Genomic DNA, 57,671 nt, shown 5'->3' on the forward strand with positions numbered 1-57,671 from the left:
GGAAGAGGCGGATGTACACACGCTGTTTGAGCGTCCACGTCATCCGTATACCCGTGCGCTGCTGGCGGCGCGTCCGTCGGCGGATCACACACCGAAAACGCCGCTGGCGGAAATTCGTGGTCAGGTGCCCGCGTTGCATGACTTGCCTTTAGGCTGCACTTACGCCGATCGCTGCCCGCTGGCGCAGCCGCGCTGTCGGGCACAGGCACCTGAACTGCGGGCGGTAGGGCACAAGGCACAACAGGTTCGCTGCTGGCGGGCCGACGAAGCGGGAGTGTTGAGATGACGACACCGTTGTTAAGCGTTAAAAACCTGTCGAAAACCTTTAGCCGTCGTGGGCAGTCGGTACAGGCGGTTGATAACATCAGTTTTACCCTGAATGCGGGCGAAACCTGGGCGCTGGTGGGGGAATCCGGCAGTGGAAAAAGCACGACCGGCCGCCTGGTGCTGGGGTTGACGTCCGCAAGCGCGGGCGAGATAGCGTTTGAGGGGCGACCGCTTGCGGGGCGTAACGCCGTTGGATGGCGGAGCGTGCGCCGCGACATGCAGATGATTTTTCAGGACCCGCTTTCATCGCTCGATCCAAAACGCACCATTGGCTATAGCCTGGAAGAGCCGCTGATTATCCATGGTGCCGGTAATCGCAAGACGCAGGTTGCTGAGATGCTGGAGCAGGTTGGCCTGCGGCCACAGGATAGCGCCCGCTATCCGCATGAGTTTTCCGGCGGTCAGCGCCAGCGTCTCGGTATTGCCCGGGCGCTGATCCTGAAGCCGAAGCTGATCGTCTGTGATGAGCCGGTTTCCGCGTTGGACGTCTCGATCCAATCGCAAATTCTCAATCTGCTGATGCAATTACAGCGTGACTATGGGCTGGCGTATCTCTTTATCTCTCATGATCTTAACGTGGTCAGGCACATTGCTGACAGCGTGGGGGTGATGTACCGGGGAGAGATCGTTGAGCAGGGAGAAACCGCAGAAGTCTTTGCTGCACCGCGTCATGACTACACGCGCTATTTGTTGAATGCCATTCTGCCTGAGTATCCCGACACGCAGGGAGAAACACGCATCGTCGCTAACGGTTAAGTCTGCAAAGGGGGCATTCCCCCCCTTTCTACTGACACTTCTCCTGTTAATCATCGTCTCTCGCTCAACTCCGTTTTCTTTTCGCCAACACATTGCATTGACAGCAAGACCTGTAACGTTACACTAAACCGTTGTAGTTCATAATTCCTAAGAAGATGGCGATGCCGGGTGTTAGTGTCTTCCGCCATTCATCGATTGCCGCAAAGGAGATGTATGGCGAATATTCGTGATGTCGCAAAGCATGCTGGCGTTTCCGTCAGTACGGTATCCAATGTGCTCAACGGTCGTACCGATCAAATGCGTGCCGAAACGCTGGCGCGCATCCAGCAGAGCATGCAGACGTTGAATTACTTTCCAAACCGGGTGGCGCAACAGCTCAAAACCGGGCAGGCCAAAATGATTGGCCTGCTGGTGCCGTCGATTGTGAATCCCAGCTTTGCCGCCCTGGCCCGTGAAGTTGACCTGGCGGCCAAAAAGCGTCAGTTCCGGGTGCTGATTGGTAATACCTACCGGCAGATTGAAGAAGAAGAGGCCTTTCTGGACGACATGTTTTCTCACGGCGTCCGCGGGATTATCGTTGCCGCCTGCGATATTGAAAAAGCGCACTTTGCGCGAGCGGTAGAGCAGGGCATGGTGATGGTGAACTATGATGGCCGCATGCCTGCGCGCGCTCAGTCAGACCATTTTGCGCTGGACAGCGTATCCATGGACAACATTGATGCCGGGCGAATGGCGGCAGAACACCTGATCGCGCAGGGATGCCGTCGTCTCGCATTTGCCACGGTGGAAGGGATGACGCCGAGCCGCGCGCACAAAATCGAAGGCTTTCTTCGTGCGGTGCAAGACCATGGACTTTATCGGGAAGGGATGATCATTGAAGGCCAGGCCGTGGCCGCCTATGGCGACACGGAAATGACGGAACTTGGGCGGGCGCTGGCGTTAAAAATCAGCCAACAGCCGGCGTTCCCGGATGGCATCGTGGCAATCAACGACGCCCTGGGTATTGGTCTGATGGCTGGTCTGCATCAGGCGGGGATCCATGTGCCACAACAAATTTCTATTGTGGGTATCGACAATATCCCGCTCTCCGGACTGGTTTTCCCTGGCCTGACCTCCATCATGCCGCCACTTCGGGAGATGGCAGAGGTGATGGTTGAACGGTTGATTGACAGGACCGAAAACCCGGCCATTCCGCCAGAGGAGTTTCTGTTCCCTCCGTCGTTGGTCTCCCGGCAATCGGTACGGTAACGGCGTGGCAGGAGAAGAACATTACGTTCTTCTCGTTTTGTCATACCAGCGTTGGGGCTACGGTCAGCAGGATATTGGCGAAGCGGCGGGTTTCTCCGGACGCGATAACCAGGATAGTGTCGGACGATTTGGCCAGCGAATAAAACGCGTTGCGTTCAACGTGCTCAAACTCGATGGTCTCAGAAAGCATGCCGCGGTATTCGCGCTCGACCGTATTATCAAAATCCGCCGGGCTTGCCATTAACGTGGCTTTTTCCACATTAATATAGCCGAGGATTTTCTCCAGAATGACGACGCTGCCGATCATTCCCGGAGTGAAATTAAGCCAGATAATCCGTGCCTGCGCAGAGGTATTGGTTAAAAAAGAATAATTGGCATCGGTGATTAAAATATTCGCCTTGTGTCCGCACTGTGCCAGTGCCTGTAATAAATCAGGATGAATAATATCTGACTTGATCATATGTCATACCTTTTTAAAACTGGCGGGCTTGATTGCCCGCCACATTTTTATGCCCGGTAAATACCGCCGTTAATGTCAATGGTTGCGCCGGAAACGAAACCGTCATATTCAGAGGCGAGGAAACAGATGACCCTTGCCACATCTTCCGGCGTACCCGCTCTTCCCAAAGGAATTGCCTGGATGGTCTGGTCGGCAGAGGCCTGCGTGGTGTGTTGATTATGAAAACGCGTACCCAGAATCAGCCCTGGGGCAACGGCATTGACGCGGATGCCGTGTTCACCGAGTTCTGCGGCGAGCGAGCGTGTCCAGGTCAGCACCGCGCCTTTGGTGGTGGAATACACCAGAGAACCCGCGTGGCCGCCGGAACGTCCGGCCAGAGAGGCCAGGTTGACGATACTGGCGCCTTCTGGCGCGGCTTTCAGCCACGGTAATGCCTGCTGAGTGACATTCAGCATCGTCGTCATATTGACATCGATAACGGTGCGCCAGAAATGTGGCTCAATCTCGCCCAGCCATTTGCGGGCAATAATGCCGCCGACGTTATTGACCAGAATATCGATACCGCCGAGAAATTCCGCCGCCTGCGCCACACAGCGGGCCGCATCTTCTTCATCGGTTAAATCGGCGAAACCACAGGCCGCCCGACAACCCTGTTGTTCGGCGAGGGCGATTAATTCCCGTGGGCCTTCTTCGCCACTGAAATAATGAATATAGATATCGCATCCCGCTTCAATCAGTTTTCTCGCACTCTCTTTACCAATGCCTTGTTCTGCACCCGTAATAAATGCTTTTTTACCCGTTAATAATCCCATTTCATACTCCCGTTATTCATATTTAAAACGGCATCAGGCAATGACGTAACATCGTTTTGCCGTTTTTTACGCGTGGATATCCCTGCCACCTGAATGTGGCAAATACAGAACTTAATTATCAGTAGCCGGCCAGTCCAGGCAGCCAGGTGGTTAACGGTGGCGCCATGGCGACAATAATGATGCCGACAAAAATCACCGCCAGATATTTCGCCATAGGTCTGATGACGTGTTTCATTTCCACTCCGCAAATCGCGCAGGTGGTGTACAAACCCAGGCCGATCGGGGGTGAAAACAGACCAAAGCCCATCGCCATGATCATCACAATGCCAAAGTGCAGCGGGTTAAAGCCAAGCTGAATTGCAATCGGCACCAGAATAGGGGCGAAGATGATCAGCGCAGGCGCACCTTCGAGAACCGCACCAAAGATGATCAGAATGACAATGGTTAACATCAGGAACAGCCAGGCACCTTGCTCCATACCAATTCCCACCAGCAGTTCAGCGATCTGCTGCGGGATCATCTGAATGGTCAGGGCATAAGAGAGGCTGGTTGCACAGGCCACGATGAACAGCAGAACGCCGGACATTGCGGCAATATCAACGAACATTTTAACCGTGGCTTTCAGCGTCAGTTCACCAAACGCCAGGCGACCCACCACAATGGCGTAGATAACCGCGAAGGCGGAAATTTCTGTGGAGGTGGCGATCCCCATCATGACGCCACGACCAATCATGAAGATCATGACCAGGCCAACAGCGGCACCCAGGTAAAGCTGAGTTCTCGGGCGTAATACCGGGTAGGCTTCGCTGACGTTAATTTTTCCGCCGAAACGGTTGGCGGCAACCATTAACAACACCAGCAGGCAGGCCGCAGGCACCAGGCCGGCGATGAACAACGCCCCGATGGAAATATTCGCGACAAAGCCCATCACAATCAGGTTCACGCAGGGAGGAATGGTCTCCGCCATCACTGCGGAGGCGGCAAATACCCCGGCGGCTTCTTCGCTATCCTGCTTCGCACGGCGTACCGCTGGCATTAACACCCCGCCGACGGCCGCTACATCCGCCAGTTTGGAACCGGAGATGCCGGAGAAAAAGGCCATCGATAGCACGGTTGTCATGTTCAGACCGCCGCGAAACCGTCCCATACCGCGCACAATCAGTTCGACCAGTCGCGTGGACATGCCGTTGATTTCCATTGCCGCACCGGCGAGCAAGAAGAACGGAATCGCCAACAGAACAAAGTGGTCAACGCCCGCCGCCACCTGCTGAGAGAAAAAGACAAAAGGCAGGGAAGGGTCGCAGATGAAAAAGACCATTGCGGACATGCCGAGCGTGAAGGCGATCGGCACACCGGCCAGAATGCCGAGCACGAAGCAAATCAGCATCAGGCCCGCCGCTGCGCTGGCAGGATCGGCCATCAGCGACAGTTTCAGATAACCCAGCGCCGCCAGCACCAGGATCCCAACACCGCTGAGCAACACCACTTTGGCGCGTTCATGCAGGGCATGTTCCAGCGCGGCCACCATCATAACGACGGAGCCAATTAACACCGGGATCACGTAGATGGTCTGCGGCAGGCCCGTCTCGGTGGTTTGCAATCGCGCGGCCTGTACCAGGTCATAACTGGAAATCACCAGCCCGACGGAGACCAAAAACAGGATCCAGCGACTGGCATGGATAACGTAAGGGCGAACGCTTTCAGGCAGGAAGCGTAAGAACAGATCGACACCAATGTGTCCGCCTCTGCCCGTTGAGGTGGCAACGCCAAAAAAGACCAGCGCAATCATCAGCGCACGCGCCACTTCTTCCGCCCAGTGGATCGGTGAATGCAGGGCGTAACGCCAGATCACCGAAGCGAATACCACCAGCACGTTGATAAACAGCACCAGCGCCCCGGCCCACGACGTTAAGGTTGTCAAAAATCGACTCAGCCGCCCCAACAGCGTCAACAAAGTATTTTCATCCTTTGTTTTCATCGAGATATCTGCCATGGTGAACTCCTTTCATGGTTTGTTTGGGCAACATCGCCGACCCGCGAAATTCCGCAGGCCGACGATGCACGGCTTATGGCTTATGGCTTGTCGCTCGGCGCCGCAGCGCTGATCTCGTCCACCATAGGTTTCAGATCCGGGTATTTATCAAGGAAGGTTTTCCAGACAGGCTGTACGGCCTGCGCGAAGAACGCGCGATCGGTTTCCCGGAAAGTGACGCCTTTGGCCTCCAGGTTTTTAATCGCTTCCAGCTCTTTCTGGCTGGCCTGTTGGCGTTCGTATTCCGTGGCTTCTTTCGCAGCGGCCAGCACGTCGGCACGTAATGATTCCGGGATCTGCTCGAAGCTCTTCTTGTTCATGGCGATCATCAGTGGATTATAGCTATGGCGGGTCAGCGTGCCATTCTTGATGATTTCATAATATTTGCTGGCGTAGATGGTGGGCGCATCATGCTCGACGCCATCGATCACGCCCATTTGCAGGCTGGAATAGACTTCCCCGCCCGGCATTGGAATCGCTACTGCTCCCATGTGATTCAGCGTGGCGATAAAGTTAGGTACCGGCAGAACGCGGATTTTCAGATTCTTTAAATCCTCTGGTTTTTCAATCGCCTTCTTGGTGTACACGTTACGTGCGCCGAGGTTATAGCCATAACCCAACACCATCACGTTCGCTTTATCCATCATCAACTTAGAAAGCTGCTCACCGGGTTTGCCGTCCAGCGCTTTCCCGACCTGGTCATAGTCTTTAAACAGATAACCCAGATCCAGAACACCGACTTCAGGGACCAGCGTGGCCCAGATTGAGGTGCCTGAAATCATCATGTTAATGGCACCGATACGGACCTGCTGTGTGGCATCGGCTTCTTTTCCCAGCATGGCGTTGGCGAAATAATTAAGCTTAATCTGTCCTTTTAACTTCTCGTTTTTATTCAGGTTTTCCTGGAATCGATTGAACCAAATATAGTGCGCAGAGGAGTCATCTCCTGGCAGAGACGAGTAAACACGAAAATTGATTGCTGCCTGTGCTGAAGCGCTCAGCACGCTACCTGCAATCAGGGCGCTACTGAGGCAAGCGAGTGCCAGAAAACGTCTGGCTGAACGAAACGGTGTTGTTTTCATCATGATTATCCTTTCTCACAGTGTAGAGGTCGCGATAACGCCATCTGGCAAGGCTGACACGGCCAGCTGGTTTAACGAAAAAGTCGCTGAATCTGTTTTCTGTAACGTTTTAGTGTAACGTTACAGACGCTATCCGACTCACTGTGCAAATGCAATATGCTTCCTTTCATCAACGCCAGTGATATGTGAATTTTGTGGCGGGCATCGCTAATTTGCGGGTGGGTGTTACAAAACCGAAACGGGGTGTTCGCTGTTTAGTCACTGTTTAGCGGCGCAAGGCTCAGAAAACGGTCCTTCGCAGACAGCCGAAGGCGCTGTCAGCCCTCTGTGTAAACAGATTCGCGTCTGTCAGGCGATAACTTTTACGCATAGCGGCTAAGAAAATGGCATTTTTTACATATGCATCAAGCTGATAGTGTCATTTGAAATAGCAGAGAAAGAGCGGTGCGGTAATGAAACATACCATTGGGATTCTGGGCGGCATGGGGCCTGCTGCAACGGCGGATATGCTGGAAAAATTTGTTGAACTTCGCAGCGCCAGCTGCGATCAGCAGCATATTCCGCTAATCGTTAGCTCAATTCCTGACATTCCCGATCGTACAGCCTGCCTGCTTTCTGGCGGTCCCTCTCCCTGGCACTATCTTGAGCGTTATCTGCACATGCTGGAAGATGCGGGGGCTGAATGTATCGTCATACCATGCAACACTGCGCACTACTGGTTTGATGATTTACGGGCAGTGGCAAAGGCGGAAATGATCAGCATTCTGGATGCCACGCTGAGTGATATTCCTTCCGGCGTGACCCGTGTCGGCCTGCTGGCCACGAATGCCACGCTGGCGACGGGGTTGTACCAGAAAAAAATGATTGCGCAGGGACTCTCTCTGGTTCAGCCGGAAGAGACCGGTCAGGAGCAGGTGATGCAGGCCATTTACGCATTGAAAAGCGGCGATAAATCCGCAGCGCAAAGGTTGCTGTTTCCCCAAATTGAGCGACTGATTTCCCACGGTGCGCAGATAATTATTATGGGCTGCACCGAGATCCCGTTAATTGTGGTCGGGCATGAGAACAAATTTGGGCGCCGGTTTATTGATTCAACTGCGTCTCTGGTCAACGCCGCCATTCGTTGGTATGAGTCATGGCCGGATACGCAGGTGGATGAGCCTGTGCAACAGGTTGCCTGCGTGTGAATGGCGATCAGGGGACCGTATGCAGGTGATGCAACTCCTTCCAGAACCGTTCCGCCAGGGGAGTCATCCGCGTATCCATCCGGTAAGCATAGGCCTGGATAGGAATAATTAACGCGTCCTGGTCCAGCACGACGAGCTGTTTACTCCGAATCTCCTGACGAATCGCGTACTCCGGGAGCCAGGCGATTCCACAACCGTCCAGCGCAACCTGTTTAAGCAATTCACTCATTGAAGAGACAAAAAATGTGCTGAAACTCAGCTCGGTATGACGGGTCAACGTTCGGTTGATAAGCCGCCCCATGTAGGAGTTCTGGCTATAGTTGAGCAGCGGGAAAGAGGGTTGGTCGAGTGTGTATCGCGGTTTTCCGTTCGCATCGCTTGCGCAGACGGGAAACAGTTGCGACTCGAACAGGGGAATATTGGCAAACGGAGGCTGGAGCAGGTTTTCATCATAATAAGAGAAGATGAAATCACTTTGTCCTTCCCGCAACATATCTACTGCCTGATCGACATCGATCGCTTCAACTGACCAGGTAAACTGGGTTGGCATCTGGCTGACGATACCGGGTAACAACCCCAGTGAGAGGGAGTGCGCCGCGGCAATCTTGATTTTACGCAGCATGAAATCGCTGCCGCCACGCAGCTCAGCCAGGTTGCTTTCCAGCTGTTGTAGCAAATGACGTATCTGAGAGTGAAAGATTTTTCCCTGCTCGGAGAGCTGCAGCGGCGAGACCTGACGATTGAACAATTCAACCCCTACCGCGTTTTCCAGTGCGCGAATACGGCGGCTGAACGCGGGTTGCGAGACATTACGGATAATCGCGGCCTGGGAGAAATTTCGGCACTTTTCCAGTGTCAGAAAGTCATACAGCCATTTCGTTTCAATGTTATACAAACCTGCACCACTCACATCCATTTATCATCACCTGTCAGCCGTCTGTCTGCGCCATTTTACGGGCATTCACACGGCTGACAACCGATTGAGCTTACTCGAAGGTACCCTTCACGCAGGCTTTACCGTCAACCACCATTTGTTTGCCGTGAGCATAAACCTGCTCAATACCTAATTCTGGTGTCATAACCAGCAGATCGGCATCCTTCCCTGGCGCGATTTCGCCTTTAGTGGAAAGGTTAAGAAAGGCAGCCACACTGGTCGTCAGCGGACGCAGTGCGTCGGTCAGGGTAAATCCGTAATCGTTTATTAGCGATTGTACGGTCTCAAGCAAACTCTCGAAGCCCGCCACGCCAATTCCGGTGAGTTTTCCGGCATCATCAAACAACGGCTGGCTACCATTACCATCAGAACTGACTGTTATTCGGGCAAGCGGTATACCGGCTTTCACTGCCCGAGCCACACCCTCAGCCGGTGCGACCGGGTCGGGAATACCGCTGGTGATATCGATGGTGCCGCCTTTGAGAGCAAAGGCCAGCGCTTCTTCGAACAGCGCCTCATTGCGGTTAACGTGGGTGGGAAGCAGCTTACTCATCGGCACATCGCTATTTTCCAGAATGTCGTACAGCGGTTTGAGTCCTTTTTTGCTGTCGCCCATATGGAACACGCTGACCCCCGGTTTGCCGCCCAGCAGGCCACCCACGCGGGATTCAGCGGCCATGTTTGCCAGTTGATAATCGCCAGGGGCGGCAGAGCGGTGGTCAGAAACGGCGCATTTTACGCCGATGACGCGGTCGATCAGCGCCACATCTTTTTCTACGGAACCGGTGATCGTCGGTGAAGGGACATGATAAGCGCCGGTTAACATCCAGGCGGTGATCCCTTCTTCATTCAGCGCCCGGGTTTTTGCCAGCAGTGATTCCGGATGACGAGTTACGGAGTCGGTGCCGAGTAGGCCAATGACGGTCGTGACCCCGGCTTCGGTCAGTCTGCTCAACCTGACTTCTGGCGTTCGGGTTGTGGGGCCGGCTTCGCCGCCGCCGCCAATCAGGTGAACATGCTGATCGATAAAGCCAGGACACAGAATCCGTCCTTTGAGATTGATAACCTTACAATCCGGCACGATCTGAGGAGAGATATCGCGTGCTACGGCAATAATCTTGCCGTTGGCGAGAAACACGTCGCAAATCCCCAGGTCTTCAGGGGTGTAAAGGTGTGCACCTTGCAGCAACGTAAAATCTGCGAAGGATAAATCAGGCATGGTAATTCCCTTTTAAACAATGAGTTGCATAACCCAAATCGACAGCAATGCGTTGATGGCGCACACTGCAATGATGTGGGGATAATATTTGGCATTCACTTCGGCGGTACCGAGGCAGCGGCCTACGTTCTGCACTGGGTTACCCATCAGGTATATCGCCGGGAGCAGAACCGTGACGTCGTGACCATTTAATGCCCCCGCCGTGAGCAGACTGGCGGAAACGCCTACCGCGCCGCCCATGCTCATTAGCGACGCTAACAGCACGGTGGCCGCTTCACCGGGAAGCCCCCAAAGCGCCATGATCGGTTGGCAAATGTGTCCAACCCAGTCGAGTAAACCGGTAATTTTCAGCGCCTGAATAATGACGAACGCCATGACCACGTTTGGCAGCAGGTTAGTGGTGGCAATAGTAAAGCCGCGGCGGGCACCGTCGATAAACATGTCCATGACATTTTTGCGAACCTGAGTGGTCATGCTTGTGCTCCTTGCGTTGGGTTACGGCGTTCTTCAAAATTGATCCAGAGACGTAGCAGATTGGCACCGACAAATTTAAACACCAGAATGACGGCCAGCGGGACGATAACAGACGTTCCCAGAAATGCGAAGACGGCGACGCCAGAGGAAAAATAGTTGGTAATAATCGCGCTACCGCTGGTCTGGTATGCCGCAAAAATGACTTTATCACGCTCAGTGATTTCGCCATCCTGCGCCAGTTCTTTCGTCATACCCGCAGCCGCATCGGTATTTTGTAAGTTCGCGATGAGCGCCAGCGAGCAGATGCCCGGAATGCCAAGCAGCGGCTTCAGGATTGGCGTCATCAGTTGTTGAGCCGCACGCAATCCGCCAAGACCGTCGGTGATAGAAATAATGCCCAGTGACAAAATGACTGACGGCGCGAGCTCCAGCGCGAAAAGAAAACCATCTTTTGCGCCAGTACCGCCCGCCCCCCGGAAGGTTACAGACGTTTGTCCAGCCCCATTCGCGATTTGGCCAAATGAACCGTTCAGCACAGTAAAATCAAAAACACGCCACCAACCTTCCGTTCCGGAAAATACGCCGGAAAAGAAAATGATGGTCAGAAAAAATGCCAGATACCCTTTAAGTCCGACTTTTTCTGTTGCAAGCGGCAGCGCCGCCTGTTCCCCTTGTTGCGCCATAGCGAACCCCGTTATTTTTTTGATGATGTGTGTTTGTCGCGACAGGCCAGAAGTGGCCCGAACTCAATGACCTTATCAGTCATGCGGATATGGGGAAAATGCAAGAATGTTTCGCGCTATGCGTTTCTTGCATAATGCGGCAGGAAGCGTGGGCATGAAACCCCCCGTCTGTTTCCGTCTGGTTTTAATGTTGCCGGTAATTTCGCCCTCCGTTCTTGTAACGAGAGTCAATACAACGGCATGCTTCCCGGCATGCGAAAGCCGCAGTCATCGCGATCGCGTATGCGTGAGCATCCGATACCTTATTTTTAAATATATTCAGCTGAACAGAGCGTGGAACTGACGAAAACAGTGAATGACTCCTCATGACAAAGGGTAATGTAGGGGATAATCTGCCGTATCGTTTACGCTATTCTTAGTGACATAGCGTGTTTATGCATCATGGTCTTCGGGGGAATTATGAGTGGAATGCGTTCCCGCACGGCAATTATTGTGGACGATCATCCTCTGGCGCGTATGGCTATTCGCGGTGTGCTGGAAAAAGATCACATTACGGTTCTCGGAGAGTATGAAGACGGTGCGATTGCGTTGAAGAGTCTGGTAAAAACGACAGCGGATATTGTCGTTATTGACGTTGAGATCCCCGGCATCAATGGTGTCGAACTGGTGGAAAAGCTCAGATCGGAACGCTATTGCGGTGTGTTAATTGTCGTCTCAGCGAAAAACGATCGTTACTTCAGCAAACGTTGCGCGCAGGCGGGGGCGAACGCGTTTATCAGTAAAAAGCAGAACATGGATAACATTCTGGCGGCTATTAATGCCGCGCAGAATGGGTATACCTATTTTCCATTTTTCTACGAAGAAGCCTCCGAAATCCTTACCGATTCGCAGCGTCTGGAGTCCCTCTCAGCACAAGAGATGAAAGTCATGGGACATGTGCTTAACGGTCTGGACAATTCGCAGATCGGTGAGGCGATGCATATTAGTGGTAAAACCGTCAGTACTTATAAAACGCGACTGATGGAAAAACTCGGTTGTAAATCATTAATCGAACTGCTCTCTTTTGCTCACCAAAATAAGCTGACATGATGATGAATAAATGGCTGATAGTGGTGTTCATTGTTTTATCTGTAGGTGGACGCACCGTTTACGCACAGCAAAAACCGCCCGTTGAGCTGGAACTATCAGGATTCAATTATATAACGCCTGTACCGGTTTATCTGAGTGAGGATGACAAACGCTGGCTGCAACAGAAAAAAATACTCCGGGTCGGCGTTTATGAACCCGGTCAGCCACCGCTTGTTCTGACAACGCTGACGGGACGTTATCGGGGAATGAATGCTGACTATCTGGCATTGATTCAACATTCCCTTAATACACGAATCAGTGTGATGGTATTTCCGGGGCAAACGGACGCTGTCGACGCGCTAAAAAAGGGCGAAGTCGATATGGTGTTAACCGGGCTAGAGAGTCAATCCTGGAGTGAAGCAAGTGTTCAGGTTTCTCTACCACTGATTCATTCCTGGCCAAATTTAGTGACTTCCCTTGGCAACGTTATGGCGCCGTTGCAGAGCGCGCAACGTACGAGTGTGGCGATTGTTAACCACTATCCGGATGACAATTTTATCCGCCAGTCCTTTCCCGATGCCGAGATAGATAACTATAACAGCTATCAGGAGGCGCTGAATTCCGTTAATAATGGACGCAATACCTGGTTTTTCGGTGATTCACTCACTACCAGTACCTGGCTTTCCCAGGAGTTCAGTCTTGCGCTGACAACGGTAAAGTACTGGCCAGCACCGCAAAGAAAGAGCTACTTTTTATTTTTACCCGCACAGCAACGGTTGCGGGAAATTGTGAACAATACGCTTAGCGCAATTGATGAAAATATCCATGGGCAAATTGCCCAGTCGATGATTGATAAAAGCAATCTCTCCTTCCTGATTGAACCCCTGAACCTGACGCCACGCGAAAAGCAGTGGTTGAATAATCACAAAACGCTACGTGTGATTATCAATCCCTGGTTTGCCCCCTACACGATGGTTGATGGCAGCCAGCAGACGCGAGGTATTGTTGGCGACATCCTTAACTTGATTGGCCTGCAAACGGGTATTCAGTTTGAGACGGTTGTCGTCAAATCGAATAAAGAGATGATCGCTGAGATGAAGAAAGGTAACTGGCATATTGTGCAGGCTGCAACCTATGATCTCAGCCGGGAAAATTATCTCTCTTTTACTCACCCCTTTATCACCACACAATTCGTTGCCGTGACCAGAAAAGAGGAAAGTAAAGAACATGCGCTGCGACCCGGTAATCATGTGGCAATAAGCGCCGATCACACTTTACTGACCAAACTGAAGGCGCAATATTCAGGCATTCTGTGGGAAGAGGTGGAAAATTCCAGCGTGGCGTTGAATCTGGTCGCAACAGGAAAAGTGGATGCCGCCATTTCGAATCAACTGACCGCGCGTTATCTGAGTGAACATTACTATCCCGATCAGCTTTCCTGGATACCGCTTACGGGAGAAGATCCTGCGGCAATTAGTTTTGCGGTGCCCCGCACTGAACCGGAGCTACGGCAAATTCTGGATAAAGCGTTAGATGATATTCCACAAAAAGAGGTCCTGCAGATAGTCAGTAAATGGATCCGTCTGCCGGATGTCAAAATAGATACCTGGGAGTTATACAACAGGCCTTTTTATCTGGTAGCTACGTTAGCATCGTTACTGGTACTCAGCACCTTGTTATGGGCAGTCTATCTGGTGCGGGAAGTCCGTGTCAGAAAACGTTCTCAACGCTTACTCAAAGAGGAACGGAACAGGGCTCTCAGGGCTAATGAGGAGAAGAGAGAATTTCTTTCTCATATGAGCCATGAGATACGAACCCCGGTAAGCGCCATTATGGGATTTCTTGAATTACTGCAACTTTCTCCTGCGAAGTTTAGCCCGGAAGATAAAGCGTCAGTGGACCAGGCTGCTCAAGCCTCACGTTCGTTATTAAAACTCATCGGCGAGATCCTCGATCTGGAGAAGATCGAATCGGGTTTGTTAGAGGTTGTCCCTCAATGGAAATATCCGGACGGTCTGGTACAAGACAACATTGCGCTATTTAGCGCGCTGGCGGCGCAAAAAGGGATCGCGCTGCATTACGATTCTCGTTTAGATGCACGTGAAGCGATGCGACTGGATCCACAATTATTGGGGCAGGTTCTGACCAATATTATCGGTAATGCGGTGAAATTTACCGAACGCGGTGATGTGCGAATTTCAGCGGAGAAGCATGAGCAAACGCTGGTGATCTCGGTGAGTGATTCAGGGCCGGGGATGAGCGAAGAAGAACAGCGTCGTTTATTCACCGCTTTTAGCCAGGGAAAAGCGGGAGTGCATCATCGTGGTTCGGGGCTTGGATTAGCAATCAGTCGGGCATTAATGAAGCAAATGGGAGGAACAATCGAACTGCAAAGTGAGCTCAATCGAGGAACGACCGTGACGTTGAGCCTGCCAATCCAGACGTCGTTTGATATCACGCCCACCGTTGCGGACGTTGACTCGCCTCTGCCAGCATTTCAAGGAACGCTCCGGGTATTAATCGCTGATGACCTTCCTTTCAGCCGATTACTCCTCAAGCGTCAACTGGCAACACTGGGCATCATGGCGGATGAAGCCGACAACGGAGAGACCGCATTACATTATCTTCAGCAAAGAGATTACGACTTGTTGATTACCGATCTCAATATGCCGGTTATGGAGGGTATTGAGCTTGCCCGCCAGGTAAGAAAATTTAATACGACGCTTGTTATCTGGGGGCTCACGGCAACGGCGCAGGAACACGAGCGCGAACGTTGTTTGTCGGCGGGTATGAATGCCTGTCTTTTCAAACCGATCACGCTGTCGCAGCTTTCTCATTTACTCTCCGGTGTGAGTGACGCCCACGACACCGTATTTGATCTCGAAAGACTGGCGATGCTGGCGCAAGGGAATCGGGCATTGATGCTTCGCGCATTAAAAGATGCGCAGGTAGAAAATCGCTGCGATTTAACCGCGGCTCATAAAGCCAGTGAGTCTGGTGATTATCGTCTGGTTAAACATCATATTCATCGCATTAACGGGACCGCCCAGCTATTGGGGGTTGAGACCTTGATGACGGCTGCACAGTCTTTGGAGGATAAACTCCCGGATGCTATTACCGCCACAGCACTGTCTGGTGAGCTTGAGCATATCCAGACGCTGCTGGACGAACTGGAGCTCGCAATCGAGAAGTTCACGCCCTAATTCCCCTTCCTACACGTGTAGGCGGTGCCTGACAGAATAATAAGGCACCGCTGATGTTGCTCCAGTGTTAACCAGGTAAAATAAGCCCTGTTCCAACAGAATAAAATTAGTTAATTAAACCTGGTATATTTCCTAAGAAAAATCCATGTTTTTGTTTATTACAAGTTTCAGCTATTAAACATGCTCGGATCATTAAACCAAACCTATCCATGTAGTCAGTGTTTAATTCTTATTTTGTTCTTCTGTGTGGGCTTTTGTATTGGTTAAAATAGTTAAATGTGGATCGTTGTTCTTTTGATGATGAAAAGATAGTAGAAACGATCGTTTTTATTTTTTCTGACGAAATCCACGACTTTTGTGATGTCATGCTGAATTATTTTCTGTAAATTTTACAGCGAAACATGAAGTGACTTACTGACGTTAAAAAAGCAAACAGGACGTGTCGAAAAGGGAAGTTTTATGAAATTATCAGACTCTGTTTTTTCTGATGATTATTTTTTTATTGTCGGCATAAGTGCGTTGTTAACGCCGGAGTTGATTGATGAAAATTACTATATAGTCGATGTTGATGAGTCTAGTTTTCAACGGAGTACTGAGTATTTGTCGCCTGGTAGGAAAATCATTGCATTTATCACCAATGATCTAGACTACTATGCTTTGAACCATTTGAGCGATATTACCTTTATTGATAAGAAACGCCGGATAAACGAAATTCTCTCGTGCCTGTTTGTCAATGACCCTCGGTATGCTTATCGGGTGAAATACACACTTTCATTCCGGGAAAATGAGGTTCTTGCTTGCATGCAAAAAGGAATGGATGCGAATGAGATTGGTAAGTTATTGGGCATGTCGATGAAGACGTTTTATGCACATCGTCGCAGTTTAATATTTAAACTTCAACTCGGTAATCGAGTGTCTCTGTATCGCAATATCGCGCGAATAAGGATGTGCAAACAGTGTACTCATGAATCTGGCCTTGCATAAATTGTTGCATTAATGTCAGGGGCGATAATATACAGAGGAGGTGAACGCGGGAATAATTATTTTTAACATCCATGCTTTTAATTACTTATTAACTTAACTATCTGGATTTATATATGAAAAAAATTGCACTGATCTCCGCGATTTTATCGCTTTCTACTCTGCAAGCAGCCAATGCAGCCGATGGCGTAATTAACTTTACCGGAACGATTACGGGAACGGCGTGCGTGGTTGATCCTTCTGCGATTGCACAACCTGTTGAGCTGGGTACCGTCTCAACGGCGGCATTTTCTGGCGGGAATGGCGCAACCGCGGCAGCCAAGCGCTTCAATATTGTGCTGAAATCCTGCCCGGCGAGTGTGAGCAGCGCCAGCATTCGGTTTGACGGTGCCACTAACACGGCGAATCCTTCGATTCTGGCGTTGACCACGGGGCAAACGGCGACGAATGTCGGAGTCGCTATCTATGAACAGGACAGCGCCACATTGATCCCGGTAGGCTCTTCCTCGGCTAACGTGACGTTGTTGGAAGACGTCAACAATACGTTGACCTATTTCGCGAAATATATGGCCACGGGGACTGTCGGCGCGGGGACGGCAAACGCGTCAACGTCCTTCACCGTGACTTATCAGTAAAAGCAGGGCCACCAGTGGCCCTGAGTAATCAATCAGGAACTCTCATGTTTCAGCAATTATATAAAACGCTTGCTGTGGGGATGATATTGGTCTCAACAGCGGCAGTCAGTGGTGTTGAAATAGGCGGCACCCGTCTTATTTATAATAGTAATGCCAGTCAGGCCACAATAAGCGTGAAAAACCCGGACAATAAACCGTATTTAATCCAGTCATGGGTGAGTAAAAGTGAAAATGGTGATGACAGTGGAAGCGAATTTACCACGACACCACCCTTGTTTAAATTAAACCCAAATTCACAGAATTCCGTTCGCGTCATGCTGGCAGAAAACCACTTACCTTCGGACAGGGAAAGTGTTTACTGGTTGAATATTAAAGCGATTCCGTCATCCTCGCCGGATGCGAAAAATGAATTATTGATCGCAGTAAAAAGTAAAATGAAGCTATTTTATCGTCCCGCGGGATTAAAAGGCGATCCGTCATTAGCGTACCAGCAGTTAATTTTTTCGCGCGAGGGCGGAAAGTTGACTGTCAATAATCCAACGCCTTATAGCGTGTCGCTTAATGAAGTAAAGGTGAACGGCAGAACGATAACAAAACCTCCAATGGTATTACCATTTAAAACAGTAACGCTACCACTGTCGGGGATAACAGGCGGAGAGGTATCATGGCGTGCGATTAATGATTTTGGAGGCGTCACGACTGAACAAAAAGTTAAAATGTAGGTTAATTACTTATGCTCCATCTCAATGCGGTCTCAGGTTTTGCAACGTTAACAAAATTATCAATCCTGGTCTATCTGACTACACATGCTTCAACTGTGTTAGCTGAGGATTATTTTTCACCAGACTTTATTGAAACCCGAGGGAATATCCCACGTGATATTGATATCTCTCGTTTCAGCAGAACTGACGGACAGGTTCCCGGTGTTTATCACGTTGATGTCTATCTGAACGGAAATTATATCGAATCTCGTGATATCACCTTTCTGGGTAAAGCGAGTGAATTGACGCCATCGTTAACTTACGCCGATTTCGTGAAATGGGGTGTGAAGCATAATGCACAGCCTGACTGGATGAGTATGGCGGATTCCGCAACCATCGATAATATTGGTGAGTTACTCCCCGGAAGCCAACTCAATTTTCAGTTTGACAGGATGCGGCTGGAGATTTCAGTACCGCAAGAATATATGCAGCGCGATCCGCGCGGTTCAGTCTCACCGGAACAGTGGGACGACGGACTGAATATGTTGTTCCTGAATTACAACTTCTCTGCTGCCAATAGCCATGGCAAGGGAGATTCGCGTAATGACAGCTATCTGAACCTGCGTAGTGGGATTAACGTCGGTCCCTGGCGGTTGCGTAATTACTCGACGTATAACAATAACCAAGGGGACGGTCGCTGGAACACCCTCAGCACTTCACTGGAGCGTGATATTAAAGTGCTGAAAAGTCAGTTCAGTGTGGGTGACGGTTATACACAGGCTGGCGTATTCGACAGTGTTCATTTCCGCGGCGCACAAATTTATTCGGATGACACCATGCTACCGGAAAGCGTACGTGGATTTGCGCCTGTGGTCCGTGGTATTGCGCAAAGTAACGCACAAGTCACCATTCGTCAGGGCGGGAATATTATCTGGCAGTCTTATGTTCCGCCGGGGCCGTTTGTGATTGACGATCTCTATCCTACTGCCGCTAGCGGCGATCTTACCGTGGCTGTGCGTGAAGCCGATGGTTCGGTACATCAGTTTATTCAGCCATTTTCGGCTGTGCCGATCATGCAGCGTGAAGGCCAGTTTAAATATGCGTTGGCCGCAGGGAAATATCGTGCGTCAAACAGCACGGATAAGGAACCGGAATTCCTTCAGGCCACAATGAGTTACGGGTTGCCGTGGGACACCACGCTCTACGGCGGCACGCTGGCGTCGGGGGATTACCAGGCTGCGGCAGTCGGTATCGGCAAAGGATTGGGTGATTTTGGTTCGTTTTCTTTTGACACCACCTTTGCACATACGCAGATGCCAGGCAAAACGGAAGGCGGTATCTCGCTTCGTGCGCAGTACGCCAAAGATTTTTCATCCACGGGCACCTCGCTGAGTCTGATGGGGTATCGGTATTCCTCTTCCGGTTTTCATGATTTTCAGGAAGCGAATGGCGATGTGAATAAATACCGGATGGCGAGTGATAACGCTCTGGAAGGAAATGACTGGCGCTATCAGCGTAACAAACGCAGTAAGGCACAGGTGACGCTGAACCAGCAGCTCGGTGATTTCGGGAATCTCAACCTTTCGGCCTGGCACCAGGACTACTGGGGCGGCGATAGCGAACGTAACGTCAGCCTGGGTTACAACACCAGTATTAACAATATTAATTATGGCCTGAACTATAGCTATTCCCGCGGTCCCTGGCACAACGACAATGATCATATCGTCTCTTTTACGATGCAGATTCCGTTCTCCCGATTCTTGCCAAATAGCTGGATGACGATTTCGGCAAGCGCGAATAAAAAAGGCGATGCCACTTCACAGGTAGGGCTGTCCGGTTCCGCGCTGGAAGACAGAAATCTGAGCTGGAACGTCCAGCAGGGATACAACAGTAAGGGGTCAGATGTGACGGGTAGCGCGTCGGCAAATTATAAGGGGCGTCACGGTGAATATCAGCTTGGTTATAACTACTCTCGCGATAACCGACAGGTGTCGGTTGGTGCGATGGGGGGGCTGGTGGTTCATCCGTATGGCGTCTCTGCGACTCAGCCTCTTGGCGAGACGATGGCGTTGGTGAGGGCCGAGAACGCGGCAGATGCGAAAGTGGCGAATAACAGTGGCATTTACACGGACAGTAAAGGTTTTGCCGTTGTGCCATACGTTTCGCCATATCGGCAGAACAGTCTGACGTTAAATACCGACGCCTTGAATAACAATACCGATGTGTTGAATGACACGCGCACGGTCATACCCACAAAAGGTGCGCTGGCGCTGGCTGACTTCCCGACCGTTACCGGCTACCGGATCATGCTGCATTGACGGGTAAAACGATTCCGTTTGGGGCGACGGCAAAGATAAACAATCGCGACAATGCGCCAGAAGGAATTGTTGACGATCGTCAGCGAGTTTGGTTTAGCGGTGCACCGGAAAAAGGCTCCGTGGTGGTGAACTGGGCTGGGGAAAGTTGTCAGGCAAGTTATCAGATTGCGCAGGTTTCTGACAAAACGCATAACGTCACCGCGGAGTGCAGGTAAGTGGAGAGTAAGATGAATCGAATTATAGTGAGTTTACTGTTGGTGGCTCTGGGACTGTTTTCACGTACTGCGCTGGCGTGGGATTGTTCGACGGTCACACCATCAACAACATTATCGCCGCAGAATATCACTATCTCCAGGGATCTGCCGGTGGGGGCCGTTATTGGTACGCAGATAATGACCCCGACAGTGAATGCGTTCAGTTGTTTTGACTCACAACAAGGAGTCATTTCCAATCAAACGTTTGGCGTAAAGGCGATTGGTACCTTCGATTCGATGGTTAATGGAGTACGCGTTTATAAAACCAACGTTAACGGTATTGGCTATGCTATTTCCGGTACAACGGCAAAGTGTGCCGGAGGGAATGCCAGCGTCACCGGGTCGAATACTATTCGAGGGGATATTAACACCGCTCAACTGTGTCAAAATACCACGGGAATGATAAGCCCCGGATTAAATGGGTCAGTCACGGTGACGTTTTATAAGACGGCGACGGAGACGGGTTCTGGGACGATATCGGCAAGAACGGTGGGGTCGTTGGTATTGCTGAATAACTCGCTGCTCTGGCAATCCCCAGAGGCCGCAGTCAATATCAATGCGTTCACGGTGACCACGCCGGCCTGCAAACTCACCACAGCATCAATCCCTGTCGATATGAAAGAGGTCGATAAAAACGCCTTTAATGGCAAAGGCACGACGCCGGGAGAGACATATACCCAGTCATTCAGTCTGCCGATGACCTGCAATGCCGGAACGGCGGTCAGCGTCAGGATGGAAGGCGATATTTATGACGCAACGAAAGGCGTTATCAATACGACCAGTGGGAGTAACGCCGCCACAGGGGTCGGGATCCAACTGCTTTATGACAATCAGCCGATGAGGCTGGGCTCAGATGTTGCGGTTGGGGCATCAAGCATTGGGGGCGGATTCTCGGTACCGCTTAAGGCGCGTTACTATCAGACGGGCGAGCGCATCACCACCGGGGCGGCGAATGGCGTCCTGTCTTTTACGATGACATACCAGTAACTAACAGGCGAATGCACATCAGAACAGGTTAACGTCAACCTGTTCTGAGCGGATTGTTAATCAGGACACATTTAATGCGGCTACGTTTGCGATGCCGTAGGGAGAAAGCCGCCAACGGCAGAGCATTCCGTATTTGCCATTACAAAATTATCTGTGCCAGTAAAAAGCCAAACGGTACCGAGAAAATAATCGACAAACATCCCGGCAGGAAGAAGGGATGATTAATGATCCTTGAGCCATTCCAGCGTGGACTGAGAAATGATCCCGTATCATCAGTGGCTATCGCAAACGCGGTTGTCGGATAAATATTCGTGATATAGAGTGCGCTGACCGCGACAAAACTGGCTAATATGGCATCTGCGCTAATGCCGATAGACGCGGCAATAGGCATCAGTAATGCACTGGTTGCCCCCTGGCTGAACAGCATTGCGCTGGTACAGAAAAATACGGCTGCTAATAAGACCGGCCAGGTGCGCAATATGTCACTGGCTTCCATTTTGATTTCATCAATATGGGCACCGATAAGCGTGCTGCTTAACCAGACAATCCCTAAAACAACCACCAGCGATTCCGCACCTGATTTAAATATCGGTGAGTTCTTCAGCTCTTTCATGTCCAGCTTGCAGGTAAAAATAATGATGGTGGACACGACAAACATCGTAATAATAATTAAGTCGCGGGAGTTGATGGTATGCCCGATAAGCGATTTAAATAGCAGCATACACACCACAAAGACAACACCTGCCAGGAATATAGCAACCGAAGATTTTCCACCAGCGGGAATCGGGCGGTGGGTATGTTTATTCAGTACAATTTTATTCTCCTGCATGATTTTTTGACACACAGGATCGTCGGCCAGTTTTGCGCCCTGTCTGCTGGCAATAAACGCCGCGATCAGCATGGCGAATAACGCGGTGGGCAGGATAACCAGCATTGCATCGCCGAAACTGACGCCCATCACTTCAACAGTGCCGTACATGATAGCCGTGGCGGCAGAGATCGGGGAGGCGGTAATCCCCAATTGTGACGCCACAACCGCAGAGCTCAGTGGCTGGCTGGGCCGGATACCATTATCTTTCGCCACTTCCTGAATCACGTTCATCACCGACATCGCGGTATAACCGGTACCGGAAAGTACCGTCAAAATAAAGGTCACGGTGGGGGCGAGAATATTAAGATAGCCAGGATGATGACGTAATAACTTTTCTGTCAGGGTGACGAGATAATCCATTCCACCGGCCTGTTGCATGGCCGAAAGTGCCACAATGGTCGACAGAATAATGAGCATCACGTCGACAGGCGGAGATCCCGCTGGAACGCCAAAGATAAATACCGAAATCGCTAATCCGATCCCGCCGGCAAACCCGACGCCAATTCCGCCCCAGCGGGCGGCAAGCATGATGGTTCCCAGCAATAAAACGACATGTAATATCACCATATATTTAACCTGCTCTTTGTTATATTTTATTTATCGGCAACGAGGTGGCGAGGTAATGAATAGTGAATATTCATTACCTGCAGTTAACGCTTATTTCTCGAAAACAGATGATTACGACATATTCATTTCTGTTTGATAGCGTTTAATCGCTGCCGTACTTTTTTGCGGGTCGGTCATATTCATCGGATCAAGCAAATAGTCCGCCTGTTCCGGCGTCAGCAGTTTTTCTGCCAGCACGACCTGCTTTACGCTGCACTGTTGTTGATACGCGGCTTTTGCAATTCGCGATCCCACCTGATAACCAAACAGCGTTGCCACGACGGTGGCCAGCGCCGTACTTTCCTCGGCGTAGCGAGCGCTCACTTCTTCATTGATCGCAATATCTTTCAGGCATTTATCGATGAATAACGGTATCCCCCGACTCAGTAACGAACAGGATTCGAAAAGCGCCTTCAGCAGTACAGGTTCCCACACGTTCAGGTCAAGCTCGCCACCCTCAACGGCCATGGTCACCGTGACGTCATTACCTATCACCTGATACGCAATTTGATTCATCAGTTCGGGCATCACCGGGTTGATTTTGCCCGGCATAATGGACGAGCCCGGTTGCACGGCCGGGACGATAATTTCATTAAAGCCTGCGCGCGGTCCTGAACCCTGAATACGAAAATCGGTTGCCATTTTGGAGAGAAAGGCGGCGATTTTTTTGAGCTGTGCGGAGAATTCAATATAAAAGTCACCGTGTTGCAGACCATCGAAGAAATCCGTTTCTGGTCGATATTTTTCGCCTGTGAGGGTTTCCAGCCACTGATAAACGGCCGGAAGATATCCCTCATGTGTGGATAACCCCGTGCCGATCGCCGTCGCCCCCAGGGGTAAACACAACGCCTCTTCGTTAACCTCGGTCAGCTTTTCTTTGAGTCTGCTGACCTGTGTGCGATACGCGCCAAACTGCTGACCAAACGTCATTGGCACCGCATCCTGAAGGCAGGTGCGGCCTAACTTCACCTTGTCGGCAAACAGACGGCTTTTGTCCGCTAACACGGCTTCCAGTTTTTCCAGTTGCACGAGCAAATGTTTAATATTCATGCGGCTGGTCATTTTCATTGCCGCAGGAATGACGTCGTTAGTTGACTGTCCCATATTGACGTGCGTATTCGGGTGAATCGCGTCATATCCCCGTGCGCCGGTGAGAAGTTCATTCGCGCGGTTAGCGACGACTTCATTCATGTTCATGTTGGTCGAGGTGCCGCCACCGCCCTGAAAAACATCAATCGGGAAATGGGCAGCAAAATTTCCGTTCATCACCTCCTGCGACGCCGTCACGATGACGGCGGCTTTCCGCGGTTCCAACGCGCCAATTTGCGCGTTCGCCTGAGCCGCCGCTTGTTTGATCGCGGCGATAGACCACAGGAAATGCGGAATATCGCCGGCCGTTTGTCCCGATACTGAAAAATTCAGTACCGCCCGTTGCGTTTGAATACCGTAGTAGGCGTCATCCGGCACCATTAAAGTTCCTAATAGATCCTTTTCTTCACGCATCGTTATCTCTCTTCCTGTATTAAGGTGTGTCGCTACCTTAATTTGCTGGCAGTACAGATAATTTGAAGTGGCTCAAAGAAAAAAAACCATTGAAAAGATAAATATTCATTATTAAAAAATGTAATAGTAGAGGCGGAGATGAAGGACATTAACTTCGATTTTAAGCAGTTACAGGCGTTTTTAGCGGTGATTGAGACCGGTTCATTTACCGCTGCGGCAAAGAAGCTCAACCTGACTCAATCCTCGATTTCTCAGCAGATAGCGAATCTGGAAAATGGCCTAAAGACAGACGTTATTAACCGCTCACAGCGACCCATTCAGATGACGATAGCCGGGCAAGCGCTGTATCCGCTGGGGAAAAAGATTATCGATAGCGGCATTTATTTGCAGGAACATATTAACGCGATCAGTCACGGGCATATTTCACATTTGAAAATTGGTTTTGTTGATTCGATCGGTAAGTCCATTGGGCTGGATATCCTTAAGTTCCTGCAACCGCAGGTAAAACATATTTTTCAGGTTACCGGTACGGCATCGGGACTGCTTTCCGCACTGAATACAGGCAGCATTAACCTGGCAATCACCATGCTGCATACTGAGATGCCGCCTAACGTCAGAATGTACCCGTTGATTGAGGAAGAGTTTCTGTGCGTTTGCCCCAAAGCCTGGTCGGAGACGCGACTGGAAGAGTTGTGTAAAAACAGGAACTACATCGCCTACACCCCCAGTACGCCAACCGGCATCCAGACGCTCAACTGGTTGAAATGGAATAACCTGTCTCCATCCATACAGTTTGAAATGGACAATGCTGATGACATTCTAAAACTTATTTCCTACGGTTATGGATGGACGCTGACCACGCCGCTGTTTATGACCACCATTCCCACGTTTACCGACTCGCTGAAGATCATCCGTATTAACAACCGTAAAGAGCGGCGCAAAATTGTCCTGTTGTGTAAGGACGACGAACTGTCTGAGTTTTATAAACATCTGGCGATTGAAGTCCGGTCGATACTGGAAACGAAACTGGAGCAAGGGTTTTACAGTAAGCTCGATTCGGATGAGGATGTGTCGTTATGAAACGAGTTTTCATGGTGAAAATGAAACCCTGACACAGGTTTTGAAAAGGCCGGATAAATAATAACCCCGGCCTTTTAATTCAACCTTAGAATATTAAAGCAATTTATACGGAGCTCTTTGAGTTCACTTGATGAAACGCGCCTGCGTTATCGGTCGTTTTTTTTACCTCATTACTGGCAACGTGAGTGAGGTCTAACTTGTGAGTTTCGGGGGCAAACCACACAGCAACCATCGTGATGACGCTCATCGCTACAGCCAGGCATGCGACAGGCCAGGATGCGCCGTCCGCCATACCGGAAAGCAGAACCGCAGCGAGCGGCGCGATGCCGCCAGAGGCAGCCGCACTGATTTCGCGGCCCAGAGATAATCCGCTGAAGCGGACCCTGGACGGAAACACTTCAGAGAAAAACGCGCCCTGGGTTCCCAACATCGCGGCAACGCCGATACCGACACCCAGCGTCATGGCAACGATCACTCCCCATGTGGTTCCGGTATTTACCAGCCAGAAAAATGGGAACGCAAAAAGTGCTGAGAAAACGGCACCAAACATGTAGATGGCTTTACGACCCCATTTATCAGATAAAGCTCCAAACATGGGGGTGGTAAACATGGCGAAGGCAGCCGCGACCGCCACAGCAACTGGGCCGACCGAAGGTGCCATATGTAGCGTCCCGACAATATAAGCAATAACAAAGGTCTGGTAGACGTAACTGACACCACTCTGGGCGACCTGAGAGCCAGCCACGACAAACAGGCTCTTCTTCTCCGTTTTTACCAGGTCGCGTAGCGGGCTTTTACTGACCGATCCGGACTTGGCCAGTTTCTCAAACGCGGCTGTCTCAGAAAGCTTCATACGGATGATCAAAGCCACAACAACCAGCAGTGCACTGAATAAAAATGGAATTCGCCAGGCCCAACCAAGGAAAATTTCTTTCGGAAATTGAGTCAGGATAGCGAAGGTGCCAGCGGACAAAAGCAGGCCGATATAAACGCCAACACCCGGGAATGATGAGTAAAACCCTCGCCGATTGACCGGAGCACTTTCCGCAGTCAGAATTGCCGCACCGCCAAATTCAGCCCCAGCGCCAAATCCCTGAATCAGACGCAGACAGACCAGCATGATCGGCGCCCATACTCCGACAGAATCATAAGTGGGTACGAAACCAATTAAGGTGGTAGCCGATCCCATCAGCAGTAGCGTGATTACCAGGACTTTTTTCCGTCCTATTTTGTCACCGAGTTGGCCGAAATAAATCGCCCCGAACGGACGAACCACAAAACCAAGCGCTAACGTTGAAAATGCCAGAATGGTTGAGACGAAATGATCCCCTTTCGGGAACATGATTTCATTGAAGACCAGAGCAGCTGCAGTGCCATACAAAAAGTAGTCAAACCATTCCAGTGCGGATCCCACTAAAGAGGCTGCGGCGACACCCTTCATTGATTTTTTCTGAGTACTCATCGGGTTTCCCCTTAATTAAAATGGTGGAGTTCGCTCATTACATTATGTAATTGAGAGGCGTGTATAAAATAAAGACTGGAAATGCGAGCCCGTCATGTACGGACTCAAATATGGCGTCATTCCCCGCGGAATTGCGGAGCGCGTTTTTCTTTAAATGCCGCTTTGCCTTCGCGGGCATCATCGGTATAGAAGCAGATAGTACGGAGATCCCTTTCGTAACGGACGGCCTGATCGAGCGGCATATTGCCGGCTGCGCGCATATTTAATTTGGCTGTCTGGGCAGCGATTGGGGGCCTCTCGCTGATAGTTATCGCCAGTTTGTTCACTGCAACCAGCATCTCTTCCTGGGAATTAAACAGTTCGTCAACAATCCCCCACGCGCATCCTGTTTCAGCGTCAATGGGATCTCCGGTGTACAGCATTCTTGAGGCTCGCGATGCACCAATCGTTTTGTTGAGATATACCGCCATCCCACCGCCGCCAACCCAGCCGAGTTTAATTTCAGGGGCTCCGAACAACGCGTTACGGGTGCTGACGCGGATATCACAGCACAATGACAGCTCGAGTCCTCCACCCAGCGCATAGCCGTTAATAGCACAGATAGTGGGTTTGTTTATCTCGGCAATGGCGTCGCAATGGTCACTCTTCATACGGTGAGCCCAGGGGGAGTGATAGGTATCCAGTTCTTTAATATCGCTGCCACAGCAGAATGCTTTAGGACCGTTTGCCGTCAGGATCACGACACGTACATCCGGTGATTCATTACAGAAGGCCGCAATTTTCGTAATGGTAACGGACATCGACGGCGTGATCGCATTTAACTTTTCCGGACGGTTCAGAGTGATGATTGCCACTCTGTTTTCAAGTGAAAACTGCACGTTCGGATCAATTGCAAAACTGAGCTCAGCCATTGATTTTTTCTCCATTAGTACGGGTTACGGTGCCGGTCTCTTTCAGAGAGGCAATATCCTGTTCGCTGTAACCCAGCTCACGCAGGATTTCATCGGTATGTTGACCCACAAACGGTGTCGGGCGTTGAAGGGAAGAAGGGGTTTTACTGAATTTAATGGCAAATCCCGGTGTTTTCACTTTGCCTTCGCTTGGATGGTCATACTCAATAAAGGCTTCGTTATGAATAACCTGAGGATCGTTAACCACATCCTCATAGCCATAGACTTCACTACTCCAGAGGCCCTCAGCATCAAAGATGTCACGCCACTCTTGGGTTGTCCGCTCCACGAGTTTTTCCCGGGTTACGCGAAAAATGAAATCACGCTGAGGTAGAGTATGACCATCCACTTCATCTTCCATCGTTTCAAATTCCGGCACGCCCAGAATTTTACCCAGAGTGGGCAGGTGAGGAGTGACCAGGGTAATAAAACTGTCTTTCGTTCTGAATACACCATAAGGTGCACGGATATAGCAGTGGCCATGCGGCTCTTCGCTGCGGCGTTGAGGTTTGAGCCCTTGGGTAAATACCGTCATTTCCTGCATCTGATTCGCAATGATCGCATCGAGCATGTTGATCTGTACCAGTTGGCCTTCACCCGTACGTTCACGATGCAGCAATGCCGCCAGTGCGCCTTCAAAGGCAGTATAGGCAGTAATCGCATCAACCAGATATTGTCCGGCAGGCTGTGGCGGGGTGTCATCTACTCCGGAGCTCAGCATCGCGCCGCTTAGCGACTGCAGCAGCAGATCCTGACCAGGGCGTTTCGAGTACGGGCCAGTCTCGCCATAACCTGACATCGATACATAGATCAGATCGGGTTTTATTTCTTTCAGCGTGTCGTAATCCACGCCAAGACGGGTGGCCACTCCCGGACGATAATTCTGGATAAACACATCAGCGGTTTCTACCAGCTTGTAAAGCAGAGCCTTACCTTCCTCATCCTTCAGGTTCACCGCCAGACTTCGCTTATTGCGGTTCAGGGAAAGGAAAGACGTGTTGATGATATTACCGTAGGCCCCCCCGGCTGAAGTATGGCGCTGCCATTCCCCCGTTGTGGGCTCCACTTTAATGACGTCTGCTCCCATATCTCCCATACGTAAAGCCGCAAACGGGCCCGCCATGGCGATTGAACAATCCAGTACCCGATACCCTTTAAGAATTGACATATAGCTACCTCGCTTATCCGTTGTCATTTATTACCGCCATCGGGCGGCTCTGTTGATGTCTTTTACGTTAGATGAAGAGCATTAGATATTATATATAATATTTAATAAATTGTGATGACGATCGATATTTGAACAACTTCAAGCCGATAAGATGAGCGGCGTTCATGAACAGAATGTCGACAAATCAAGAGGTTAAAATGAATTATTTCAAGGGGTTAACATGGGATCATCCGCGAGGTTATCGTCCACTACAGGCATGGGCAAAAGCAGATGAAACGCTGAAGGTTGAGTGGGACATCCAGAAACTTGAAGGTTTTGAGTCACATCCTATCGATGACCTGGCAGAAAAATACGACCTGTTAATTGTAGATAATCCGGGTATTGGCGAGGCTGTTGAGAAAAAGTGCCTGTGGCCACTTGAAGATCTCCTGACATCTGAACAAATGGCTTACCTGCGTGAGACCAGTACCGGCGATTCCTGGGACAGCTACCAGTACAAAGGGAAACACTGGGCAATTCCGGTGGATGCTGCATCCCAGGTTTGCGCGCTTGCCGATAGCAATATCGGTATCGCGCCGGTGAGTTGGGATGATGTGCTGTTGCTTAGCCAGGAGCATGAAGGGCGGGTTGCGTTATCACTGGGAGGGCCTCATGCTTTGCTGACTTTCTTCTCCATTTGCCAGTCGTTAGGAGGAAAGCTGTTTGAAGGCCACTGTTTCGTTCTCGATACAAGAACCGCAATCCAGGCACTGCACATTATGCAGGCTCTTTATCGTCGTCAAAATAAAGCCCTAACATCGCTTAATCCGATTGGTTTGCTGGATGAAATGGCCAAAGGGACCTTTGATTTGTGCCCGGCTATTTTTGGATATATTAATTTCAGTACACCGGATAGCGGCAGGCGAGTGAAATTCTATAACACTCCTCATTGTGGCGATTCGACAGTGCATGGGTCCGTGTTAGGGGGAACCGGTCTGGCGGTGTCTTCGCGTTGTACTCCGACCCCAGAACTTATCCGGCATATCATGACATATGTGTCTGAAGAGATGCAGAAAACACTTGTCGTGGAAAACGGCGGGCAACCAGCCAATATCTTAGCGTGGAAAGATAAACGCGCTAACGATCTGACTCACCATTTTTTTTCCGGCACGCTTGAGACAGTAACCCAAGCTTATCTTCGCCCAAAATATCATGGCTATATTTCATTCCAGGATACGTCTTCTGCAATTATTCGCAATGGCCTGATAGACGGCCTCTCAACGGAGGACATCGTTTTGGCAGTCAAAGAGAATCATAGAAAATTTCGTCTGGAATAAATCAAAATGCCGCGATGACGCGGCGTTTTCAATGACCAGTACTGTATGAAATCTGGCGATCAAAACCTAAGATAATATGGTCACGGGAACGCTGGCGATACCCCTCTACATCAGCAGATTCAATAGTGTTGATAATTTCATCGTGTTCATCACACAATAAATTGATATCAGGCACCCCTCTGGATTCATGGAAACGGCCAACCTGGGGGCCATAGTTTAAGGTACGGTACATTTCGATGATAAGATCATTACGTGTTGCCTGAACAATATAATTATGGAACTCAGCGTTCAGGTTGATAAAAGAACTGTACTGTTCATAGCGTGGTCCGTACTGTTGCGAGCGCATCGCCTGATTCAATTCCCGAAGATGTATAATTTCAGCACGGGTAATATTTTTAAGCACCATTTCCGCAATTTCAGGCTCAATAAGCAGACGCGCTTGCTGCCACTGGTAAATATCCTGTGCATCCGGTTTTGGGGCGACACGAAACCCTTTGTTATGCTCAAGAACTATCAGTTTCTCAGCGGCCAGACGAAAGAGCGCCTCACGAACCGGGATACCGCTGATCCCAAAACGCTTACTGAGGGTATTCACAATCAGTCGGGCACCAGGTTCCAACTGGTTAGAAATGATCTCCTGCTTCAGCAACTCATACACTTTATGGCTGATACTCTCGTGTTGCAGCATGGGCTTTCCCTGAGAAATTGAACAAAATATATAATATCAGTAATAAATGACCGGAGCAATTTAACAAAATAATAACAATAAGGTGCGGTATTTTACTGAGGATATTTTATTCTTTAAATTTCAATTGATTAAGTTATCTGTAAAAACAAGGAGGACTTCTTCCGGGCGGGACTGCCTTTCAAAAACAGTAAGTAAATGTATTGTCCCTGCGCGATTTTGGCCTCAATGCATTCGTGTCAGCAGTATCGCCTGATATTTACATAACCCCAATCCTTCATCATTCGGTCTCCAGCGAAGTATTGCCCGCAATTACCCTCTAAAGTAGCGGAAGTGCTTATGCCGGAGGTTGCTATGATTGCAGTGATTTTTGAAGCGGATGCGGTGCCCGCTCAGCAGGAACGATATTTACAACTCGCCGCTGAACTCAGGACGGAACTCGTTAATATTGAGGGTTTCATCTCAATTGAGCGTTTCAGAAGTTTGAGCAAGGAGGGGCGGATTTTATCGCTGTCGTGGTGGGAGAGTGAAGACGCCGTTACGGTGTGGAAAAACAACATGAAACATCGGGCCGCGCAAATGGAAGGAAGGGAGTCGATATTTTCGTTTTACCGAATCCGCGTTGCGCACGTTCTGCGTGATTATTCATCCGAATGAGAAGCGAATGGAATACCCCCCGACGTCGCTTCTGGCCGTCGGGGGAGGGTTATATCTCTGTTCTTCACAGGTACACGATTACCGCCTGAATGCCTGCAAGCTGGTCAGGTTGCTCTGCGTTTCGATGTTGAGCAGAAAATCCAATAACCCATGACATTCTGTAACCAATACAGAGGAAGGGGAATCACCGCCATTACGCAAGCAGAATGGTATCCAAAGCACACAGGGGAACGGAAAGTACATACGCTGGGGCGCTATTTCTGAGCCACTGTGAATGACAGGTCATTGCCCCGCAATCTGACAGAAAATAGCATTGGTTCGACAGCCAAATTTATTTTCCAGACGTAATTTTCTGACATAGACTTCTTTGGGTTTGAGTTGATCAAGTTCGATGATTTCTTTAAACCCTCTGCCAGCAATAAAATGAGCCAGTAGGGAATACTCAGCCCGATTCAGCGTTTCTCCCATCCGGCGATTGGCTAACTCACCTCTGAATAATCGCTTGATTTTTTGTTCAATGGCATCTTCTCTATCACAGGAGTAAATAACGCCTCTGATTTCCTGACGATTGACAAGCCAGTAATTCGCTAAGGAACTCATTTTTTTATCGGCGATCAGGATAATGTACATTTTTGTACCGATCAGGTAATCAACCCAATCCGATTTAACAAAATATCTCAGGTTAGCAAAGGAGAAGTCGATAAAGATAAAACCACGTGGTAAATGGTTTTTATACTTCATTAAAAATTTCTCAATGACCCCATTTTTAAAATAAATATTCACCTCCGGCCATACTGCGAATTGAGTATGGTCACAATACAGAGAACAGACGCTCTTCTCTGGGGAAATAAGACATGACGTCTCACAACTAATACAATGAATCTGTTTTTTCAAATACGCATTCATATATAAATTCTCCCAAGTCGTTCTCATTCATTTGTTAGGTTTCTATACACGTCTGAGATTTTTCCAAAAAATGTTAAAAAACTATCCGTGTAAAATAATTTTTCCAGTGGGAGAGGCGTATTCAAAGGTTCCATGCCCGGACTATTGATCGTCAGGCCCTCGTCATGAACAGAGAACGTATCGGTATTCCTTTGCCAGACACAGGAGAGTGTTGTCGTGTTTTTGGTAATTATCCTGGTGCTCGCGGGTGGCATATACGTCTCAATGAGCACAGGTAAATCGGTTCCCGGACCCAATTCCTTTAAACAGTCGAATGCAATACAGAACGTCTGGGGGACGGGATACTGAGAAAAAAGAGTCACAGAAACACCTGACGCACCAGGTAAATATTTTTTTGAAAATAGAACCATCTCCTGTCCTTAAGGTGGAACAATATAAAGTAAGACTATTTGACACGTTACTAATCAATTTTTCATATGTATGACTTTTATGAAAAGTAAAGTCAATATTACGTGATGTCAATAGTTCTACTATTGAAATGAGCCTATAATGCGTGTGGATAAAATACCGTAAAGGGTAAAATTCTTATATTTAAAGCAAGCATGATTTGCGATGATTTCATGCAATATATGCAAATGGAACTATTCTCTTACACGAGTAAAATAAGAATTTATTCCATACATTAAGCCATTATTGCAAGGATTTGAAGGGTATCAGAAAGAAAAAACAGCACTTTATGTTAAAGTGCAGAGCAAATGAAGTTTAGCTATCCGATAGCGTGTTGGTTACTTCATTTGAGAGAAACCTCACCGTGGATCTGTTGAGATTGAAATTCGTCAATATATAAATCGTCACGGATAATACCGCCTTTTCGCTGCCGTAGATGAGGGGGATATAACCTTTAACCCATAAATAATTTGTGGGAATACAGGTACTGCCGTTATCCGACGCCTGGACGACAATCCTGACAGCGCACTGGTCGCCGTCAAATTAGCAGAGGGATGCCAGGCTGAGCCATCAGCACCATCGGAACGTGCGGTTGACCCGAGAGAGAAGAGAGATGTGTTTCTTCTGTGTAAAGGGACAAACGGCGTTAGGAATAAACGATGCTCCGCTGAGAATTATTGCGAAATTGTTTGGTGGTCATTTTTACCACGCGTTGCCTGGATGAGGATCACCAACAGGGCAGAATTGCCTTTCATAGCGACTTACCGGCAAGCCGTTGTTTTCTTACTGAAAGTAGTGATGACGTTGGCATTGAGCGGATTTGTCGCCGGAAGGTGGTATAAGGAAAGATTGAGCGTCGTGATGACAAGGGACTGAAACTAGGCAGGACTGTACTGAATTTTTGAATTAATGCGACCCTAAATATTACCCCTTGAAAATACAAGGGGCAATATAATAAAGGTGAATATTTGATATTTGTCGTATTTTAATGGTTTTTTATTGATTAAGTGCTTATTGCATTCTGTACCCGAGGGACTAAATGTTAGATAATCTCGGGTGGATTTATCCCTGGTGTTACGTTGGTCTTTGACCGCCTGACTAGTATGCGCCGCGAGCGCTATTAGTCAGGTATTTTTTAAGTATAAGGAAGACCCGCCCTAAAAAAAAGCTGTCCTAAAAGACAGGGGATAATAATTTCGGAATGTTATTATCAGGAATGAATAAATGAACTCTTTTGTTGAGTTTTTTTTGCTTGATCGCGATAAGTTGCCGTCAGGTTTTGCCACTGAACTCTACAGACTGCGAAACCGAACATTTCGTGAGCGACTCGACTGGAAAGTGGAATGTATTGATGGCCTGGAAAAGGATCAATTTGATAACGAAAACACGACTTACCTTTTAGGCATGCATGGGGGAGAGATCCTGTGCGGCGCCCGATTTATCGACGCCACGCAACCGACGATGATCAGCGAAATATTCCATGAGTACTTTGATAATATCGCCCTTCCCACGGATATTCCCTGTTGCGAAGTGAGTCGCCTGTTTTTAGATAAAGCCAGACGTGATTCCGGGAATCTTCGCGGGATGCCAGCCAGTAAGGCACTGTTCCTCGCGATGATCATCTACTGCATGAAAAAACAGTATCGGGGTATGTACGCCGTTGCCAGTCGCGGCATGTATGCCATATTTCGTCATGCTAACTGGAAAATAGACGTGATTCAGAAAGGTCTTTCTGAGAAAGGTGAGACTATCTACTATATTTTTATGCCGGCAAGTGAAAGCGCGGTCGAAAGCATCATCAGTAAAGACAAGGACAGCCACTGGCTCCGCGAGATACTTCAACAACTTCGCCGTATGTAATTGCGCACGGAGTTCAGTTATCCAGTAATCTGAGCTCCATTCCGAGTTTTACCGCATGTCTGGCGTTGTTCACGCCCAGCTTCTTCATCGCATTACCCATATGAAATTTCACGGTTCGCTCAGCAATTGATAAAATAACCGAGACTTCAGCGTACGTTTTACCTGCACTGACCCATTTCAAAATCTGCCGTTCACGCGGTGACAAAAAAACGTTCTTTTTTTGATGAACTTTACTGTAGAGATCGAGTGTCTTCTGATGTAACTGAATGAGAAAATGCATGAAATGTGCACGACAGGTTTCCATCTCAATACCCGAATCCTTCTGGCTGATGATGGACAACACGACAAGATTATTCAGATAGTCATGCAGGGGAAACGTTTGGCCCTGAAAAATATTGTGTTCAGAACTTTCACTGAAAATGCGGGTAAGATTATAACCGCTTGCCAGCAAAACCTTGTTCTCCCAGAAAAAATCCTCAACGCTGCTTAATGCCCTAATAATAACAGGGTCAATAAACTGATATTTTCTTTCAAGATAGATATCAAACCACTCAGGATTATTATTGATAATCTGCATTTGCGAGGGATCTTTCTTGTTCATGATCGCATATGCGTAGACCGTATTTTTGTAGTCCTTAATGAACGTATTCAGTTCATTCTGGATTAACGCATTGATCCCTTCATCGCTGTAATACATATCCTTCACGCCAGCTGCTGCCTCTGAGATGAGTGTTTGAATAAGTATAACCTGCCTCGTTGCCTGACAAAATGGACTTATCCCACAACAGTCGATATTTTCTGTCCTCTTGACGAGTCTGTTTACCGCCTGAAAAGGTCTGATTTGATGCCAGTTCGCTATCGTGCAGGCGAAAAGCATGTTTGATCAGAATGATATGGCGTTGCCCATAAACGTTTCGAGCATATTCCCGCCTACCGGCGGGGAGATGAGATATCCCTGAAAGCGATCGATACCTAAGGCTTTTAATATCGCAAATTTCTCTGCACTGTCCACCCCTTCGGCAACGCAGCGACTGCCTGTCAGCATACAGTAATAGTTCAGGCTTTTTATCAGCGCCAGTGCGTGTGGATCGCGTTGCATATCATTGATAATGCCCCTGTCCAGCTTATATTCGCTAAACTGGATCTGCCTGACCGGAAACATCACGCTGCCTTGTGAAAAGCAGTCATCCAGCATAATACGAAAGCCGAGCTGTTTTAATTTGTCGATGTTCGCGGCGGTTTTTCCTCTTTGACTGACATCGATGGTTTCAGCAAATTCCAGTACCAGCCTCTCCGTTCGCTGCGGCGAATGCAACTGCTGTTTTGCGGTTTCCAGCATTCGCGGAAGGCATTCATGACCGGCGATGGCGGCAGGGATGTTCAGTGAGAAATAAAACTCCCCGGGATGCTGGTTGATTCGCTGTATGGCTTCCTGCAAAACAAACGCAGTCAGTACCTGCCAGGCGTATTCGGCGCGTATCTGTGGCAAAAATTCACCGGGTTGCAGGACCGTTCCATTGCGACGCCAGCGTGAGAGAATTTCCACACCCTGTAATCGATGGGTGCTATCAACAATCGGTTGAAATACCGGAAAGAGTTGTCGGCAATGGATGGCATGGACGAATTCACGTTCGAAGGGGGATAGCGGATTGATGCCGCTTCTGTTCTGCCGGGTTTCCGGATTGCCGGGAAAATGTGCTGCCAGTTTTGGGTGATGTTCTGCCATCTTTTTGAGTCCTGATGTCCTCTGGTTATAAAGCGTTTTTTGGCTGATACCCTGCTGTTGTGCCCGCTCCATGATGTTGTATCCATGCAATAAATCCAGAATGGCGTTTAGCTCAGGTTTGCTGAGGCCAACCGCCGGTTTGCCATAAACCAGCCTCGCTTTTTCTGCTCGTTGCATCAGAAAAGGGGCCTCCTGAAATCCATGCCCGCGCAGCTGTGCCGCAATGCAGCGAGTTGGCAAGTCGGAGGCGGCGACCCGGATTTCGCTAAGCAGACTGCGACGGGTAACAAGATGCCCCAGCGTGTGCCACAACCAACGGTCAGGACAGCGGCTAAGGATTAGCATCGGCAGGGGAGCGGCGGACTGGTCCAGCAAAACCGCCGCTTGCTGCAGCGTCGTGAGCAACCCAAGGGGATCGTCAGGAAGAAACACCACGATTCGGCGTGCTGGCGCCAGGGCGGGAAGCGCCGAAATATCCAGCGACTGTGCGTCCAGTTGCGTCAACTGCTGGCGGTCTGACGCCATCATCCTTGCGAGTCCTTCGCCAGCATAGGGGCAGGGCGACAGAATGTAGTCCATCGTGGGGCTTCCCGTATCACTGATAAACAAACGTCACCCCGATGATTGACTGAACATTTCCCGCCGTAACCTGTCCGCTGGTTCGCGCGTAATTGGCCGTTAAGCCGAGGCTCACGGCAGAGGTGCTGACCGTCCCTAATGACACGGTGCTGTTGGTGGGGACGACACTGCCGTTGCGCGTGAGTTGGACGCCAATGCCCAATGCCGGAGAGGACGATGCGGTATTGGTGAAGATTGAACTGGCGGAATCCGCCGTGGTTCCCGAGAGGTAATACGCCAGTTTCTGGCTTTGCGCGCAGTAAACGGTCAGAGGGATGGGCATGGAGCCTGGGTAGTCAGGCAGGGTCACCGTCACGTCGCGGGCGGAGACGTCGCAGCCGCCGGTAGGAATGACCACATTGTTGTTGGCGTAGATGTTCCAGACGAACTGAAAGTCATCGCTGTCTTTGCTGTTGGTCTGGCGGAGAATCAGTTTGGCAATAAGCGTTCCGGTGCTTATCGCCACGCCGCCGGCAGAGCTGATCGGCGTCAGATACAGTACGGTCGGCCAGGGTTTATCGATTTTCGAGTCATAGATCATCCGCGCGGTTTCGCTGGTGGTGGGAAACGGGTAGCTGGAACCGTTGTATTTTACTGTGCCGGAAAAACTCGCTAACACGCCGCCGTAAGCGGACCCCTGCTGGAGAGTGACATAGTCGGTTATGGTTTCAGGATAATCGTTGTGACAAAAAATCTGCGTTGAGAGATCGACGACCAGGTTTTGCCCGACGTTCACCGCCGGTGCGAGGTCGACATAGACATTAGCGCTGCCGCCGCCAATAGGAATTGTCGCCCCGCTAGCGGTTTTGCAGGCGAAGGACCAGGCATTGACCGACCAGCCCAACAGTAGCAACGTCGTCAGCAGGGTGATGATTTTTTTCATTAACATACTCTCCTGGTCAGGCATAGGTGTAGGTCACGTTAATCACGGCCTGGATAGTTCCCTGGGTTGCGCCGCCGTTGACGGATATCGCTCTGACCTGTAAAGGAAAACGGGTGGCCTGCGTGGCGTCATCCACCTGAACAGACTTTGTCGCGCCGGTGTTCAGTCGGTTACCGCTGTCATCCTGGAGTTCAAGCTGGATATTTCCGGCGCTCCCCTGATTTTTGTAATAGCCGGTACTGTCGGCCGTACCGCTGAAGCTGGCTGTAACGCGGGACGTACCGACCGGACAGTTGCTCAGATCGAGCGCCACGGTATGCCAGGCGGAGGTGGAACCGGCCGAGACCAGACTGAAGGTGTAGAGATCGCCAAGCTCGACGGTGGCATTGGTGGTGGATACCGTGCACGGTTTCGCTACCACTTTTCCGTTCACGGTAATTGTCACGTCGGCTGCCTGTAGCGTTGAGGGGGCTGCCAGTATTACTGCCAGTAGCCAGCCGGGTTGAAACCATCTCATCAGAGCCTCCGCTTACTGAAATTCAAGAGTGAATGTCGCTGTTGCATTAACGTGTCCTGGCGTGACGGGCACCTGCGTCGCCATCAGGCGGGCATAAAAGTTTAGCGTGTTGGTCTGGCCGGGCGTCAGGGTGGTCCAGGGTAGGGTGGATGATCCGGCATTGAGGGGCAGCTCCGTCTGCTGTCCGTTGAGGATCTGGATCCCCATTCCGGCCGCCGCCGAGTTTCCGCTGTCGAGTTGCAATAAATGGGTGTTGTCGTTATCACGAATACCAGTAAAACCGACCTTCACCGCAGTGACTGAACTGCCGCAGGGGGAGAGCACAATACGGAACGGGACGGGAGGCGTGGTCGCGCCGACGCGGCTGAACTGTTTTGCCGCGTTATCCAGTAGATCGACAGTAAAATCTTTGGATTCGCCCGCCACAGCACAGGCGTTATCCCTGACATACCCGCTGATCGTAATGGTGCTGTCGGCGGCAAGCGCGTTAGCGGCAGCCAGCGAGAAAACGACACCCAGCAGATAAAGACGTTTTTTCATCATCATGTCCTTAGCGGCACTCCGCCGTGAGCTGAATGAGTCGTTGTTGCTGGTTCTCTGCGGTCAGGCGGTAATCCGCCACGCAACTGGCGCTCGCAGCGTTCCCCCATTTCACCTGCACCTTTCCCGCCAGCGGCATGCCGCTTAGATAAACCAGACCGTTATCGGCGACGATGCTGCCGCTTTTATTGCTGTCAGAAGTGACCATCGCGCCAAACGGAACCGGTTTGCCGTTGTGGATTAGCGTCATCAGCAGTTTCATCCCGACATGGGCATTAAATTCGGCACGGACGATCGCACCGTGCGTGGGTACGACGTTGATGACGGCATCATCGAGATCAACGTTGTCGGCGAGCGTATTGGTATTCAGCGCAACCCTGTTTTCGCGGTATTCGGTGGCGTAAGGCAGGACGGCGTAACCCCGCCAGTCGGTACGGACTCCGGTCTGGTTTTCGACTTTCACGCCCTCAGCGCCCGGTGCTTTTATTAACACCACCGTGTCATTGAGCGGTTGGCTCAGCGTGACGCCGTTGGCATGCGCCAGTACGCCACCGCTCATCCCGTAATAGAGCTGTTTGAGACCGTCACTACGGCTGTAACCGACGTTGGCGTTGCCGTAACTGCTGCGGTAGTTCAACGCGGCATAGCCTGTGCTGCCGCTGTTACCTTCACCGCCGCCCGCATAGCCGGTTTGCACGCTGTAGCTGAGGTTATTGTCTTCCAGCAAGGTGCCATACAGCCCCGCCAGGTTGGTCATTCGACCGTTAAGGTCGTTCGACATGCTGTAGCTGGCGCTGGCGTGTCGCCAGACGGACTGGCTGTCCGATCGCAACCAGTGGCTGAAGGGGATATTGACGTTAATCGCGAGCATCTGATCGCGCCCCTCCTGCCAGGCGTTTTTGGTCAGGCTGTAACTCAGTGTCCAGTTGATATCGTCGATGGCGGTGTTCAACCCAGCCTGCAACTGTTCGTCGGCGCTGTCGGTGCCCCAGTATGTCTGGTGGCTTCCGCTCAGATAGAGCGTGGCGGTGCGGCCTAACTGTTGGGTCAGACTCACCTGCACTTTGCCGCGCTTGTTATAGGCGAGGTTGTAGTAATCCGTGAATTTTGGCTGTACCTGAATGACCCCATCCTGCGTTTCAACGCTATAGCCGCTCATACGACGGTAAGTGGTATCGGCAAAGCTAAAATAACCGCGTGTGGAGTAGCGATAGCCCACCAACTGGATGTTCGTGCCAACGTCGCTCAGTGATTTGTTATAGAGAAAACGTACCGACTGCCCCTGATGTTTGCTGTCATCGGGCAGGGTGGCATTGGCCTGAGTGACATCTACCGACAGCGCCCCCAACACCCCCATATTTTTCCCCACCCCCAGATTGAAGGCGCGGTAGCGGTCCGCCAGTTGAGTGCCGCCGTACAGGGTCCAGCCTGCCGGAAGGCCGTGGAGTACGGTGCTCTGAAAGAACGTCGGTTCTTCCTGCTGATCGTTACCGCTACGGTACTCTCCGGCGGTGACGGCATAACGGGTGTGGCCTTCACGTTGCAGCACCGGAACCGAGGAGTAAGGAACGGTGAAATTCTGGCTGCTGCCGTCGGTTTCCTTGATGGTGACCTGCAGATCGCCACCGTTACCTGCGGCATAAAGATCGCTAATGGTGAAGGGGCCGGGCGGTACCGTGCTGTGATAGATCTCATAGCCGTTTTGTTTGATGGAGACCTGTGCCGTACCGCGGGCAATACCGTGGATCACGGGGGCGAAACCTTTCTGGCTGTCCGGCAGCATATTGTCATCAGAGGCGAGTTGCGCGCCGCGAAAGTTAATACCGTCAAAGACATCGCCGTTGGTATAGCTATCGCCGAGCGTCAGGCGCGAGCGTAACGGCGTGATATCCCGTTCCAGCCAGGTATTGACGTGCTGCCATGTGTTGTCATTACCAGAAGATCCACCGCCGCTACTGTAGCTCCACGTGGTATTGTCACGCAGACGCCACGCACCAAGGTTAAGCCCACTTTGCAGGTTCAGATATGCATAATTGCTGCTGCCGCCGATGTCGTTCTGGACAGTGTTACCTGTGAAGTTGTAGTTCAGTAACCCTGCCGTAATACCGTTATCCCATTGTTCCGGCGGGATGTAGCCCCGCGCCTGATTACCCATAAACGCCTGAGGGATAGTCAGGTGCAACTGCTGTTGCCCCACGTCTAAACGTGCGGTAGCGTCTTTAATCATCTCCGTTAACGGAACGCAGGCGTCGGTCGCCAGCGCATCCATTCCATTCACTGATGCGGTGTTAAGCCCCATCGCCGCGAGTTGTCCACGCGTCAGGCAAGGAGCCAATTCGTGACTGTTTTCGCTGGCATGGAAGGTGACATCGCGGGTGGTCATATACCCGTCATTCAGCCAGATATCGACGCGGTACGTGCCGGGGGGCAACTCATGCCCTTTCTCAAAACCGGAAAGATCCGCGACGGCAGATGGATCGTCCGCCAGAAAACGCGGGTTAAAATAGAGCTCTGCCCGCGCGGAAAATGTCTGCAAAACGAGCAGAAGGGCAAGGGCTGTCTGCGCAATGATGCCTGCCAAACGTGGCGCGTACTGCCGTATACGGCGGGAGCTCAAACGGTCGAGTCCAAATTTCAGATATGACATTAGTCCCTCCGGTTCGAGATCACCCGGCTGTCAGTTCTTTTTTTATTCAGGGATGACGCTGGTTTCCCCGTGCGTTATTACATTGCGCCTTTCATGCGCGGCGTCAGCGCGCCATAGTCATTAATGGTCTTATAGGTAATTTCGCTGCCTGCATCGGCGGGTAATGCCACGCGGGTTTCGCCCATCGGTGGAACGAGTGCATTTTCCAGCGTTCGGGTGCCCGCGCTGAGTTCAGTCACCGTCAGGTAGTACGGCGTTGGATTGATCAACGTCAGCGAGCCTGCGCTACGGCGAAAGGTGAGTTTTTCGGGGGCCTGATCCGGCGACAGTGCGAGTCCGGCCGGACGGTAATACAGCTTAATGCGGCTGATAATGGCCAACTGTAGGGTGTTGTCGCTGAGCTTCGATTTGTCCATCGACGGGATCGCTTTGACATTCATCCAGAACAGACTTTCCCGGTCCTGGGGCAACTGATTATTGGTCGCATCGAGAATACGCAAGGTGTTCTCTTTTTTTCCCTGCATGGCAAACAGTGGCGGGGTAACGACAAAGCGTCCGTCTTTGACGCCCTCGGCATTTTCAACCCATGACTGGAGCAGATACGTACTGTTGTCATCATTGTTGGTGACCGCCAGTTGCACCTGTTTTTGACCCGCCGGATAAATCACCCGAGTCGCGCCCAGCGCCACGCCCGCTTCGGCCTGGGTGAAGGATCCCATAGCGGTTACCAGCAGCACGCCTGCCAGCAGACGGCGCATCATTGTGCGTGTTTTTTTCATGTTTACCCCTGTTGTTCTCACCGTTATTTCCTGTATTCGATATCTCTGCGGGTTAATTACTGGTAGGTCAAAGAGAACCAGGCCTGTGCGTTGGCGGTTCCTCCGGTGACCTGACGTCCGGTAGAACGATATTTCGCTACGAAATGCAGTGTGGTTGGCCCGCTGTAGAGGCGCGATCCGCTAACCGGTGGAAGGTTAAGAGGAAGTTGGCTGCCTTCTTGATCAAATAACGCTATCCCAATACCGGTGGCGATCCCTGGCCCTTCTCCCACGGAGAGGACATCGGGGTTTTTCCCATCGGCAATGCCATGAAACGTCACCCCGACACGTTGGCTTACGGCTGTATTGCACTCCTGGAGATGAATGTCGAAAGGGACAGGGTTGGCATCTTCCCCTGCCGCATGAAATCGATTGCTGCTGATCTGCCCCATTTGCACGGTCATCTGACGATCGCCTGCCTCAACACGGCAGGATTCGGCAATGATGACGCCCTGGAAACGCATGCTTCCGCCGGGCAACGTGACATTCCACTTGTTTCCAGCCAGCGCGCAGGCGGGGAGTAAAAGCATCAGCAGTCCTGATTTCATCCTGTGCATCGTTATCACCTCAGTCCCATTGCGGATAACAGGCCGTCCTGGCCCCATTCGCTTCCCTGCCTGATGAATTACTGGTATTGAACTTTGAAGGTGGCGTCAGCGTTAGCAGTACCGGCTGTTGCTGCGCCCGTTGCAAAGTAACGGGCCTGGAACGGGATGATGTTGGTGCCATCGTTCAGGGTTGTCGCGGCGCTAAAGGTTGCGCCGTCCAGCGCCAGTGGGGTGCCTTTGTTGTCGAGGATCTGGACGCCAACGTTGGTGGCGCTACCGGCTGCGGAGCTCTGCAACGCCAGTACGGTGTTATTGGTGGTATCAATCGCCGTGCCAGAGAAAGCCACAGAGGCTTTGGTTGATACGCTGGTATCACAGTCATCAAGCTGAATGTTGAAACCGACGGAAGAACTGGTACTGCCCGCCGTCGCCAGTTTTGCCGAGCGAACCTGACCAAGCTGTACGGTTTGATCGACAGAACCGGCATCGACGGCGCAGGCGGCGTTAACGACTTCCCCTTTAAAATGCACTGTACCGCCGTTTACCGTGGTGGTATCGGCCAGAGCCGCCGCGGAAGCCAGAGACAGAGCTGACATAGCAACGATAGCCAGTGTTTTAATTTTCATGCTGTTTTCCTTTAAACAATATCGATATAACGAACCCAAATGGGCAGTCGTTATGCCTTCCAGGCATTCCATGTTTCAACAGAATGGTACGACTGCCGGTTCTGCACAGTTTTCGCCCAACGAATGAGACAATTGGGGCCATTTTGACTCATTGGGATAAATGTCTTGAAATGGCGCTAATTTTTTTATTTGTTGGATTTTTATGTTTTCTTTTTGTGCTTTATAAATACAAAAAACTGCATTGTGATTTTTAACAGGCGGACGGATACAGGGCAGGGTTCAGAGGGCGAAATCCCAAAAGTCTTTAAACGCGGAGGTGGGTGAGAAAAAATATTGAGGATAATGCTATTCTAATCAACGAGATAATTAGTGATTTTTGATAATGCTCAACTTGTTAGTTGCAAAGCTTTACGCATTTTTTTTATGATATAAACAGTTTGGCCCCAATTGACCTATTCATGCAAAGACTTCCCTTTCTATATCAATAAGTTATCTTATTTCTTTTTCTCCTGTGAAATGACTTCTAACAGACTGCTCCTCTCCCATAATCCGGCAAAACGTGCGGCGTTGCTGGCGGTGTAACGGACGGTATGGCGAATATTACGGTGGCCAAGATAATCCTGAATCAGGCGCGTATCTGCCCCCCTTTCGGCAAGTTCATAACCGCAGGCGTGACGTAACATATGGGGATGGGTATGGGTGACGGTTCCGGCATCAATGCCTGCAGCCCGAATAATACGATACGCTTGTTGGCGAGAAAGCGGTGTCCCCCGGCGGGAGATAAACACGGCGTCAGTCCGACTTGCGCCTCTCCAGTCTGCTCGCGCCTGACTCCAGCGTTCAACGGCCTCACGCTCATCAAAACGCAGTGGATGGATGGTGGAAAAACCGTTTTTTAGTCGACGGATATTGATTCGTCCCTCGTTAAGATCGAAGTCGCGGTAATGCAGATCGAGGAGTTCACTGATGCGCATACCGTGACGGAATGCCAGTAAAATAAGGCAATAATCTCGCTCCCCGGTCGCGCCATGCCGGGCGGCCAACATCATAGCGTGTACTTCTTTGCCGGTAAGATAACGACGTCGATTCACAATACATTACTCCTGAAATATGTTTCTGATAGTGAACGCCTGTAGCCAACATCATGCGATTAAAAAATAATCTGCGATGTTAAAGGCATATTATATTTAGGGGATTAATCACAGTTTGTGATTACATCACTTTTACACACGCAGCTATTATTGCTACATGATAAATCTTATTTTTATTGATTTTATCAGGTGCGACAATAGCGTCTGTGGTAGACAAAGTCAGGTGTATAAATTTAAAAGAAAAATAGTTACAGACGGTAGTGATTCCAGCGAAGGTTTGTTTGATGAAACGTTAACTTTGGTAAAAGACATATCATTGTTAATTACAGGGATATAATAAAATTGTTTAATTTTAATGCAAATAAAGATATGCGTGAATAATAAGCATAATAAACATAAGGTTAAATATTATTAATGTCTCGTAGGCCACGGGGTTGTTTTTTAACACCATCCATGGCGTTGAAAATGTCACAGTGAAATAGCATTATGCTGTTTGAGTTTAGCGTCATCCCAGATACCGTAAAATCGACCTGCATTACTGGCAGTGTACCAGACGGTATGGCGAATGTTACGGTGCCCCAGGTAATCCTGGATGAGACGGGTGTCGATCCCCATATTGGCTAACGCAAAACCGCAAGAGTGACGAAGCATATGTGGATGAATTTCAAGCGGGAGTCCTGCGTGATCGCCCGAGGCTGAAATGATTTGATAAAACTGTTGGCGAGAAAGAGGATTCCCTTTTCTTGATAAAAATAACCACTCACTGTTGGAATCGGGATAGGTGGCACGAATAACCAACCAGTTCTTTAATGCCTGAATTTCTTCACTTAATAATGGATGCGTTGTCGAAAACCCCTTTTTCAGACGGTGAATATAAATGCATCGTGATTTGATATCAATATCTGAAATTTGCAGGCGACAGATTTCGCTGGCGCGAAATCCATGAATAAAACACAGTAATGTCAGACAGTAATTGCGGGTAGCGTTTGGTCCGGTATTTGCTGCTTTGAGAAGCGACTCTATTTCATTTTGAGTCAAAAAATTCCTCTTCTTATTATCTGCGCTGTTTTTCATTAGGTTCCCTTTTGATTGCAGGTGTGCACTCATTCTGCTGATTCCCATTAATCCAATGGTCTTATCCGGTTTTAGCTCATTATTTATTAGTACAGCACGGTAGGCGTAAATCGTATACAACACCGCTACGTCACAGAAAGACTTAACCGGATAATGAAAATGGCTGTATGTTGTTACGTCATAACGTCGTGCCATTATCGACTGGTAGCCTCCTCTTATCTTGTGCTCGGGGTTATCTTGCTGAATCAAAAAAATTTATTGCTGCTCTAAGATCGAGTCCATTCTGGAACATCCTGAATGATGTGCAAGGGACTTCGCTGAAGGCGGAGAACAACATAACAACCTCGCTAGCATTCACTGTAGAACTACAACAATGAGTAAACAATACTGCAAAAATCACAGAGAGAATAGTCATAATAGGTATGACAACCGCGTTAAGAGATGTGCCGGGTATTTAACCGGGAGCAAAATGCTCCCGGTTTATCATGCGAAAGGTGCAATGATACGGGTATATTTGACTGACAGGGGCGGGTGGTGAAATTAGAATACAAATGTGATGAAATATTTTGCGACAAATAAAACGTGAGCGGCGGAATAATAACGCTTGAAATTACTCTTGTCCGGACAAAGGTGTTTACGGGTAGCGTTCTAAAGAGACACCGCAGTTTTCTGATATTGTATTGCTGCTGACATTACGCCTCATTTTGGTAATTACTGGAACTCACATGATCGGTACTTTCTTTTTTCAGTCTGACATAGTGTATTGCGTCCCTTTGAATTATGCTGTTCCGACATTGCGTTACTGAAGATTTACGGATTGGGTGATGACTGAAGGAAATTATATGAAGTCTATCGGTATTTTTTGCGGTTCATCTGAAGGTCATGCTCCTGTTTACATGCAGGCCGCGCGCGAAGCCGGAACCTTTCTGGCCCAGGCTGGACTGGGTATTGTTTTTGGTGGTGGTCGGGTTGGATTGATGGGGGCCGTGGCGGATTCTGCCCTGCAACACGGTGGGCACGTGACGGGGGTGATCCCCGTGTCTTTGCTTGAACGTGAAATTGCGCATACCGGGCTGACAGATTTGCAGGTCGTTGAGAATATGCACCAGCGTAAAGATCGCATGGCGGCGCTGTCTTCTGCTTTTATCGCCTTACCCGGCGGGGCTGGCACCCTGGAAGAGATTTTTGAGCAGTGGACGTGGGGGCAACTGGGCATCCATAACAAGCCCTGCGCGTTTTATAACATGAACGATTTTTACCAACCGTTGCAGGCCATGGTACAGAAGATGGCCGATGAAGGTTTTATGAAGCAGAGCTACGTGGATATGCTGTTTTTCTCCGATTCCTTGCCGGAAATTGTTGAGTATTTTGCGACGTATACGCCGCCCGCTTCCAAGTGGACGGCGAGCCGGAATTAAGGCTGTGACAGCCCATCAGCCAAACGCCTTCTCAGCGTTGAGTTCCCTGGGAAGGCGTGCGATGAGCGTTAAAAGATATTTACAGGATAAATGTAAGTACGTAGTGTCTTCAGGGATGTCCTGGCACCGCTGACGCGGGCAAAAACGGTAAGGAAACAGGAGAACGGATGAAATTTATCGCCACCTTAACCGGGCAACACATTGACTACAGCGATATTCGACCGGAACATATCGTGATTGAAGACATCGCTGTGGCACTGTCGAACATCTGTCGCTTTGCCGGACATGTGCCTGAATTTTACAGCGTCGCCCAGCACGTGGTTCTGTGCAGCCAGTTAACACCGCCAGAGTTTGCGCTTGAAGCGCTGCTGCACGATGCCGCTGAGGCCTATTGCCAGGATCTTCCCTCGCCGCTAAAGCGTTTGCTTCCTGAGTACAAAGAGATTGAAGCGCGGCTGGACAACGCCATTCGTCAGCGTTTTCATCTTCCTCTCACGCCGAGCAAGGTGATCAAGCAGGTGGATCTGATGGTGCTGGCGACCGAGCGGCGCGATCTCAAGTTGGATCCCGGAAATGACTGGCCGATGCTGGCAGGCGTGTCGCCCACGACGCGGCTGACCGTCAATCCGCTGATGCCACGGCAGGCGCGAGCGCTTTTTTTATCCCGCTTTCAGGAACTGACAACGGGTTAAAGATGGTATGCCGTCACGGTTCTGTGCGTCCCGGTCAGTGAATCGAACACCTCGACATCCGACGCCTGAACAGGCATTCCCGATGCGCGGAGCCGCTGTATATCTGCGGCAATTCGCTGGATCCCCAACCAGAACAGCCCATCCAGGGCGTTAACCTGCAAACCGCTCTCCAGCGCCAGGCGAAGCCGTTCTTCGGGGTGTTTTGTCTGACTGGCTACCTGCTGATAGGGGGCCGTGGTAATCCTTTCCTCATCCATACGGCGAATACGCGACGACAGACGATAACGAAAGGCATCGGGGACGCGACTGAGATCGGCACTGATGCTGTAAACCTGCCCACGGCGTTTATCATTAATCAGGACGTTTTTTTGGGTGAGGGCAAACTCTTTCCGCAGTTTATCGATCAGTTGCGGGGTGCGGGTGAGCAGTAAACGAAAGGGCAGTTCGAAGCTGGTCACGTAATCGACGTTGAGCAGCGCAATACGCAGTCGTTCTTCAACGCCAGCGTTCTCTTGTTGGCACTCCGCCAGAACCTCCTGCCATTGGCGGGTAATACGCGGCGACTCGTTGATTTCAGTGAAGTGATATTTCTCAATCAGGTAATCGATACGCCTGGTCATTTTTTTCCCCCCATCCCATCTGCCTGTGCGCTAGTGGCACAACATAGCATAGAGAAAGAGACAGAATACAGAAAGAGACGAATTGTCATCCATTTAAGAATGTTTAAGAATCCAAACTAAAATCTATATTTTCAATGAGTTAGGAAAATCATGTCAGTTAAGACTTTTTAATTGAGGTATTCAATTATTTCCTAATATAGTTTTAATACCGCGCCAGATGATATAGCAGAACGGAAATAAACGGCAAGTTAAATGGATTATTAATACGGAAGTAAAAGCGATGACGATATATATTATAAGCAACAATAACTTTTTGCAGGACGGGATAGTCTTGTTGGCAAAAGAGGCCAACCTGGAAATTGTGAAAGAAACCATGCACCACTTGCCTGTAGAAAAACTCACTTTCGACGATACCGTGATTTTGCATCTCAATCTGTTCAACAAAAGTTGTGCCAGGGAAATATCCCGTCTCAACAAAAAATGTAAGTTGCTGATTATACTGAATTCTGAACGCAGCGCACTGGTATTTGATGCCGACATGATTGTCAGTGCCCGACAATCCCTGCTGGCACTGACGATGATTATTACGCGTCTGGCGAGCATGGAAAAGCGGCAGGTTATCCGGAATCATATTCTCAATCGCGTCGAGAAAATGATTATTTGTGAATCGCTGCAGGGAAAAGATATTAACCTGATTGCCGAATCATTGGCGTTGCCTCCGAAACGGGTATACACCTATCGCAATCTCGCGTGCAAGAAATTGGGGGGCCACAGGGTCCACGATCTGCTGCTAATCAAAGAGAATTTACTGGAAGAGACGATGTTTTTGTAAAAAACGTCAGCCCTGTTAAGCCCAGAGCTGACGGCGGTAGTTCGTTTAGCGGGCGCAGTATAACAGGGGGCGTTTTCCGATGGTAAACAGGAACCCGTGGACGCCCTGATTGAGAATAGAGTAACTCACATTCTTATCGGGATAGACGTAGAAATCAGGCAGAATATTGGCTAATAACGCATCCGGTAACGTCTCGATGATTTCGAACTTATTGATTCTGGTTGAGTGTAAGTGATACGAATCCTGGTTTTCTGTCCAGTTATAGGCGACATCTCGTCTGATCCGTCCTTTAAGTTTGTTATCTTCAATGTAGGTCCCGCTGACGGCCACGATGCCGTTCTGATTCTTCAGGGAATACATGTAATTCAGCGTAATATTTGCGCGCGCGTTTTTATGAAATACCACCAGCGACATCGAACATTCCTGTTTATCGTAATGTTTAGCCATAAGAACATTGTATATCGCGCCGATGAGCACACCCGCGAGTAAAAACACCGCACTCATCATCATGATCGTTTTTTTACTCACTTCCTACTCCACGAAAAGAGAGTGTGATACAACCCGGAATAGCTGATTTCAGGTAATTCTTGCGACAGACAAGAACGGCTAATCCGGGAGACGTTTGTGACAGCGGAAAGTACACCCAGGGATACTTTTCGCAATCGAGGCCAGAACCCAAAATCAACGTCTTGAAGCGTGCATAACTGTTTTTATTATCGTGGCTGTCATCCGTGATATAGAAATGACAGCCTTTGTCCTGCTCGACGAAGGTATAGCCAGCGAAGAAAGGCTTCGTATCACTAAAGTGCCAGGCAAAGTTCATGCCGATTGCACCGATGAAAAATGCCGCTGCCATGGCGATGATACCGACGAAGAGGGGCAATCTGCTGCGCTTACTCACCGTTACCGTATGGGCAGGAAGTGCAGTTTCTTCCGGTGTAAACTCCGGCTCAGCGTCAGCGTGGTACTCGACATCCAGTTCATCCTCACCCTGTAGGGTTTCAGAGACCACTTCATCAGCCTGATCTGCCGCAACGCGGGCGATTTTAACGCTTTTGTCGATTTGAAACCCTTTGCGCGGTACCGTGGCGACCAGGATTCGGTCGGTCTCACCGACGGCGCGTAGCCCACGACGGACAATAGAGATATTCTGATAAAGGGTGTTTGCTGGAACCAGCATTCCTTCATCTTCCCACACCTTTTTGAAAAACTCCTGCTGAGTGACCACGTCCGGCGAAGCCTCAAGCAGCAAAAGCAGACAACGGCTGGCAGGCGTTGTCAAAACGACGTTAATTTCTGGATTAGTCACAGAAATTAACTTTTTACTGTCAGGTCTGAATTCAATATTATCGTTAATAATCCAGTACATATAGGTTCACGATGTGCGAAAGTTATAAAGAGTAGAGACTTAAGTGTAGAAAATTCTGAGCATAGTATTACATATACTATATGCGAACACAGTAGCCGTTTGATTTATGAAACTAATGTTTTTGTGCTGTAGTTTCACATATGTATATAGACAATAAGGAATTTTGTTAATAAAACTAGTGGTTTCTGCCGCTATGTTTAATCCGGTAGTGTAATCGTCTGAGCATTTCAATGATTAAACTCGGATTGATTACTGCCGCATTGCGGAAATGTTGATCTTATGTCAAAAAGATCAAACAGTTAGTTTGATTATCAGGTGTTGGACTTGAGAAGCGAATAAATATATTGTACTTGTTATGTTCATTTTGTAGTGACTCCTGCTGGTATTCTGTCCCAAATGGCGTTAGTCGATGACTTTCCGCTTATAAATACGTCATTTCGACTGCCTGACTATCAATTGCGTGGAAAAAACGGAGTAGGAATCTGTTTCAACACGTTGATTTAAGATTCATCATCAGACAATCTTCCCTTTATGTAATCACGCTTCTTGATTAGTATTTTTTTAATGAAAACAAGGGTTTTTAAATCGTTTATTTGAATAAGATATTATGCCGACACAGCATCAAATAGTCAATTAGAGCGAATAACCTTAAATACTGTGAAATGCATAATATAAAGTCTTAAATATCTCCATAACCGGTTTTTTATTCTTAGTGATAAGGGAAAGGTGAGTATTTACTCATCTAACATTAAAGTGGTGGCGGGGGGCATTCACGGGCTATGCTTAGGGGATAAACAAAAAAAGAGGCAATGTCATGGATAAGCAACTTGAGGATGCGGGTTACCGCGTCTATACCGGTGAGAAAATCGATGTTTACTTCAATACGTCGATTTGCCAGCATTCCGGAAATTGTGTACGCGGTAGTGCTAACCTTTTCAATCTGAAACGCAAACCGTGGATCATGCCTGATGAAGTTGATGTTTCAACGGTGACCAGGGTTATCGATACCTGCCCAAGCGGGGCGCTGCAATATCGTCATAAATAAAGCGAGGGAAAGATGGAAATACGGGAAGGCCACAATAAATTCTATGTCAATGATGCGCAGGGGAATCAGGTCGCTGAAATCGTTTTTGTTCCGACCGGTGAGCATTTAAGCATTATCGAGCATACTGATGTCGATGCCAGTCTGAAAGGACAAGGCGTCGGAAAACAACTGGTGGCGAAAGTGGTGGAGAAAATGCGCCGCGAGAATCGCAAAGTTATCCCTCTTTGTCCGTTTGCCAAACATGAGTTTGATAAAACGCGTGAGTATGACGATATTCGGGCCTGATAACATGCCGGACAATGCGCCTGAGCAGTCCGGCTAAATTTACCCTTCCCGATGCAGTAAATCCTGATAGATGCCGGTTAATATCCCCTGCGGTCCAAACTCCTTTTTGATCCACTGGGTCACCTGACCGGTGGCGGAGTGCTGGGTGGCGAGCAGCATCCGCGAATCCTGACGTGGATTATGGATCTGCCGCGTGACCAGCAGCGAATCTTCCATCGCTTCATGCACCATGTAGTCCGGTAGAAAGCCAATTCCTGCACCGAGGATCTGACACTGGCATTTGGTATTGAAATCCGGCACGAGAATCGATTCCTGACCATGCAGCAACCAGCCCACCTTTTTATTAATGGTATGCGCGGTATCTTCCACCATGATATTCGGGTAGAGGCGCAACTGACTTTCGGCGATCGGCTCTGGCATGAAAGCCAGCGGGTGATCCGGTGCGATCGCAAATGCCCAGCGAATGGCGCCAATTTCAGTGTAATCAATACCGCCGCCGTCCAGCAGCGTGTCGGGCGCGCCGATGGCAATATTGGCCTGGTTGTTGATGATGGAGTCCCAGACGCCGTTATACACTTCGGTGGTGACCGTAATCTGGCAGGTCGGAAACTGCTTCTTCAGCACCTGGAGCAATCGCGCGGTATGTTTTGGCGTATATAAGAGCTGATTAATGCAAATACGCACCCGCGCCTCAATGCCCTGCGCAATGGTATCAATGCTGCGCTTAATGGCATGAAAGTCGTTTAGCAGGTCGGTGGCCTTGCGAAAAAAGTAGCGCCCCGACTCGGTGAGTTCAATACTGCGGGTATTGCGGGTAAACAGCACCACATCAAGACCCGCCTCCATTCGTTTGATCGTATAGCTGATGGCTGAAGTCGTCAGGCCCAGCTCCTCCGCCGCCTTGCTGAAACTGCCAAAACGAGCGGCTGTGGTAAAGGCCAACAGGTTTTCTTCCGTAAAAATTGAATTCATGCACTGGTTCCTGTTCCGATCGGCGGTCGTCGCGTCTCCCCGGAGATGACTGTATTGGCTGTGCTTGCCATTGAGCAATCACTTTTGAATAACTTTTAATACCTGAGTCGGGTTCAGGCACGGTTTTTCGACGTGGATTCACTCAGTTTCCGCCCGGTGTACTCCGAAATGAAACCCACGCAGTTCCCGGCTAAAAAACCCAGTAGCGTCACCGTCCAGTTCAGCCCGGTGGCGAAAAACAGCGTCATGCCAAGGAAACCGCCAGGAATAAACGAGGTTAACCAGAAGCGCCCCTGCCAGACGATGACGGCGGAAAACGGTACGGTCATGACCACACCTGCCCAGAACGAAGAAAGCCCGCTCGCGGAAGCCAGCCATCCGGAGGCCAGCGCCGCCAGAAAGGCCCAGACGGCACCGGTGTAGTTCACAAACAGGCTTTTCACAAACCCCGCCTTGCTCCCCCCGGCAGCATAGAAGCTGCAAAACGCGACAAAGCCAATGGTGCCCAGTAATTCCCAGCCTGGAGCCAGCCCAACCCTCGAGGACACCATCTGCCAGAGACCTGCACAAATGCCGACAGTAATGCCTGTTGCGGTGAGTCCGTTCATCTTTATCTCCCGTTATTAACGTCTGGATAGAGTGGTTTCGTCCAGCAACTATATAGAAAGAAAACCCGATTGAGTTAAGGGGAATAGCAGCAAAGAAATAAAGGGTGCACTACAGCACAGTCTGTGCGGATTGTTAAAAACCATTCAATAATTAATCCGCTTATGGCGAATAAAATTTAAGCGGGTTCTTTTCTATAAATTTCGTTGCTATTCTCAGTCCATCAGATACAGCCACAAAAATCAGGGGAATGATCATGACAAATACCAGTCTGATGACAGACTACCTAATGGCTGCGCAGCAGGGTGATGTAAAGAAATTAACCGCCTGTCTGGAACAGGGAGTGGATGTGAATACCTGTAACCGCCAGGGGCAGACGGCCATTATTCTGGCGAGCCTGCATAAAAAATATGACTGTGTTACGGCGTTAATTAGCGCAGGCGCGGATATTAATCAGCAGGATCAGACCTGTTTAAATCCTTTTCTACTGAGCTGTCTGAATAACGATCTCACTCTTTTACGCTTAATTTTAGCAGCCAGGCCCGATCTTAATCGATTAACGCGTTTTGGCGGCGTGGGATTAACGCCCGCCTGTGAAAAAGGCCATCTTGATATCGTCAACGAGCTATTAACGCAGACGACGATTAATGTGAATCATACCAATTTTGTTGGCTGGACGCCGCTACTGGAAGCCATTGTGCTGAATGACGGCGGTGCTACGCAGCAGGCGATAGTTGCCTTACTGCTGGAAAAGGGGGCCAGTCCACATATGACGGATAAATACGGTAAAACGCCGCTGGAACTGGCACGGGAAAAAGGCTTTGAGGCGATCGCCCAATTGCTGATTGCCGCAGGAGCCTGACGAAGGAGAAACGTTATCGACACCCCACGACGGCGGTGTGTGCAAGCGCTAACTGCGGATGCGGGCTTTCTCTGCGAACGCGGTAGTGGGCGGGTCGAACAGGTCTTTTCCCGGGCGGTCAATCTGTATCTCCCGGCACAGCACCAACTACTGACGCTGCTGTGTGAAGAGTATGACAACGCGCCCAATAGCGCCCGGTTAGCACTCACCCACTTTGACGGTCTGTTCCGGCCTGGTGAGTTGGTTCAGTTTCATCCTTCGGGAATAACGGTGGGTGATGATAAATGGATAGACAAGACATCCTGTCATGACTGGCACATGCCGAAACTGCAGCTGAGTCCCGAAAGGTTCCGGCAAATTCCCTGGCAACGGTGGAGCGAACTAATCCATCAACAGTTACAGGAGAATGAGACATTATTTCTCTGGCGTGGAGATAATCCATTTTATCAGGCAATTTGCCACGAACTACAGCTTCGACGAAATACGTTATTACGTGCAATGCGAAAAGGAATCGAAATTGCGCCCGCGGTAATCCAGATGATGGGGTTAGGTATTGGCCTGACGCCCTCCGCAGACGATTATCTGGTTGGTCTGAGCATTATTTTATTTATTGCTGGTCATCCGGCGGGAAAATACAAGGAGGCATTTTGTTCGGCACTGCAATTGGGCAGGGAAAATACCACGCTGCTTAGCGCGATTACGCTGGAAGCGGCATTTGAACAACGTTATCGCGAAAATATTGCCGGGTTTATTCGCTGCATGATTAATGAACCCAACGGCTTTTCTATCCAGTCTATTGCCAATATTAAAAATATTGGCTCAAGTTCCGGTTGCGACATGCTGTATGGCATGGCGGATGCCTGCGCGCTGAGCCAAATATATGGAGGGAATTATGTCAGTTAAGATAGTCATTAAAAAGAATACCTATTTTGATTCCGTGTCGCTTATGTCCATTTCCACCCGCGCCAATAAACTCGACGGCGTCGATCAGGCGTTTGTGGCGATGGCGACCGAGATGAACAAAGGGGTGCTAAAAAATCTGGGGCTGTTGACGCCGGAGTTGGCTGAGGCGAAAAACGGCGACCTGATGATTGTGATTAACGGCAAAGACGGCGCAGACAACGATCGGACGCTGGCGGCCATTGAGGAGTTGTTCAGCAAAAAAGCGGAAAGCGGCTCGCACGAAGCGCGTTATGCCACGCTGGCCAGTGCGAAAAAACATATTCCGGACAGCAATCTGGCGGTAATTTCGGTTAACGGCCTGTTTGCTGCCCGTGAAGCGCGCCAGGCGTTGCAAAACGATCTGCACGTGATGCTGTTTTCTGACAACGTCTCTGTTGAAGACGAACTGTCGCTCAAACAGCTGGCGCACGAAAAAGGGTTGCTCATGATGGGGCCGGACTGCGGTACGGCGATCATCAACGGTGCTGCACTGTGCTTTGGCAACGCGGTCCGTCGCGGCAACATTGGCATTGTGGGCGCCTCGGGGACCGGTAGCCAGGAACTGAGCGTACGCATTCATGAATTTGGCGGCGGCATTTCGCAGCTGATTGGCACCGGCGGACGCGATCTGAGTGAGAAAATCGGCGGCCTGATGATGCTGGACGCCATCGCAATGCTGGAAGACGACCCGGAAACGGAAATCATCGCGCTGATCTCAAAACCGCCAGCCCCGGCAGTCGCGCGTAAGGTACTGGAGCGTGCGCGTGCCTGCCGTAAGCCCGTCGTGGCCTGCTTCCTTGGGCGCGCAGAACCGCCAGCTGACGAGCAGGGTCTGCAGTATGCTCGCGGGACGAAAGAGGCGGCACTGAAAGCGGTGCTACTGAGCGGCGTGAAGAAAGAATCGTTAAACCTGCATTCGCTGAACGAGACGCTGATTGCCGAAGTGCGCGCGCGTCTGACCCCGCAACAGAAGTACATTCGCGGTCTGTTCTGCGGCGGCACGCTGTGTGATGAAACCATGTTTGCGGTGATGGAAAAACATGGCGACGTCTACAGCAATATTCAGCCCGATCCGGCCTTCCGCCTGGCGGATCTGAATCGCAGCGTTAAGCACACCTTCCTCGACTTTGGCGATGACGACTTCACCAACGGTAAGCCGCACCCGATGATCGACCCCACCAACCGTATCAGCCGTCTGCTGCAGGAGGCCAAAGATCCGCAAGTGGGTGTGATCGTGATGGATTTTGTGCTTGGCTTTGGCTCGCACGAGGATCCGGTTGGTTCCACGATCGATGCGATCAAAGAGGCGAAAGCGATCGCCGCCGCTGAGGGGCGTGAGCTTACGATCCTCGCCTATGTGTTAGGCACCGATCTCGATGCCCCGTCGCTGGAAAAACAGAGCCAGATGCTGAGCGACGCGGGCGTGATCCTGGCAAGCAGCAGCACCAATACCGGTCTGTTGGCGCGTGAATTTATCTGCAAAGGGGAGGAAGCCTGATGAGCCAGTCACTGTTTACCCAACCGCTGAACGTCATCAACGTGGGTATCGCAATGTTTAGCGACGATCTGAAAAAACAGCATGTCGATGTCACCCAACTTGACTGGACGCCGCCGGGCCAGGGCAACATGCAGGTGGTGAAGGCGCTGGACAGCATTGCCGATTCGCCGCTGGCGGAGAAAATCGCCGCTGCGAACCAGCAGGCGCTGGAGCGGATCATTCAGTCACATCCGGTGCTGATTGGTTTTGATCAGGCGATCAACGTTGTGCCGGGCATGACGTCGAAAACCATTCTCCACGCCGGTCCGCCCGTTACATGGGAAAAAATGTGCGGCGCGATGAAAGGTGCGGTCACCGGCGCGCTGGTATTTGAAGGGCTGGCAAAAGATATTGATGAAGCCGCTGAGCTGGCGGCCTCCGGTGAGATTATCTTCTCGCCGTGCCACGAGCATGACTGCGTCGGTTCGATGGCGGGTGTCACTTCTGCTTCCATGTTTATGCACATTGTCGAAAACAAAACTTACGGCAACATTGCGTACACCAACATGAGTGAGCAGATGGCGAAGATCC

54 protein-coding genes and 1 pseudogene (2 of these 55 cut by a window edge) are annotated in these 57,671 nt (G+C 50.0%); 24 read left to right on the plus strand and 31 right to left on the minus strand.

The annotated features are described in order from the left end of the window. The 3 genes from GBC03_09015 to GBC03_09025 form a co-directional block, all read left to right on the plus strand. On the plus strand, positions 1–286 hold the 3' portion of the coding sequence (locus GBC03_09015; GenBank protein ID QFS70339.1) for an ATP-binding cassette domain-containing protein. Its footprint begins 704 nt before the window's first position; 286 of the gene's 990 nt are visible here — the last part of the coding sequence; the start codon falls outside the window, past its left edge; it ends in the stop codon at positions 284–286. Then, on the plus strand, positions 283–1,083 hold the full coding sequence (locus GBC03_09020) for an ATP-binding cassette domain-containing protein (GenBank protein ID QFS70340.1): 801 nt from the start codon (positions 283–285) through the stop codon (positions 1,081–1,083). The genes GBC03_09015 and GBC03_09020 overlap by 4 nt, the downstream gene beginning before the upstream one ends. A gap of 213 nt (positions 1,084–1,296) precedes the next feature. Continuing rightward, on the plus strand, positions 1,297–2,331 hold the full coding sequence (locus tag GBC03_09025) for a substrate-binding domain-containing protein (protein ID QFS70341.1): 1,035 nt from the start codon (positions 1,297–1,299) through the stop codon (positions 2,329–2,331). A 40-nt stretch (positions 2,332–2,371) separates the two neighbouring features. On the opposite strand, the gene GBC03_09030 is transcribed toward GBC03_09025, so the two are convergent. From GBC03_09030 to GBC03_09045, 4 genes are all read right to left on the minus strand, one after another. Next, entirely contained in the window at positions 2,372–2,791 is a 420-nt protein-coding gene (locus tag GBC03_09030; protein QFS70342.1) for an RbsD/FucU transporter, read from the minus strand. Between the two features lie 47 nt (positions 2,792–2,838). After that, the gene (locus GBC03_09035) at positions 2,839–3,603 is read right to left on the minus strand and encodes an SDR family oxidoreductase (GenBank protein ID QFS70343.1); all 765 of its coding nucleotides are present in this window, start codon (positions 3,601–3,603) and stop codon (positions 2,839–2,841) included. A 118-nt stretch (positions 3,604–3,721) separates the two neighbouring features. Continuing rightward, positions 3,722–5,596, minus strand: coding sequence for a TRAP transporter large permease subunit (locus GBC03_09040; protein ID QFS70344.1), 1,875 nt, complete (start codon positions 5,594–5,596; stop codon positions 3,722–3,724). Positions 5,597–5,676: 80 nt separating this feature from the next. Next, the gene (locus GBC03_09045) at positions 5,677–6,720 is read right to left on the minus strand and encodes a DctP family TRAP transporter solute-binding subunit (protein QFS70345.1); all 1,044 of its coding nucleotides are present in this window, start codon (positions 6,718–6,720) and stop codon (positions 5,677–5,679) included. Between the two features lie 449 nt (positions 6,721–7,169). Between GBC03_09045 and GBC03_09050 the strand changes: the two genes are divergently transcribed. Further along, positions 7,170–7,904 carry an amino acid racemase gene (locus GBC03_09050; protein ID QFS70346.1) on the plus strand — a complete coding sequence of 245 codons (735 nt, stop codon included), beginning with the start codon at positions 7,170–7,172 and terminating at the stop codon, positions 7,902–7,904. A 7-nt stretch (positions 7,905–7,911) separates the two neighbouring features. Here GBC03_09050 and hypT read toward each other — a convergent pair whose 3' ends face one another. The 4 genes from hypT to GBC03_09070 form a co-directional block, all read right to left on the minus strand. Continuing rightward, positions 7,912–8,820: a hypochlorite stress DNA-binding transcriptional regulator HypT gene (hypT, locus tag GBC03_09055; protein QFS70347.1), complete on the minus strand. Its 909-nt coding sequence runs from the start codon at positions 8,818–8,820 to the stop codon at positions 7,912–7,914. A 70-nt stretch (positions 8,821–8,890) separates the two neighbouring features. Beyond that, positions 8,891–10,057, minus strand: a complete 1,167-nt coding sequence (gene iadA / locus GBC03_09060; protein ID QFS70348.1) for a beta-aspartyl-peptidase — start codon at positions 10,055–10,057, stop codon at positions 8,891–8,893. Between the two features lie 12 nt (positions 10,058–10,069). Next, positions 10,070–10,531, minus strand: coding sequence for a hypothetical protein (locus GBC03_09065; protein ID QFS70349.1), 462 nt, complete (start codon positions 10,529–10,531; stop codon positions 10,070–10,072). Further along, on the minus strand, positions 10,528–11,214 hold the full coding sequence (locus GBC03_09070; GenBank protein ID QFS70350.1) for a hypothetical protein: 687 nt from the start codon (positions 11,212–11,214) through the stop codon (positions 10,528–10,530). Before GBC03_09070 ends, GBC03_09065 begins: the two co-directional genes overlap by 4 nt. Before the next feature lie 459 nt (positions 11,215–11,673). On the opposite strand from GBC03_09070, the gene evgA reads away from it, so the two are divergent. The 7 genes and pseudogenes from evgA (at position 11,674) to GBC03_09105 (ending at position 21,361) form a co-directional block, all read left to right on the plus strand. Continuing rightward, positions 11,674–12,303 carry an acid-sensing system DNA-binding response regulator EvgA gene (gene evgA / locus GBC03_09075; protein QFS70351.1) on the plus strand — a complete coding sequence of 210 codons (630 nt, stop codon included), beginning with the start codon at positions 11,674–11,676 and terminating at the stop codon, positions 12,301–12,303. Next, positions 12,303–15,485, plus strand: a complete 3,183-nt coding sequence (locus tag GBC03_09080) for a transporter substrate-binding domain-containing protein (protein QFS73955.1) — start codon at positions 12,303–12,305, stop codon at positions 15,483–15,485. Before evgA ends, GBC03_09080 begins: the two co-directional genes overlap by 1 nt. 459 nt (positions 15,486–15,944) lie before the next feature. Then, the gene (locus GBC03_09085; GenBank protein ID QFS70352.1) at positions 15,945–16,469 is read left to right on the plus strand and encodes a helix-turn-helix transcriptional regulator; all 525 of its coding nucleotides are present in this window, start codon (positions 15,945–15,947) and stop codon (positions 16,467–16,469) included. Positions 16,470–16,582: 113 nt separating this feature from the next. Next, entirely contained in the window at positions 16,583–17,101 is a 519-nt protein-coding gene (locus GBC03_09090; GenBank protein ID QFS70353.1) for a fimbrial protein, read from the plus strand. A gap of 44 nt (positions 17,102–17,145) precedes the next feature. Beyond that, positions 17,146–17,823, plus strand: a complete 678-nt coding sequence (locus GBC03_09095) for a fimbria/pilus periplasmic chaperone (GenBank protein QFS70354.1) — start codon at positions 17,146–17,148, stop codon at positions 17,821–17,823. Between the two features lie 11 nt (positions 17,824–17,834). Next, positions 17,835–20,335, plus strand: a pseudogene (locus GBC03_09100) (fimbria/pilus outer membrane usher protein). 12 nt (positions 20,336–20,347) lie between these two features. Beyond that, positions 20,348–21,361, plus strand: a complete 1,014-nt coding sequence (locus GBC03_09105; protein ID QFS70355.1) for a fimbrial protein — start codon at positions 20,348–20,350, stop codon at positions 21,359–21,361. Between the two features lie 139 nt (positions 21,362–21,500). Here GBC03_09105 and GBC03_09110 read toward each other — a convergent pair whose 3' ends face one another. Together GBC03_09110 and GBC03_09115 are read right to left on the minus strand one after the other, a co-directional pair. Further along, the gene (locus tag GBC03_09110) at positions 21,501–22,799 is read right to left on the minus strand and encodes an anaerobic C4-dicarboxylate transporter (GenBank protein ID QFS70356.1); all 1,299 of its coding nucleotides are present in this window, start codon (positions 22,797–22,799) and stop codon (positions 21,501–21,503) included. A 111-nt stretch (positions 22,800–22,910) separates the two neighbouring features. Further along, entirely contained in the window at positions 22,911–24,341 is a 1,431-nt protein-coding gene (locus GBC03_09115) for an aspartate ammonia-lyase (GenBank protein QFS70357.1), read from the minus strand. A 138-nt stretch (positions 24,342–24,479) separates the two neighbouring features. Here GBC03_09115 and GBC03_09120 point away from each other — a divergent pair, with 138 nt between their 5' ends. Then, a complete protein-coding gene (locus tag GBC03_09120; protein ID QFS70358.1) occupies positions 24,480–25,421 on the plus strand; it encodes a LysR family transcriptional regulator in 942 nt (313 codons plus the stop codon). A gap of 103 nt (positions 25,422–25,524) precedes the next feature. Here the strand turns inward: GBC03_09120 and GBC03_09125 are convergent, their stop codons facing one another. The 3 genes from GBC03_09125 to GBC03_09135 all read right to left on the minus strand — a co-directional run bounded on the left by GBC03_09125 (position 25,525) and on the right by GBC03_09135 (position 29,001). Next, a complete protein-coding gene (locus GBC03_09125) occupies positions 25,525–26,883 on the minus strand; it encodes an MFS transporter (GenBank protein QFS70359.1) in 1,359 nt (452 codons plus the stop codon). A gap of 116 nt (positions 26,884–26,999) precedes the next feature. Further along, positions 27,000–27,773, minus strand: coding sequence for an enoyl-CoA hydratase/isomerase family protein (locus GBC03_09130; protein ID QFS73956.1), 774 nt, complete (start codon positions 27,771–27,773; stop codon positions 27,000–27,002). Between the two features lie 13 nt (positions 27,774–27,786). Continuing rightward, positions 27,787–29,001, minus strand: coding sequence for a CoA transferase (locus GBC03_09135; protein QFS70360.1), 1,215 nt, complete (start codon positions 28,999–29,001; stop codon positions 27,787–27,789). Between the two features lie 164 nt (positions 29,002–29,165). Between GBC03_09135 and GBC03_09140 the strand changes: the two genes are divergently transcribed. Beyond that, complete coding sequence (locus tag GBC03_09140) at positions 29,166–30,317, plus strand: carbohydrate ABC transporter substrate-binding protein (protein ID QFS70361.1); 1,152 nt, start codon at positions 29,166–29,168, stop codon at positions 30,315–30,317. 28 nt (positions 30,318–30,345) lie between these two features. Here GBC03_09140 and GBC03_09145 read toward each other — a convergent pair whose 3' ends face one another. Further along, on the minus strand, positions 30,346–31,005 hold the full coding sequence (locus GBC03_09145) for an FCD domain-containing protein (protein ID QFS70362.1): 660 nt from the start codon (positions 31,003–31,005) through the stop codon (positions 30,346–30,348). Between the two features lie 351 nt (positions 31,006–31,356). Here GBC03_09145 and GBC03_09150 point away from each other — a divergent pair, with 351 nt between their 5' ends. Then, complete coding sequence (locus GBC03_09150; GenBank protein ID QFS70363.1) at positions 31,357–31,659, plus strand: antibiotic biosynthesis monooxygenase; 303 nt, start codon at positions 31,357–31,359, stop codon at positions 31,657–31,659. Between the two features lie 282 nt (positions 31,660–31,941). Here GBC03_09150 and GBC03_09155 read toward each other — a convergent pair whose 3' ends face one another. Beyond that, positions 31,942–32,565 carry a helix-turn-helix transcriptional regulator gene (locus tag GBC03_09155; GenBank protein QFS70364.1) on the minus strand — a complete coding sequence of 208 codons (624 nt, stop codon included), beginning with the start codon at positions 32,563–32,565 and terminating at the stop codon, positions 31,942–31,944. 1,671 nt (positions 32,566–34,236) lie between these two features. Between GBC03_09155 and GBC03_09160 the strand changes: the two genes are divergently transcribed. After that, positions 34,237–34,872 (plus strand): acyl homoserine lactone synthase, encoded by a 636-nt coding sequence (locus GBC03_09160; protein ID QFS70365.1) that lies wholly within the window; start codon positions 34,237–34,239, stop codon positions 34,870–34,872. A 13-nt stretch (positions 34,873–34,885) separates the two neighbouring features. Here the strand turns inward: GBC03_09160 and GBC03_09165 are convergent, their stop codons facing one another. The 11 genes from GBC03_09165 to GBC03_09215 all read right to left on the minus strand — a co-directional run bounded on the left by GBC03_09165 (position 34,886) and on the right by GBC03_09215 (position 45,960). After that, positions 34,886–35,578 (minus strand): LuxR family transcriptional regulator, encoded by a 693-nt coding sequence (locus tag GBC03_09165; protein ID QFS73957.1) that lies wholly within the window; start codon positions 35,576–35,578, stop codon positions 34,886–34,888. Between the two features lie 177 nt (positions 35,579–35,755). Next, positions 35,756–37,177, minus strand: coding sequence for an EAL domain-containing protein (locus tag GBC03_09170; GenBank protein QFS70366.1), 1,422 nt, complete (start codon positions 37,175–37,177; stop codon positions 35,756–35,758). 16 nt (positions 37,178–37,193) lie between these two features. After that, positions 37,194–38,099, minus strand: coding sequence for a fimbrial protein (locus tag GBC03_09175; protein QFS70367.1), 906 nt, complete (start codon positions 38,097–38,099; stop codon positions 37,194–37,196). 16 nt (positions 38,100–38,115) lie between these two features. Further along, a complete protein-coding gene (locus tag GBC03_09180; GenBank protein ID QFS70368.1) occupies positions 38,116–38,616 on the minus strand; it encodes a type 1 fimbrial protein in 501 nt (166 codons plus the stop codon). Between the two features lie 12 nt (positions 38,617–38,628). Continuing rightward, entirely contained in the window at positions 38,629–39,156 is a 528-nt protein-coding gene (locus tag GBC03_09185) for a fimbrial protein (GenBank protein QFS70369.1), read from the minus strand. A 10-nt stretch (positions 39,157–39,166) separates the two neighbouring features. Further along, the gene (locus GBC03_09190; protein ID QFS70370.1) at positions 39,167–41,803 is read right to left on the minus strand and encodes a fimbrial biogenesis usher protein; all 2,637 of its coding nucleotides are present in this window, start codon (positions 41,801–41,803) and stop codon (positions 39,167–39,169) included. A gap of 77 nt (positions 41,804–41,880) precedes the next feature. Continuing rightward, positions 41,881–42,564 carry a fimbria/pilus periplasmic chaperone gene (locus GBC03_09195; protein ID QFS73958.1) on the minus strand — a complete coding sequence of 228 codons (684 nt, stop codon included), beginning with the start codon at positions 42,562–42,564 and terminating at the stop codon, positions 41,881–41,883. Between the two features lie 74 nt (positions 42,565–42,638). Beyond that, the gene (locus GBC03_09200) at positions 42,639–43,178 is read right to left on the minus strand and encodes a fimbrial protein (GenBank protein ID QFS70371.1); all 540 of its coding nucleotides are present in this window, start codon (positions 43,176–43,178) and stop codon (positions 42,639–42,641) included. Positions 43,179–43,246: 68 nt separating this feature from the next. Further along, complete coding sequence (locus GBC03_09205; protein QFS70372.1) at positions 43,247–43,795, minus strand: fimbrial protein; 549 nt, start codon at positions 43,793–43,795, stop codon at positions 43,247–43,249. A gap of 494 nt (positions 43,796–44,289) precedes the next feature. Then, on the minus strand, positions 44,290–44,886 hold the full coding sequence (locus GBC03_09210) for a tyrosine-type recombinase/integrase (protein QFS70373.1): 597 nt from the start codon (positions 44,884–44,886) through the stop codon (positions 44,290–44,292). A gap of 468 nt (positions 44,887–45,354) precedes the next feature. Continuing rightward, positions 45,355–45,960 carry a tyrosine-type recombinase/integrase gene (locus tag GBC03_09215; protein ID QFS70374.1) on the minus strand — a complete coding sequence of 202 codons (606 nt, stop codon included), beginning with the start codon at positions 45,958–45,960 and terminating at the stop codon, positions 45,355–45,357. Between the two features lie 842 nt (positions 45,961–46,802). On the opposite strand from GBC03_09215, the gene GBC03_09220 reads away from it, so the two are divergent. Both GBC03_09220 and GBC03_09225 read left to right on the plus strand, forming a co-directional pair. Continuing rightward, positions 46,803–47,378, plus strand: coding sequence for a TIGR00730 family Rossman fold protein (locus GBC03_09220; GenBank protein QFS73959.1), 576 nt, complete (start codon positions 46,803–46,805; stop codon positions 47,376–47,378). A gap of 167 nt (positions 47,379–47,545) precedes the next feature. Continuing rightward, positions 47,546–48,070, plus strand: a complete 525-nt coding sequence (locus GBC03_09225) for an HD family hydrolase (GenBank protein QFS70375.1) — start codon at positions 47,546–47,548, stop codon at positions 48,068–48,070. On the opposite strand, the gene GBC03_09230 is transcribed toward GBC03_09225, so the two are convergent. Further along, positions 48,067–48,690 (minus strand): DNA-binding protein, encoded by a 624-nt coding sequence (locus tag GBC03_09230; GenBank protein ID QFS70376.1) that lies wholly within the window; start codon positions 48,688–48,690, stop codon positions 48,067–48,069. The two genes, GBC03_09225 and GBC03_09230, sit on opposite strands and share 4 nt — an antisense overlap. A gap of 280 nt (positions 48,691–48,970) precedes the next feature. Between GBC03_09230 and GBC03_09235 the strand changes: the two genes are divergently transcribed. Continuing rightward, positions 48,971–49,522, plus strand: coding sequence for a hypothetical protein (locus tag GBC03_09235; protein ID QFS70377.1), 552 nt, complete (start codon positions 48,971–48,973; stop codon positions 49,520–49,522). A 45-nt stretch (positions 49,523–49,567) separates the two neighbouring features. On the opposite strand, the gene GBC03_09240 is transcribed toward GBC03_09235, so the two are convergent. Further along, positions 49,568–50,050 carry a hypothetical protein gene (locus GBC03_09240; protein ID QFS70378.1) on the minus strand — a complete coding sequence of 161 codons (483 nt, stop codon included), beginning with the start codon at positions 50,048–50,050 and terminating at the stop codon, positions 49,568–49,570. Beyond that, entirely contained in the window at positions 50,043–50,891 is an 849-nt protein-coding gene (locus GBC03_09245; protein QFS70379.1) for a transcriptional regulator, read from the minus strand. Before GBC03_09245 ends, GBC03_09240 begins: the two co-directional genes overlap by 8 nt. Positions 50,892–51,705: 814 nt before the next feature. On the opposite strand from GBC03_09245, the gene GBC03_09250 reads away from it, so the two are divergent. Further along, the gene (locus GBC03_09250; protein QFS70380.1) at positions 51,706–51,936 is read left to right on the plus strand and encodes a hypothetical protein; all 231 of its coding nucleotides are present in this window, start codon (positions 51,706–51,708) and stop codon (positions 51,934–51,936) included. Between the two features lie 12 nt (positions 51,937–51,948). Then, a complete protein-coding gene (locus GBC03_09255; protein ID QFS70381.1) occupies positions 51,949–52,221 on the plus strand; it encodes a GNAT family N-acetyltransferase in 273 nt (90 codons plus the stop codon). Positions 52,222–52,260: 39 nt separating this feature from the next. Here the strand turns inward: GBC03_09255 and GBC03_09260 are convergent, their stop codons facing one another. Further along, the gene (locus GBC03_09260) at positions 52,261–53,193 is read right to left on the minus strand and encodes a LysR family transcriptional regulator (GenBank protein ID QFS70382.1); all 933 of its coding nucleotides are present in this window, start codon (positions 53,191–53,193) and stop codon (positions 52,261–52,263) included. A gap of 113 nt (positions 53,194–53,306) precedes the next feature. Beyond that, on the minus strand, positions 53,307–53,801 hold the full coding sequence (locus tag GBC03_09265; GenBank protein QFS70383.1) for a DUF1097 domain-containing protein: 495 nt from the start codon (positions 53,799–53,801) through the stop codon (positions 53,307–53,309). A 254-nt stretch (positions 53,802–54,055) separates the two neighbouring features. Here GBC03_09265 and GBC03_09270 point away from each other — a divergent pair, with 254 nt between their 5' ends. The 4 genes in view from GBC03_09270 to GBC03_09285 are tightly spaced (at most 39 nt apart) and all read left to right on the plus strand, a layout consistent with a single transcriptional unit that may run on beyond the window. Continuing rightward, positions 54,056–54,661, plus strand: a complete 606-nt coding sequence (locus tag GBC03_09270) for a hypothetical protein (protein ID QFS70384.1) — start codon at positions 54,056–54,058, stop codon at positions 54,659–54,661. A 39-nt stretch (positions 54,662–54,700) separates the two neighbouring features. Further along, entirely contained in the window at positions 54,701–55,564 is an 864-nt protein-coding gene (locus GBC03_09275) for a DUF2877 domain-containing protein (GenBank protein ID QFS70385.1), read from the plus strand. After that, positions 55,554–57,101: an acyl-CoA synthetase FdrA gene (gene fdrA, locus GBC03_09280; GenBank protein ID QFS70386.1), complete on the plus strand. Its 1,548-nt coding sequence runs from the start codon at positions 55,554–55,556 to the stop codon at positions 57,099–57,101. Before GBC03_09275 ends, fdrA begins: the two co-directional genes overlap by 11 nt. Further along, on the plus strand, positions 57,101–57,671 hold the start of the coding sequence (locus tag GBC03_09285; GenBank protein ID QFS70387.1) for a DUF1116 domain-containing protein. The gene runs 848 nt beyond the window's last position; 571 of the gene's 1,419 nt are visible here — the first part of the coding sequence; it begins with the start codon at positions 57,101–57,103; its stop codon lies off the right edge, out of view. Before fdrA ends, GBC03_09285 begins: the two co-directional genes overlap by 1 nt.

The organism is Citrobacter telavivensis, from assembly GCA_009363175.1.
GTDB classification, from domain to species: domain Bacteria; phylum Pseudomonadota; class Gammaproteobacteria; order Enterobacterales; family Enterobacteriaceae; genus Citrobacter_A; species Citrobacter_A telavivensis.

Excerpts from the sequence above, each read along its gene's own strand:
- GBC03_09020 (QFS70340.1), top strand. The coding sequence starts at position 283 with ATGACGACACCGTTGTTAAGCGTTAAAAACCTGTCGAAAACCTTTAGC.
- GBC03_09025 (QFS70341.1), top strand. The coding sequence starts at position 1,297 with ATGGCGAATATTCGTGATGTCGCAAAGCATGCTGGCGTTTCCGTCAGT.
- GBC03_09030 (QFS70342.1), bottom strand. The coding sequence starts at position 2,791 with ATGATCAAGTCAGATATTATTCATCCTGATTTATTACAGGCACTGGCA.
- GBC03_09035 (QFS70343.1), bottom strand. The coding sequence starts at position 3,603 with ATGGGATTATTAACGGGTAAAAAAGCATTTATTACGGGTGCAGAACAA.
- GBC03_09040 (QFS70344.1), bottom strand. The coding sequence starts at position 5,596 with ATGGCAGATATCTCGATGAAAACAAAGGATGAAAATACTTTGTTGACG.
- GBC03_09045 (QFS70345.1), bottom strand. The coding sequence starts at position 6,720 with ATGATGAAAACAACACCGTTTCGTTCAGCCAGACGTTTTCTGGCACTC.
- GBC03_09050 (QFS70346.1), top strand. The coding sequence starts at position 7,170 with ATGAAACATACCATTGGGATTCTGGGCGGCATGGGGCCTGCTGCAACG.
- hypT (QFS70347.1), bottom strand. The coding sequence starts at position 8,820 with ATGGATGTGAGTGGTGCAGGTTTGTATAACATTGAAACGAAATGGCTG.
- iadA (QFS70348.1), bottom strand. The coding sequence starts at position 10,057 with ATGCCTGATTTATCCTTCGCAGATTTTACGTTGCTGCAAGGTGCACAC.
- GBC03_09065 (QFS70349.1), bottom strand. The coding sequence starts at position 10,531 with ATGACCACTCAGGTTCGCAAAAATGTCATGGACATGTTTATCGACGGT.
- GBC03_09070 (QFS70350.1), bottom strand. The coding sequence starts at position 11,214 with ATGGCGCAACAAGGGGAACAGGCGGCGCTGCCGCTTGCAACAGAAAAA.
- evgA (QFS70351.1), top strand. The coding sequence starts at position 11,674 with ATGAGTGGAATGCGTTCCCGCACGGCAATTATTGTGGACGATCATCCT.
- GBC03_09080 (QFS73955.1), top strand. The coding sequence starts at position 12,303 with ATGATGAATAAATGGCTGATAGTGGTGTTCATTGTTTTATCTGTAGGT.
- GBC03_09085 (QFS70352.1), top strand. The coding sequence starts at position 15,945 with ATGAAATTATCAGACTCTGTTTTTTCTGATGATTATTTTTTTATTGTC.
- GBC03_09090 (QFS70353.1), top strand. The coding sequence starts at position 16,583 with ATGAAAAAAATTGCACTGATCTCCGCGATTTTATCGCTTTCTACTCTG.
- GBC03_09095 (QFS70354.1), top strand. The coding sequence starts at position 17,146 with ATGTTTCAGCAATTATATAAAACGCTTGCTGTGGGGATGATATTGGTC.
- GBC03_09105 (QFS70355.1), top strand. The coding sequence starts at position 20,348 with ATGAATCGAATTATAGTGAGTTTACTGTTGGTGGCTCTGGGACTGTTT.
- GBC03_09110 (QFS70356.1), bottom strand. The coding sequence starts at position 22,799 with ATGGTGATATTACATGTCGTTTTATTGCTGGGAACCATCATGCTTGCC.
- GBC03_09115 (QFS70357.1), bottom strand. The coding sequence starts at position 24,341 with ATGCGTGAAGAAAAGGATCTATTAGGAACTTTAATGGTGCCGGATGAC.
- GBC03_09120 (QFS70358.1), top strand. The coding sequence starts at position 24,480 with ATGAAGGACATTAACTTCGATTTTAAGCAGTTACAGGCGTTTTTAGCG.
- GBC03_09125 (QFS70359.1), bottom strand. The coding sequence starts at position 26,883 with ATGAGTACTCAGAAAAAATCAATGAAGGGTGTCGCCGCAGCCTCTTTA.
- GBC03_09135 (QFS70360.1), bottom strand. The coding sequence starts at position 29,001 with ATGTCAATTCTTAAAGGGTATCGGGTACTGGATTGTTCAATCGCCATG.
- GBC03_09140 (QFS70361.1), top strand. The coding sequence starts at position 29,166 with ATGAACAGAATGTCGACAAATCAAGAGGTTAAAATGAATTATTTCAAG.
- GBC03_09145 (QFS70362.1), bottom strand. The coding sequence starts at position 31,005 with ATGCTGCAACACGAGAGTATCAGCCATAAAGTGTATGAGTTGCTGAAG.
- GBC03_09150 (QFS70363.1), top strand. The coding sequence starts at position 31,357 with ATGATTGCAGTGATTTTTGAAGCGGATGCGGTGCCCGCTCAGCAGGAA.
- GBC03_09155 (QFS70364.1), bottom strand. The coding sequence starts at position 32,565 with ATGAATGCGTATTTGAAAAAACAGATTCATTGTATTAGTTGTGAGACG.
- GBC03_09160 (QFS70365.1), top strand. The coding sequence starts at position 34,237 with ATGAACTCTTTTGTTGAGTTTTTTTTGCTTGATCGCGATAAGTTGCCG.
- GBC03_09170 (QFS70366.1), bottom strand. The coding sequence starts at position 37,177 with ATGGACTACATTCTGTCGCCCTGCCCCTATGCTGGCGAAGGACTCGCA.
- GBC03_09175 (QFS70367.1), bottom strand. The coding sequence starts at position 38,099 with ATGAAAAAAATCATCACCCTGCTGACGACGTTGCTACTGTTGGGCTGG.
- GBC03_09180 (QFS70368.1), bottom strand. The coding sequence starts at position 38,616 with ATGAGATGGTTTCAACCCGGCTGGCTACTGGCAGTAATACTGGCAGCC.
- GBC03_09185 (QFS70369.1), bottom strand. The coding sequence starts at position 39,156 with ATGAAAAAACGTCTTTATCTGCTGGGTGTCGTTTTCTCGCTGGCTGCC.
- GBC03_09190 (QFS70370.1), bottom strand. The coding sequence starts at position 41,803 with ATGTCATATCTGAAATTTGGACTCGACCGTTTGAGCTCCCGCCGTATA.
- GBC03_09195 (QFS73958.1), bottom strand. The coding sequence starts at position 42,564 with ATGATGCGCCGTCTGCTGGCAGGCGTGCTGCTGGTAACCGCTATGGGA.
- GBC03_09200 (QFS70371.1), bottom strand. The coding sequence starts at position 43,178 with ATGCACAGGATGAAATCAGGACTGCTGATGCTTTTACTCCCCGCCTGC.
- GBC03_09205 (QFS70372.1), bottom strand. The coding sequence starts at position 43,795 with ATGAAAATTAAAACACTGGCTATCGTTGCTATGTCAGCTCTGTCTCTG.
- GBC03_09215 (QFS70374.1), bottom strand. The coding sequence starts at position 45,960 with ATGAAAAACAGCGCAGATAATAAGAAGAGGAATTTTTTGACTCAAAAT.
- GBC03_09220 (QFS73959.1), top strand. The coding sequence starts at position 46,803 with ATGAAGTCTATCGGTATTTTTTGCGGTTCATCTGAAGGTCATGCTCCT.
- GBC03_09225 (QFS70375.1), top strand. The coding sequence starts at position 47,546 with ATGAAATTTATCGCCACCTTAACCGGGCAACACATTGACTACAGCGAT.
- GBC03_09230 (QFS70376.1), bottom strand. The coding sequence starts at position 48,690 with ATGACCAGGCGTATCGATTACCTGATTGAGAAATATCACTTCACTGAA.
- GBC03_09235 (QFS70377.1), top strand. The coding sequence starts at position 48,971 with ATGACGATATATATTATAAGCAACAATAACTTTTTGCAGGACGGGATA.
- GBC03_09245 (QFS70379.1), bottom strand. The coding sequence starts at position 50,891 with ATGTACTGGATTATTAACGATAATATTGAATTCAGACCTGACAGTAAA.
- GBC03_09250 (QFS70380.1), top strand. The coding sequence starts at position 51,706 with ATGGATAAGCAACTTGAGGATGCGGGTTACCGCGTCTATACCGGTGAG.
- GBC03_09255 (QFS70381.1), top strand. The coding sequence starts at position 51,949 with ATGGAAATACGGGAAGGCCACAATAAATTCTATGTCAATGATGCGCAG.
- GBC03_09260 (QFS70382.1), bottom strand. The coding sequence starts at position 53,193 with ATGAATTCAATTTTTACGGAAGAAAACCTGTTGGCCTTTACCACAGCC.
- GBC03_09265 (QFS70383.1), bottom strand. The coding sequence starts at position 53,801 with ATGAACGGACTCACCGCAACAGGCATTACTGTCGGCATTTGTGCAGGT.
- GBC03_09270 (QFS70384.1), top strand. The coding sequence starts at position 54,056 with ATGACAAATACCAGTCTGATGACAGACTACCTAATGGCTGCGCAGCAG.
- fdrA (QFS70386.1), top strand. The coding sequence starts at position 55,554 with ATGTCAGTTAAGATAGTCATTAAAAAGAATACCTATTTTGATTCCGTG.